The 57,379-nt window shown below is 58.4% G+C and carries 54 protein-coding genes and 1 pseudogene (2 of these 55 cut by a window edge); 44 read left to right on the top strand and 11 right to left on the bottom strand.

The window, feature by feature from the left end:
* Positions 1-1,122, top strand: partial view of an N-acetylmuramoyl-L-alanine amidase gene (locus WBK19_RS11800; protein ID WP_511289927.1) — the 3' portion only. The gene continues 219 nt to the left of window position 1, outside the view; 1,122 of the gene's 1,341 nt are visible here — the last part of the coding sequence; the start codon falls outside the window, past its left edge; the stop codon is at positions 1,120-1,122.
* On the opposite strand, the gene WBK19_RS11805 is transcribed toward WBK19_RS11800, so the two are convergent.
* A complete protein-coding gene (locus tag WBK19_RS11805) occupies positions 1,119-2,087 on the bottom strand; it encodes a GGDEF domain-containing protein (protein ID WP_511289929.1) in 969 nt (322 codons plus the stop codon). The genes WBK19_RS11800 and WBK19_RS11805 overlap by 4 nt on opposite strands.
* Positions 2,088-2,318: 231 nt before the next feature.
* On the opposite strand from WBK19_RS11805, the gene WBK19_RS11810 reads away from it, so the two are divergent.
* The 13 genes from WBK19_RS11810 to rpsT all read left to right on the top strand — a co-directional run bounded on the left by WBK19_RS11810 (position 2,319) and on the right by rpsT (position 16,141).
* Complete coding sequence (locus tag WBK19_RS11810; RefSeq protein WP_511289931.1) at positions 2,319-3,239, top strand: bifunctional riboflavin kinase/FAD synthetase; 921 nt, start codon at positions 2,319-2,321, stop codon at positions 3,237-3,239.
* 9 nt (positions 3,240-3,248) lie between these two features.
* On the top strand, positions 3,249-6,047 hold the full coding sequence (gene ileS, locus WBK19_RS11815) for an isoleucine--tRNA ligase (protein ID WP_511289933.1): 2,799 nt from the start codon (positions 3,249-3,251) through the stop codon (positions 6,045-6,047).
* The gene (gene lspA, locus WBK19_RS11820) at positions 6,040-6,519 is read left to right on the top strand and encodes a signal peptidase II (protein WP_511289935.1); all 480 of its coding nucleotides are present in this window, start codon (positions 6,040-6,042) and stop codon (positions 6,517-6,519) included. Before ileS ends, lspA begins: the two co-directional genes overlap by 8 nt.
* Positions 6,519-6,950 (top strand): FKBP-type peptidyl-prolyl cis-trans isomerase, encoded by a 432-nt coding sequence (locus WBK19_RS11825; RefSeq protein ID WP_511289937.1) that lies wholly within the window; start codon positions 6,519-6,521, stop codon positions 6,948-6,950. Before lspA ends, WBK19_RS11825 begins: the two co-directional genes overlap by 1 nt.
* Entirely contained in the window at positions 6,951-7,877 is a 927-nt protein-coding gene (gene ispH, locus WBK19_RS11830) for a 4-hydroxy-3-methylbut-2-enyl diphosphate reductase (protein ID WP_511289939.1), read from the top strand.
* 116 nt (positions 7,878-7,993) lie between these two features.
* Positions 7,994-8,476 (top strand): type IV pilin protein, encoded by a 483-nt coding sequence (locus WBK19_RS11835; protein WP_511289941.1) that lies wholly within the window; start codon positions 7,994-7,996, stop codon positions 8,474-8,476.
* 8 nt (positions 8,477-8,484) lie between these two features.
* On the top strand, positions 8,485-9,093 hold the full coding sequence (locus tag WBK19_RS11840) for a GspH/FimT family pseudopilin (RefSeq protein WP_511290089.1): 609 nt from the start codon (positions 8,485-8,487) through the stop codon (positions 9,091-9,093).
* Positions 9,047-9,565 (top strand): type IV pilus modification PilV family protein, encoded by a 519-nt coding sequence (locus WBK19_RS11845; protein ID WP_511290097.1) that lies wholly within the window; start codon positions 9,047-9,049, stop codon positions 9,563-9,565. Before WBK19_RS11840 ends, WBK19_RS11845 begins: the two co-directional genes overlap by 47 nt.
* Position 9,566: 1 nt before the next feature.
* A complete protein-coding gene (locus WBK19_RS11850) occupies positions 9,567-10,637 on the top strand; it encodes a PilW family protein (RefSeq protein ID WP_511289943.1) in 1,071 nt (356 codons plus the stop codon).
* Positions 10,625-11,293 (top strand): hypothetical protein, encoded by a 669-nt coding sequence (locus WBK19_RS11855; protein WP_511289945.1) that lies wholly within the window; start codon positions 10,625-10,627, stop codon positions 11,291-11,293. The genes WBK19_RS11850 and WBK19_RS11855 overlap by 13 nt, the downstream gene beginning before the upstream one ends.
* Positions 11,294-11,318: 25 nt before the next feature.
* Positions 11,319-15,098 carry a pilus assembly protein gene (locus tag WBK19_RS11860; protein ID WP_511289947.1) on the top strand — a complete coding sequence of 1,260 codons (3,780 nt, stop codon included), beginning with the start codon at positions 11,319-11,321 and terminating at the stop codon, positions 15,096-15,098.
* Positions 15,099-15,262: 164 nt separating this feature from the next.
* Positions 15,263-15,760, top strand: coding sequence for a hypothetical protein (locus WBK19_RS11865; RefSeq protein WP_511289949.1), 498 nt, complete (start codon positions 15,263-15,265; stop codon positions 15,758-15,760).
* Positions 15,761-15,871: 111 nt separating this feature from the next.
* A complete protein-coding gene (gene rpsT / locus WBK19_RS11870) occupies positions 15,872-16,141 on the top strand; it encodes a 30S ribosomal protein S20 (RefSeq protein ID WP_011288763.1) in 270 nt (89 codons plus the stop codon).
* A 71-nt stretch (positions 16,142-16,212) separates the two neighbouring features.
* On the opposite strand, the gene WBK19_RS11875 is transcribed toward rpsT, so the two are convergent.
* Positions 16,213-16,506, bottom strand: coding sequence for a DUF3579 domain-containing protein (locus WBK19_RS11875; protein WP_226400796.1), 294 nt, complete (start codon positions 16,504-16,506; stop codon positions 16,213-16,215).
* Positions 16,507-16,750: 244 nt separating this feature from the next.
* Here WBK19_RS11875 and WBK19_RS11880 point away from each other — a divergent pair, with 244 nt between their 5' ends.
* The 6 genes and pseudogenes from WBK19_RS11880 (at position 16,751) to WBK19_RS11905 (ending at position 21,413) form a co-directional block, all read left to right on the top strand.
* Positions 16,751-17,923: an aspartate aminotransferase family protein gene (locus WBK19_RS11880; RefSeq protein ID WP_511290091.1), complete on the top strand. Its 1,173-nt coding sequence runs from the start codon at positions 16,751-16,753 to the stop codon at positions 17,921-17,923.
* A 3-nt stretch (positions 17,924-17,926) separates the two neighbouring features.
* Positions 17,927-18,847: an ornithine carbamoyltransferase gene (gene argF, locus WBK19_RS11885; protein ID WP_511289951.1), complete on the top strand. Its 921-nt coding sequence runs from the start codon at positions 17,927-17,929 to the stop codon at positions 18,845-18,847.
* A gap of 32 nt (positions 18,848-18,879) precedes the next feature.
* Positions 18,880-20,103: pseudogene (locus WBK19_RS11890) on the top strand (argininosuccinate synthase); the annotation flags it as partial.
* 267 nt (positions 20,104-20,370) lie between these two features.
* Entirely contained in the window at positions 20,371-20,595 is a 225-nt protein-coding gene (locus tag WBK19_RS11895; protein WP_511289953.1) for a DUF2788 domain-containing protein, read from the top strand.
* Positions 20,596-20,913 carry a pyrimidine/purine nucleoside phosphorylase gene (ppnP, locus tag WBK19_RS11900; RefSeq protein WP_511289955.1) on the top strand — a complete coding sequence of 106 codons (318 nt, stop codon included), beginning with the start codon at positions 20,596-20,598 and terminating at the stop codon, positions 20,911-20,913.
* Positions 20,914-20,918: 5 nt separating this feature from the next.
* Positions 20,919-21,413: a YajQ family cyclic di-GMP-binding protein gene (locus WBK19_RS11905; protein WP_226400792.1), complete on the top strand. Its 495-nt coding sequence runs from the start codon at positions 20,919-20,921 to the stop codon at positions 21,411-21,413.
* 83 nt (positions 21,414-21,496) lie between these two features.
* Here WBK19_RS11905 and WBK19_RS11910 read toward each other — a convergent pair whose 3' ends face one another.
* Positions 21,497-22,210, bottom strand: coding sequence for a type 1 glutamine amidotransferase (locus tag WBK19_RS11910; protein WP_511289957.1), 714 nt, complete (start codon positions 22,208-22,210; stop codon positions 21,497-21,499).
* Positions 22,211-22,232: 22 nt separating this feature from the next.
* Between WBK19_RS11910 and WBK19_RS11915 the strand changes: the two genes are divergently transcribed.
* The 7 genes from WBK19_RS11915 (at position 22,233) to WBK19_RS11945 (ending at position 28,490) form a co-directional block, all read left to right on the top strand.
* Positions 22,233-22,871, top strand: coding sequence for a retropepsin-like aspartic protease family protein (locus tag WBK19_RS11915; RefSeq protein WP_511289959.1), 639 nt, complete (start codon positions 22,233-22,235; stop codon positions 22,869-22,871).
* 9 nt (positions 22,872-22,880) lie between these two features.
* A complete protein-coding gene (locus WBK19_RS11920) occupies positions 22,881-23,138 on the top strand; it encodes a hypothetical protein (protein WP_226400788.1) in 258 nt (85 codons plus the stop codon).
* Positions 23,135-23,731 (top strand): CoA pyrophosphatase, encoded by a 597-nt coding sequence (locus WBK19_RS11925; protein ID WP_511289961.1) that lies wholly within the window; start codon positions 23,135-23,137, stop codon positions 23,729-23,731. The genes WBK19_RS11920 and WBK19_RS11925 overlap by 4 nt, the downstream gene beginning before the upstream one ends.
* Positions 23,732-23,795: 64 nt before the next feature.
* A complete protein-coding gene (locus WBK19_RS11930; RefSeq protein WP_511289963.1) occupies positions 23,796-24,719 on the top strand; it encodes a CobD/CbiB family protein in 924 nt (307 codons plus the stop codon).
* 22 nt (positions 24,720-24,741) lie between these two features.
* Positions 24,742-25,923: an acetyl-CoA C-acyltransferase family protein gene (locus WBK19_RS11935; protein WP_511289965.1), complete on the top strand. Its 1,182-nt coding sequence runs from the start codon at positions 24,742-24,744 to the stop codon at positions 25,921-25,923.
* Positions 25,924-26,126: 203 nt separating this feature from the next.
* Positions 26,127-27,539 (top strand): circularly permuted type 2 ATP-grasp protein, encoded by a 1,413-nt coding sequence (locus tag WBK19_RS11940; RefSeq protein ID WP_511289967.1) that lies wholly within the window; start codon positions 26,127-26,129, stop codon positions 27,537-27,539.
* A gap of 3 nt (positions 27,540-27,542) precedes the next feature.
* Positions 27,543-28,490, top strand: a complete 948-nt coding sequence (locus WBK19_RS11945; protein WP_511289969.1) for an alpha-E domain-containing protein — start codon at positions 27,543-27,545, stop codon at positions 28,488-28,490.
* Between the two features lie 93 nt (positions 28,491-28,583).
* On the opposite strand, the gene WBK19_RS11950 is transcribed toward WBK19_RS11945, so the two are convergent.
* On the bottom strand, positions 28,584-29,489 hold the full coding sequence (locus WBK19_RS11950; RefSeq protein WP_511289971.1) for a MerR family transcriptional regulator: 906 nt from the start codon (positions 29,487-29,489) through the stop codon (positions 28,584-28,586).
* Between the two features lie 108 nt (positions 29,490-29,597).
* Between WBK19_RS11950 and WBK19_RS11955 the strand changes: the two genes are divergently transcribed.
* The 9 genes from WBK19_RS11955 to WBK19_RS11995 all read left to right on the top strand — a co-directional run bounded on the left by WBK19_RS11955 (position 29,598) and on the right by WBK19_RS11995 (position 37,596).
* Positions 29,598-30,158, top strand: coding sequence for a glutathione peroxidase (locus tag WBK19_RS11955; protein ID WP_511289973.1), 561 nt, complete (start codon positions 29,598-29,600; stop codon positions 30,156-30,158).
* Between the two features lie 8 nt (positions 30,159-30,166).
* On the top strand, positions 30,167-31,489 hold the full coding sequence (locus WBK19_RS11960; protein WP_511289975.1) for an NAD(P)/FAD-dependent oxidoreductase: 1,323 nt from the start codon (positions 30,167-30,169) through the stop codon (positions 31,487-31,489).
* Positions 31,490-31,496: 7 nt separating this feature from the next.
* Positions 31,497-32,258, top strand: a complete 762-nt coding sequence (locus WBK19_RS11965; protein ID WP_511289977.1) for a DUF1365 domain-containing protein — start codon at positions 31,497-31,499, stop codon at positions 32,256-32,258.
* Complete coding sequence (locus tag WBK19_RS11970; protein WP_511289979.1) at positions 32,255-33,439, top strand: class I SAM-dependent methyltransferase; 1,185 nt, start codon at positions 32,255-32,257, stop codon at positions 33,437-33,439. The genes WBK19_RS11965 and WBK19_RS11970 overlap by 4 nt, the downstream gene beginning before the upstream one ends.
* Positions 33,408-34,007 (top strand): chalcone isomerase family protein, encoded by a 600-nt coding sequence (locus tag WBK19_RS11975; protein WP_511289981.1) that lies wholly within the window; start codon positions 33,408-33,410, stop codon positions 34,005-34,007. The genes WBK19_RS11970 and WBK19_RS11975 overlap by 32 nt, the downstream gene beginning before the upstream one ends.
* 670 nt (positions 34,008-34,677) lie before the next feature.
* Positions 34,678-35,895, top strand: a complete 1,218-nt coding sequence (locus WBK19_RS11980) for an MFS transporter (RefSeq protein ID WP_511289983.1) — start codon at positions 34,678-34,680, stop codon at positions 35,893-35,895.
* A gap of 3 nt (positions 35,896-35,898) precedes the next feature.
* Positions 35,899-36,420: a DUF3833 domain-containing protein gene (locus WBK19_RS11985; RefSeq protein ID WP_511289985.1), complete on the top strand. Its 522-nt coding sequence runs from the start codon at positions 35,899-35,901 to the stop codon at positions 36,418-36,420.
* On the top strand, positions 36,417-37,172 hold the full coding sequence (locus tag WBK19_RS11990) for an SDR family NAD(P)-dependent oxidoreductase (protein WP_511289987.1): 756 nt from the start codon (positions 36,417-36,419) through the stop codon (positions 37,170-37,172). Before WBK19_RS11985 ends, WBK19_RS11990 begins: the two co-directional genes overlap by 4 nt.
* A gap of 1 nt (position 37,173) precedes the next feature.
* Positions 37,174-37,596 (top strand): nuclear transport factor 2 family protein, encoded by a 423-nt coding sequence (locus tag WBK19_RS11995; RefSeq protein WP_511289989.1) that lies wholly within the window; start codon positions 37,174-37,176, stop codon positions 37,594-37,596.
* A 70-nt stretch (positions 37,597-37,666) separates the two neighbouring features.
* On the opposite strand, the gene WBK19_RS12000 is transcribed toward WBK19_RS11995, so the two are convergent.
* Positions 37,667-38,203, bottom strand: coding sequence for a phasin family protein (locus WBK19_RS12000; RefSeq protein ID WP_511289991.1), 537 nt, complete (start codon positions 38,201-38,203; stop codon positions 37,667-37,669).
* Between the two features lie 438 nt (positions 38,204-38,641).
* Between WBK19_RS12000 and WBK19_RS12005 the strand changes: the two genes are divergently transcribed.
* Positions 38,642-39,856, top strand: a complete 1,215-nt coding sequence (locus tag WBK19_RS12005; protein WP_511289993.1) for a BaiN/RdsA family NAD(P)/FAD-dependent oxidoreductase — start codon at positions 38,642-38,644, stop codon at positions 39,854-39,856.
* An 84-nt stretch (positions 39,857-39,940) separates the two neighbouring features.
* On the top strand, positions 39,941-41,014 hold the full coding sequence (locus tag WBK19_RS12010) for an FUSC family protein (protein WP_511289995.1): 1,074 nt from the start codon (positions 39,941-39,943) through the stop codon (positions 41,012-41,014).
* Here WBK19_RS12010 and WBK19_RS12015 read toward each other — a convergent pair whose 3' ends face one another.
* From WBK19_RS12015 to WBK19_RS12035, 5 genes are all read right to left on the bottom strand, one after another.
* Positions 41,015-42,631: an NAD(P)/FAD-dependent oxidoreductase gene (locus tag WBK19_RS12015; protein WP_511289997.1), complete on the bottom strand. Its 1,617-nt coding sequence runs from the start codon at positions 42,629-42,631 to the stop codon at positions 41,015-41,017.
* 18 nt (positions 42,632-42,649) lie between these two features.
* The gene (locus tag WBK19_RS12020) at positions 42,650-43,105 is read right to left on the bottom strand and encodes a c-type cytochrome (protein WP_511289999.1); all 456 of its coding nucleotides are present in this window, start codon (positions 43,103-43,105) and stop codon (positions 42,650-42,652) included.
* Positions 43,106-43,257: 152 nt separating this feature from the next.
* Positions 43,258-47,223: a PAS domain-containing protein gene (locus WBK19_RS12025; RefSeq protein WP_511290001.1), complete on the bottom strand. Its 3,966-nt coding sequence runs from the start codon at positions 47,221-47,223 to the stop codon at positions 43,258-43,260.
* Between the two features lie 204 nt (positions 47,224-47,427).
* The gene (locus WBK19_RS12030; RefSeq protein ID WP_511290003.1) at positions 47,428-48,048 is read right to left on the bottom strand and encodes a response regulator transcription factor; all 621 of its coding nucleotides are present in this window, start codon (positions 48,046-48,048) and stop codon (positions 47,428-47,430) included.
* The gene (locus WBK19_RS12035) at positions 48,045-49,871 is read right to left on the bottom strand and encodes a PAS domain-containing sensor histidine kinase (protein WP_511290005.1); all 1,827 of its coding nucleotides are present in this window, start codon (positions 49,869-49,871) and stop codon (positions 48,045-48,047) included. Before WBK19_RS12035 ends, WBK19_RS12030 begins: the two co-directional genes overlap by 4 nt.
* 256 nt (positions 49,872-50,127) lie before the next feature.
* Between WBK19_RS12035 and WBK19_RS12040 the strand changes: the two genes are divergently transcribed.
* Together WBK19_RS12040 and WBK19_RS12045 are read left to right on the top strand one after the other, a co-directional pair.
* Positions 50,128-50,799, top strand: a complete 672-nt coding sequence (locus tag WBK19_RS12040; RefSeq protein ID WP_511290007.1) for a glutathione S-transferase — start codon at positions 50,128-50,130, stop codon at positions 50,797-50,799.
* Positions 50,800-51,013: 214 nt separating this feature from the next.
* A complete protein-coding gene (locus WBK19_RS12045; RefSeq protein ID WP_511290009.1) occupies positions 51,014-51,712 on the top strand; it encodes a Crp/Fnr family transcriptional regulator in 699 nt (232 codons plus the stop codon).
* A gap of 8 nt (positions 51,713-51,720) precedes the next feature.
* On the opposite strand, the gene WBK19_RS12050 is transcribed toward WBK19_RS12045, so the two are convergent.
* Complete coding sequence (locus WBK19_RS12050) at positions 51,721-51,894, bottom strand: hypothetical protein (RefSeq protein ID WP_511290011.1); 174 nt, start codon at positions 51,892-51,894, stop codon at positions 51,721-51,723.
* A 39-nt stretch (positions 51,895-51,933) separates the two neighbouring features.
* Between WBK19_RS12050 and WBK19_RS12055 the strand changes: the two genes are divergently transcribed.
* The 4 genes from WBK19_RS12055 to WBK19_RS12070 all read left to right on the top strand — a co-directional run.
* The gene (locus tag WBK19_RS12055) at positions 51,934-53,205 is read left to right on the top strand and encodes an HD-GYP domain-containing protein (RefSeq protein ID WP_511290013.1); all 1,272 of its coding nucleotides are present in this window, start codon (positions 51,934-51,936) and stop codon (positions 53,203-53,205) included.
* Positions 53,202-54,896, top strand: a complete 1,695-nt coding sequence (locus tag WBK19_RS12060) for a PAS domain-containing sensor histidine kinase (RefSeq protein ID WP_511290015.1) — start codon at positions 53,202-53,204, stop codon at positions 54,894-54,896. Before WBK19_RS12055 ends, WBK19_RS12060 begins: the two co-directional genes overlap by 4 nt.
* A gap of 137 nt (positions 54,897-55,033) precedes the next feature.
* Complete coding sequence (locus WBK19_RS12065; protein WP_511290017.1) at positions 55,034-55,456, top strand: VOC family protein; 423 nt, start codon at positions 55,034-55,036, stop codon at positions 55,454-55,456.
* A 169-nt stretch (positions 55,457-55,625) separates the two neighbouring features.
* Positions 55,626-57,379, top strand: partial view of a transglutaminase family protein gene (locus tag WBK19_RS12070; protein WP_511290019.1) — the 5' portion only. Its footprint extends 1,633 nt past the window's final position; the window shows 1,754 of its 3,387 coding nt (coding positions 1-1,754); it begins with the start codon at positions 55,626-55,628; its stop codon lies off the right edge, out of view.

The following is a 57,379-nucleotide window of genomic DNA, read 5'->3' on the forward strand; positions in this document are numbered from 1 at the left end:
CTCGTCGTCGACATCGAAGGTGTCGAATTCAACAGCGTTCTCGACAGCCTCGCCCGCAAGGTAGCTACCGACGACCCGAACATCAAGTTGCTGCGCGCCGGTCGTTTCAAGCCGGGTGTCGTTCGCCTGGTCATGGAGTTGAAGGGTAAGGTCAATCCACAGGTGTTCACGCTCGAACCGGCCGGTGAATACGGCCGCCGCCTGGTCCTTGACGTCTACCCGGTCAATCCGCCCGACCCGATGATGGCGCTGCTCGAAGGCCGCAAGGATGGCGTCGAACCGCTCAAGAACGAGCAGGATTTTCAGATTGCGCGCCAAGATGAGAGCGCCGCAAAGAAGCCGGAAAAGCCGATCGAAGCGCCGGAAATCCAGACCAGCAAGAAATCCGGCAAGCCGATTGTTGACCGTCTGGTCACCATCACCCTCGACCCCGGCCATGGCGGCGAAGACCCCGGCGCCATCGGCAAGGCCGGAACTTACGAAAAGAACGTCACGCTCGAAGTTGCCCGCCGCCTCAAGGCGCGGATTGATGCCGAGCCGAACATGCGCGCCGTGCTGACCCGCGATTCGGATTACTTCGTGCCGCTGCAAATGCGCGTCCAGAAGGCCCGGCGCATCCAGTCGGATCTCTTCCTGTCAATTCATGCCGATGCCTGGATCAAGCCGGATGCGCGCGGTTCGTCGGTGTTCGTTCTGTCCGAAAAGGGTGCCTCGAGCACGCAGGCCCGCCTGCTTGCGCAGAAGGAAAACCAGGCCGACTTGATCGGCGGCGTCAATATCGGCAGCAAGGATCTATTTCTCGCCCGCACATTGCTCGACCTGTCGCAGACCGGCACGATCAACGACAGCCTGAAACTCGGCAAATACCTGCTCGGCGAACTGGGTTCTATCAACACGCTGCACAAGGCCCATGTCGAGCAAGCCGGCTTTGCCGTGCTAAAGGCGCCGGATATTCCGTCGGCCCTGATTGAAACCGCTTTCATCTCCAATCCGGAAGAAGAAGCCCGCCTGAATGACGACGCCTACCAGGAAAAGCTGGCCGGGGCGATTGTGCGCGGCATCCGCCAGTACTTCATCAAGCATCCGCCCGGACCGAAAGCCAAACTGGCCTTGCTCGGCTAGAACAACTCCACTTCGCCCTTGGCGATTTCCTTGGCGGCCACATCGCCTGAGGCGACCAGCTTTTCGTAGCAGTCAACCCGGTTACGGCCATTGCGCTTGGCGAAATAAAGCGCCTCGTCGGCCCGGTCGATTACATCGGTTGGCGTGTCGTTGGGCATCAGCGCACTGAAACCGATACTGACGGTAATACGTCCGACCCGGCTGAACAGCTGTTTTTCAACATTGGTACGGAAGCGTTCCAGTGTAGCCAGGGCGAACTGTTCATCTGTTGGCTGCAGCAGGGCGATGAATTCCTCGCCGCCAAAACGGAACAGTTGGTCATCAAAGCGAAAGGACTGGCGCATTTCCTGAGCCAGCATGATCAACACTTCATCACCGATCAGGTGGCCGAAGTTGTCATTCACTTGTTTGAAGTGGTCGATGTCGCAGACGGCCAGCCAGTGGCTGCTACTGGGGGTGCCGCGTCGACGGCTTTCGGGGCCGCTGAGCATCTCGTCACTGGCGGCCTTGCCGAGCAGTTCAAAAAGATGCTTGTCGAAAGTCTTGCGGCTGGCCAGGCCTGTCAGGGTATCGGCCTCGCCATAATCGAGCAGCGCAATGTGGTTGCCAAAGTACTCGATCAGTCCCATCAGCGTGACGCGATGGTCGGCTGAGAATTCGTCGGTGAGAGTGAGTTCGATCAGGTAGATCGGTTCATTGAGGCGGAGAACCGGAAAAACGATCCGGTGCGAGCCGTCGTCGAGAAAATCGATAACGGCCGAGAGCTCCTTGCGGCAACGGTTGAGCAGCGGGTCGCGCTCGATCGGCTGGCAGAAGCGGTGGTCCGGCAGGTAGGCGTTGCGCAGGAACTGGCCGTTCGGACCATAGCCGGCACAGGCAAAGACCATTGCCTTTTTGTTTCCCACGTAGCAGCGGTAGATGGTCAGGTTCTGCGGGTGAAAAAGGTTGATCAAGGTATCAACCATGGCCGAGTTAATCTCGGTGCGGTCTCGTCGCGCCGAAATTCGGACTACATGGCTGATCAATTCGAGCATGAATTTAGGAGAGGGTGATTTTGTTAAACTCGTTAATTATAGCGAAAAGGAGTCGTCACTGTTTTGGCATGTGCCGCACGCTGGCTGACGCAAAGCTATCCGCCGGTATCCGAAGGGTGGCTTAAATCGTTATAATTCAACGTTTTTCCTGACAATTTACTTATGCGCGTTTTTCGCGGTTATTCGCGTCCCGTTCCTGCTCCTGTTGTGCTCGCCATCGGCAATTTCGATGGCGTTCACCTAGGGCATGCCGCGCTGGTCAAACGCTTGGCTCAGGTGGCCATGGAATGCCAGTTGGCGCCTACGGTGCTGACCTTCGAACCGCATCCGCGTGAATTTTTTGCGCCGGATTCTGCCCCGGCCCGCCTGACGACGCTGCGCGAAAAACTTGAGTTGCTCAGCGAGTGCGGTGCACGGCAGGTCGTCATTTGTCCGTTCAATGCGGCTTTTGCCGCCCTCTCGGCCGACGAGTTCGTCGAGCAGGTGCTGGTGCGTGGCTGTCAGGTCCGCCATTTGATCATCGGTGATGATTTTCGCTTTGGTCGCGGGCGTGTCGGCGATTTTGCCCTGTTGCAGGACGCCGGGCGGCGTTTCGGCTTCGCAGTCGAGGCGATGGGCAGCGTGCTGGCCGATGGCGAGCGCGTCTCCAGTTCGGCCGTTCGTCGGGCATTGCTGGCGGGCGACATGGAGCATGCAGCCCGACTGCTGGGTCGCCCCTATATCATCGACGGTCAGGTTTCGCATGGCCAGAAGCTTGGTCGTCAGATCGGTTTTGCGACGGCCAATCTGCGCATCAAGCACAATCCGCTGCCGATGACCGGCGTCTTCGCCGTTGAGGTCAGCGGTCTGGGTGACAAACCACTCCCGGGCGTTGCCAATCTTGGCGTCCGGCCAACGGTGGGCGGCACCCGGCCCTTGCTGGAAGTTCATCTCTTCGATTTCGATCGTGATATTTATGGGGCGCACATGTCGGTGCGTTTCGTCCATAAGTTGCGCGACGAACAACGTTTTCCCAATATTGACGCCCTCAAGGCGCAGATCGCGGCGGATGCCGCGGCTGCCCGGGCTTTTTTCGAGTTGTGAGCACGCAAAATGGCTGATTACAAAGACACCCTGAACCTGCCGGATACGGCTTTCCCGATGCGCGGTGATTTGCCCAAGCGCGAACCGCAATGGGTCGCTCAGTGGCAGGAGAAAAAACTCTACCAGCGTATCCGCGAAATCAGCACCGGGCGTCCGCGTTTCGTGCTGCACGATGGTCCGCCCTATGCCAACGGCGACATTCACATCGGCCATGCGGTCAACAAGGTTTTGAAGGACATTATCGTCCGCTCGAAAACGCTCTCCGGCTTCGATGCGCCCTACGTGCCGGGCTGGGACTGCCACGGCCTGCCGATCGAGCACCAGATCGAAAAGCAGCACGGCAAGAACATTCCTGCCGACAAGGTGCGCGAATTGTCGCGCGCCTACGCGGCCGAGCAGGTCGAGCGCCAGAAGAAGGATTTCATCCGTCTCGGTGTGCTGGGCGACTGGGGCAATCCCTACCTGACCATGAATTTCTCGGCCGAGGCCGGCGAAATCCGCGCGCTGGGCAAGATTCTCGAGCAGGGTTATCTCTATCAGGGGCTGAAGCCGGTCAATTGGTGTCTGGATTGCGGTTCGGCGCTGGCCGAAGCCGAAGTCGAGTATGAAGACAAGAATTCGCCTGCCATCGACGTTGCCTTCGAGGTCCACGAGAACCACTCCGGGAAGCTGGCCAACGCCTTCGGCCTGACCCATCTGCGTGGTCCGGCTTTCGCTGTGATCTGGACGACGACGCCATGGACGTTGCCGGCAAATGAGGCTGTCAGCGTACATCCCGACCTGCAATACGATCTGTATGAAACGGCCAGGGGCTCGCTGATTCTCGTGCATGAACTCGCCGAGGCCAGCCTGCAACGCTACGGTCTGGAGGCCGAAATCGTCGCCTCCTGCAAGGGCGACAAGCTCGACCAGATTCTCCTCAAGCACCCGTTCCAGCCGCGCGATGTGGCGATCATCTGCGGCACGCACGTGACAACCGAAGCCGGTACCGGTTTGGTCCACACGGCGCCGGCGCATGGCGTTGACGACTACAACATCGGCAAGAAATACGGCCTGCCGGTCAATAACCCGGTCGGCAACGATGGCCGTTTCATCAGCACGACGCCGGCGCTGTCAGTCGGCGAACTGGCCGGAAAGACGGTCTGGGAGGCCAACCCACTGGTCCTGCAGGAACTGGAATCCCACGGTCGACTGTTAAAAAACGAGAAAATCAAACACAGCTACCCGCACTGCTGGCGCCACAAGACGCCGATTATCTTCCGTGCCACGACGCAATGGTTCATCGGCATGGACCACAAGACCAGCGAAGATGCTTCAACGCTGCGCTGGATCGCCGAGCGCGCCGTCGATGAAACGCAGTTCTTCCCGGCCTGGGGCCGCGCCCGCCTGGAAGCGATGATGAAGACCCGCCCCGACTGGTGCGTCTCGCGCCAGCGCAACTGGGGCGTGCCGATTCCGTTTTTCCTGCACAAGGAAACCGGCCTGCCGCATCCGCGTACGGCCGAGTTGATCGAGCTGGTCGCCCAGCGCGTTGAAAAGTCCGGCATCGAAGCGTGGTTCAGCCTTGGCGCTGCCGAGCTGCTTGGCGCCGAAGCAGATCAGTACGTCAAGATGAAGGATACGCTGGACGTCTGGTTCGATTCCGGGACGACCCATTGGCACGTCATGCGTGGCTCGCATGCAGCCGATCTCAGCTATCCGGCCGATCTCTATCTCGAAGGCTCCGACCAGCATCGCGGCTGGTTCCAGTCTTCGCTGCTCTCCGGCTGCGCCATCGACGGCCGCGCGCCCTACAAGGCCTTGCTGACACACGGCTTCGTGGTCGATGGCAAGGGCCACAAGATGTCCAAGTCCAAGGGCAACGTCATCGCGCCGCAGCAGGTGTCGGACAAAATGGGCGCCGATATCCTGCGTCTGTGGACGGCATCGACCGATTACTCGGGCGAACTGACGATTTCGGATGAAATCCTCAAGCGTGTTGTCGAAGGCTATCGCCGCATCCGCAACACGCTGCGCTTCCTGCTCGCCAATGTCTCCGATTTCGATGCGGCTACGGACATGCTGCCGGTCGGCGATTGGCTCGAAATCGATCGTTATGCACTGGCGCTGACCCGCGAATTGCAGGTTAGCTGCTGCGCCGATTACGACAAGTACGAATTCCACCGCGTCGTTCAGGCCCTGCAGACGTTCTGTTCCGAAGATCTCGGGGGTTTCTACCTCGATATCCTCAAGGACCGTCTGTACACGACGGCGCCCAAGTCAGTGGCGCGTCGCTCTGCCCAGTCCGCGCTGTGGCACATCACGCAGGCTTTCGTCCGCCTGCTGGCCCCGATCACCGCCTTCACGGCCGAAGAGGTCTGGCAGGTGCTGACTGGCCAGACCGAAGATTCGATCATGTTCCAGGTCTGGCACGATCTGCCGGCGCAGGCTGGCGAAGGCGATCTCCTCGCCAAGTGGGCGCTGATCCGAACGGCACGCGCCGACGTGACCAAGGCGCTCGAAGCGCAGCGTGAAGCCGGCAAGATTGGCTCGGCGCTGCAGGCGGCGGTGGCAATCCACAGCGCTGGCGAAAAGTTTGATGCGCTGGCTTCGCTCGGCGACGATTTGAAATTTGTGCTTATTTGCTCGTCGACCGTGGCAATTCGCGATGAAAACGAACAAGTCATCGCCACCCCTCTCGAACACGCCAAGTGCGAGCGTTGCTGGCACGTCCGTGAGGATGTTGGGGCTCATGCTGAACATCCGGGACTGTGTGGGCGTTGCGTCAGCAACCTGCATGGTGACGGCGAGGCGCGTACGTATGCCTAGTGCCGGACGCTGGTACACGCTGGCCGGGTTGGTCGTTGTTCTCGATCAATTCAGCAAGTGGTTGGTCCTGGAGAACATTGGGTTTGGCGAAACGATCTACGTCGCGCCGTTCTGGAACTGGGTGCTGGCATTCAATCCCGGCGCTGCCTTCAGTTTTCTGGCTGACCAGCCGGGCTGGCAGCGCTGGTTGTTCACGGTGCTGGCACTAGGCGTTTCTGGCTGGATCGCTTTCATGCTCCGCCAGCATCCACAGCAAAAACTGCTATCGCTGGCCCTGACGCTGGTCATGGGCGGCGCTCTGGGCAACGTGATTGACCGCGTCCGCTTCGGTGCCGTCGTCGATTTCGTCCAATGGCATGTCGCCGGCTATTACTGGCCAGCCTTCAACGTTGCCGATTCCGCCATCACGCTTGGCGCGGTTCTTCTCGTTATCGAGCAGTTGACCGCAACCAACAAAAAAGAGATTTCCTGATGACCACCAGCGTCCGCTCCGACAGTTTCCTGACCCTGCACTACCGAATCAATGCGCTGGATGGCGAAGAGTTCCTGTCCACCTTCGACATGAGCCCGGCCACGCTACAAATGGGCAGCGGCCAGCTGGCTGAGAACCTTGAGTCAGTGCTGATCGGCCTGCCGGCGCATGAAAGATTCGTCTTCGAACTCGAACCGGCCCAAGCCTTCGGCATGCACAACGACCGCCTCGTCGAACGCATTGCCCTTAGCGGATTGCCGGCCGACATGGAACTCAAGGAGAATTCCGTCGTCGAATTCACCGCCCCTAACGGCGGCACCTTCGCCGGCTTCCTGCGCGAGCTAGACGCCACGCACGCCTTGTTCGACTTCAATCACCCGATGGCCGGAAAAACGATCCGCTTCGAGGTGGAAATCATCGGAATCATGTAAATGCAAGTCATCCTCGCCAATCCCCGTGGCTTTTGCGCCGGCGTCGAGCGCGCCATCGCCATCGTCGAGCGCGCCCTGGAAAAATTCGGGGCGCCGATCTACGTCCGTCATGAAGTTGTGCACAACAAGTTTGTCTGCGACGACCTGCGTGCCAAGGGGGCTGTCTTTATCGAGGAATTGAGCGAGGTTCCGTCAGGCAGCACCGTGATTTTCAGCGCCCACGGCGTTTCCCGGGCTGTTCGCAGCGAAGCCGAAGAGCGCGGCCTGAAGGTCTTCGACGCCACCTGCCCGCTGGTCACCAAGGTGCACGTCGAAGTCGGAAAAATGCGCAACCAGACCCGCGAAGTCATCATGATCGGCCACAAGGGGCACCCGGAAGTCGAAGGGACGATGGGCCAGAGCAACGGTGGAATGTATCTCGTTGAAACCGTTGGAGATGTTGCGACCTTGGCGGTTCTCAATCCGGAAAGCCTCTCCTTCGTGACTCAGACCACCCTGTCGGTTGATGACGCCACAGTTGTAATCAATGCCCTGAAGCAGCGCTTTCCTGATATTCAGGGGCCGAAAAAGGACGACATCTGTTACGCCACGCAAAACCGCCAGGATGCAGTTAAGACTCTGGCCGAGCAGTGTGATCTCGTGATTGTTGTGGGTAGCACGAATAGCTCGAATTCTCGTCGACTGAAAGAGGTTGCGATATCCCGAGGTCGCGATGCCTTCCTGATCGATGGACCTGACGAGATATCTCCGGAGTGGTTTATTGGGAAAAATGGCATTGGGATTACGGCAGGAGCATCTGCCCCAGAAATACTGGTTCGGCGAGTTGTTGAGAGAGTCAGGCAACTGACTGATGCAGCCGTCACCGAATCGGCAGGTGCCGAAGAGGGGGTTTCCTTTTCGTTGCCCAAGGGTTTGATTGGGCCGTGATTTCACCACCCACGGTTGAAACATAACCGTTCGTCGTATTCTCTCTCATCAGAAGTGGCAGTTGTCCTAAAGTGACGCTGTGAGAATTGTTCTAATTCTATGGATGGAGAAGCAACGTGCGGCATTCCCAAGAAAAGTTTATCGGAATTTACTCTCCGCGACTTTCGATCAGTGGCTTCACATTGATTGAACTGCTCGTAGTGGTTGCGATTATTGGCATACTGGCGGCGATTGCCTTGCCCGCGTACAACGAATATGTCCGAAAGGGGCAATTGCAGGAGGCTTTTACCTCCCTCTCTGACTATCGAGTCAAAATGGAGCAGTATTATCAGGACTGGAAGAAATACGGTGGTGCTGCCTGCGCTGATAATGCTTCTGCCAATTCTTGGAATGGGTTTTCGCCACCAGACAGAAAGTATTTTACGTATGCATGTGTGCTGACCAATACTGATCAGGGTTTTACGTTGACGGCTACTGGTAGTGGAAATCTTACAACCGGTTATGTATATACCGTCGATGAGACTGGAGCCAAGAAAACAACCCAATATGCAGGTGCATCATCTAGCGCGAACTGCTGGCAAAGAGCATCTTCTTGCTGATGTTTATCATGAAATCCAGAGGTTTTTCACTTGTTGAGTTGCTGGTTGTCGTTGGGATAATGGCTGCCCTTCTGGGGTTGGTTTCGCCGAGCCTGATGGATTGGATGGTAAATCTTCGTATTCGCAATGCGACAGATGCGCTGCTGAATGGATTGCAGCAAGCGCGGCAGGAGGCGGTCCGGCGTAATCAGAGCGTGAGCTTCTGGTTGGTGACAAACGCAGCCGGGAATCCATCGGCACTTGACAATAGCTGCGCGCTGTCTGGGACGAGTGGCTCCTGGGTGGTCAGTGTCCGGTCTCCTGCAGGAAGCTGCAGTTCTCAGCCTTCAACGACGACAGCACCTATGATTGTAAGCACTCACCCGATTGGGGATGGTGTGAGCGGAGTTGCAGTTTCGGCGGTTCAGTCAGATGGCTCGACGAGTGCGACTACGGTTACGTTCAATGGTGTAGGCAGCGTTACCAATACTGCGGATCATATTGCCAGGGTAGATGTTGGGTCGTCTGTAAGCAGCACGAGGTATCGCAGCCTCCGCATTGAAATTACCGGGATCGGGGCGTTTCGCATGTGTGATCCTGCTGTTGCGAGTACCGACGCTCGTGCTTGCAAACTGTAGCCTTGGGGTGACTATGTTTTCACACTCGCAAATTTCAACTCATACACCCAAACAATATTTGTCTGGGATTTCGAGCCGATTGCAGCAGGGCTTCGCCATTCTCGAAGCAATGGTCGCCATCATGGTTTTTGCCTTGGGGATACTGGGGCTGGTGGGCGTGCAGGCGGCGATGACCAGAGAACAAACGGCCTCGAAAATTCGTGCGGATGCGGCCTATTTGGCAAGTCAACTGATTGGCGAGATGTGGGTAGATATCCCAAATCTTTCTCAGTATGCCAGCGGGAGTTGCAATGGTTACGCGAAGTGCGCAGATTGGTCAAACAAGGTCGCGGTCAATTTGCCATCAGGGTCGTCAACTGTCACTGTGGATGCTGCTACTGGTGATGTCTCCATCACGGTTATCTGGATAACGCCGGGTGGTGATGCGCATCAATACGTGACTGCAACGAGCATCGTTAAAACGGATGCCTAACATGAGCGCTAAATATCAACGAGGCTTGTTGCTCATCGAACTGATGGTTGGCCTGTTTATCGGTTTGCTGACGACGTTGGCCATTACGCAGGTGTTGTCATTGGCAGAAGGCCAAAGGCGCGCCGCAACTTCGGGTGGCGATGCCCAAGTCAGCGGGTCAGTGAGCCTTCATACCGTTCAGAGGGAATTGCGTCAGGCTGGATATGGTTTGGCTGACAATCTACGGGGCTTGGGCTGCCTGATTCAAGGTAGCTACGGCGGGAATGATGTGACCATGCGGCTTGCGCCTGTTCAAATTACCGATGGTGCCGGTGGGGCACCAGATTCAATTAGCATTCTGTCAAGTAACAGGCGAGGGGTTTCGGTACCTGTCCTTGTAACTGAGGACCATCTGCAGGATGGAACTTCCTTTCAGGTAAAGGGATCGTTTACGGTTGCTGTGAATGACTATCTGATTGCTGTTCCTACGGTATGGGACGTAACGCTAAAGGAATGGGTATGGGATGGAGCTAAGCAGTGCACTCTGTTCAAGGCAACAGCAACTACTACCACCACTATAGATCATGTGAACGTCAGTACCTATGCGCCTGCCGCTGGTTTCAATGCGAATAGTTACCTCTTGAACTTGGGGAGCTCTCTGAGATTGAGAACGTACGCTATCAACTCGAATGTATTGCAGATGACTGAGTTGGGTGCAGCCAATGCGCAGGATATCGCGCCAGAAATTGTCAATTTGCAGGCCTATTTCGGCAAAGATACGAATGGGGACAAGATTGTTGATGCTTATGACACGACAGCGCCAACGACCTCAGCGGGTTGGCAGCAGATAATTGCAGTTAGGGTTGCACTTGTTTCACGCAGCATGGAATACGAACGGGAAGAGGTTACTTCCAGTCTTCCCGAGTGGGATGTTGGTGCTGCGATTACGGTATCGGGAGCGGTCGATTGCGCCAGCGGTAGCGGTGGTAAGTGTGTTCAGGTCAAAGTGGATAACCTGACGAACTGGAAGCACTATCGATACAAGGTGTATGACACTCTCATTCCTTTGAGGAATATGCTGTGGAACTCCTGAACGTGCGTTCTGGCAAGCACCAACGTGGCTTGTCACTGTTATATGCCATGCTCGCCCTGGCAGCCTTGGCCATTGCAAGTATTGGGCTTATGCGTTCAGTCAGTATGAGCTCTACGGTGGCAGGCAATCTGAGTTTTCAGCAAGAGGCGACAGCGGCTGCAGATCAGGCGACACGCCAAGTCATTGCAACTCTTTATTCCAAAGTTAGTGGCAATTCTTCTGGGCTTGATAGCGATTTGGCCGATATCGGCTACTACGCCAGTACTGATGAATTGGTTGATGTGACGGGCTCACAACTGACGACTAACACAAGAAAATTGGTCAAGTGGACAAGTACATATTGCAGCGAGCAAAGCTCAGGTACATATGCCGAATGTACGAAGCAACCAGTTACTCTTGCCGGAAAGATCAATGGCAATACGGCTAGCTACATCGCTTTTCGGCTCTGCAACACAGATGGTCCTTCCGATTCCGGCACGATTAATTGCGCCCGCCCGCTAAAGGCTTCGACTACTTCTGGCACAAATGAAGTGCGTGACTACAGCTCAGGGACTGGTGTTAGCAAGAGTACCATTTTGCCCTACGTCCGCATTGTCGTCCGTGTTTCAGGAGCCAGGAATACGACCAGCTATACCGAGACTATTGTGCATTTCTGAGGGATACCCTCGAATTGGAGTTGTTATGACATCGCTCAAATCCCCCCGCCTGATGGCCGTGCTTCGGTTTGTTGCGGTTTGCTCGACAGGCTTGCTGGCTTCTATGTTGGTTGATGCTGCCAGTACTGATATCGCCAATGAGCCGTTGATAACAAAAGACAACATAACGGCCAAGCCGAACATTATGTTCATCCTGGATAGCTCGGGAAGTATGGATGGCGACTACATGCCAGATGACATGTGGGACAGCGGGTTGTACGGTTTCAGGACATCACAGTGCAATGGTTTGGCATATAACCCGAACTACACCTATAAGCCCCCGCTTGATTCAACTGGCACCCAGTATGCCGATTCCAGTTTTGATGCGGCTCCGGATGACGGCTATGTTTCCGGAAGTTCGACCACAGATCTCGCAAGGGCTGGCAATACCATATTGGGGCTGTCTTCCAATGTGACACCTGCTGTCGGGAGCCGAACTTTTAATATTAACTCTTCAACAATATATCTGACGGCGAATACCTTTGTGGTCGGAGAAACGATCACGCTTACGTCAGGTAGCTCTCGCAAAGTTACAGGCACGGTCACCTCCTGGAGCAGATCGACCGGCTCGGCTGGAACCTTAGTGCTCAATGTCACTTCGGCATCTGGTTCGACATCCAGTTCCTCATGGAAATTTGCGCATTATTTCGTCTACACCGGTAGCCAGCCTGCGATGAGCTGGAAATATACAGGTTCAGCGGGGAGTCTTGATACATCGACAACGTTCTATTCGGAATGCACTACGTCGACCAGTGCAGCAAGTAGTGTATTTAGTCTTGTAAAAGTAAGTGCAGCTTCTGCCGATGCCACTAACTATGCGAATTGGTACACGTATTACCGCAAACGTATTCTGTTGATGCGCACAGCAGTCGGTAGAGCTTTTTCGCCGTTGGACACTGGCTACAGAATCGGGTTCACTTCGATCAGGGATACCGGGATATCCGATGGCACAAATAATTTTCGCGATGTGAAGATATTCGATTCAACACAGAAATCCAATTTCTACAGCAGTCTGTATGGCGAGTCGGCAAGTGACTGGACTCCATTGCGCGCCTCGTTGAGCAAGGTGGGGCGATATTTTGCCAAGAAAATGTCTGGCCAGACCTATGACCCCATGGAGTATTCATGTCAGCGTAACTATGCCATTCTGTCGACGGACGGCTATTGGAATGCCAATATCGAAACAACAACTTATGCCCCTCTCAAGTTCGATGGAAGTACGTTGGTTGGCAACCAGGATGGCTCTGAAGTTCGACCTATGCACGATGGGGCCACTCCTATTTCTATTCTGACGCGCCAAGCGTTTCGGGTTAGGACGCTAAGCGTCTTTCGATGTGGTGGTACGCAATATCAGCTGACTGTCACAGATCAAACATCTAGCGACTCGGGCGTGAGTTATGTCAATGGAAATTCAGTTACAAGTTGTGTGCCTGGATCTACGGCGGTAAACGGCTCCACTGCAGCTGGGTTGGCGGGGACAACGACGCATAGCATTGCCGTTTCTGCGTCTGGGTATGCTGGTGGAAGCACGAATTCTCTGGCGGATGTTGCCGAGTACTATTACGCCACTGACTTACGTTCGAGTGTGTTAGGGAATTGTTTGTCGAGTACCTCGGGGACTAGTCGCGATGTATGCGAGAACAGTTTGAAGGGGGCTGACCGGGATGCCGCGACTTGGCAACATATGACTACTTACACCATCGGTTTGGGTGTCAGTGGTACCTTGGTGTACGATAAAAATTACCTGACGCAGACCTCAGGAGCATATAAAGACCTGACAAGCGGTGCTGTCTCTTGGCCTGTTCCGTATGACGGCGCAGGCGCGGTGAATATTGATGACTTATGGCATGCCGCAGTTAATGGGCGTGGCCAATACTACTCGGCACTCAATGCTGACGAACTCAAGAACGCGATCAATGGAGTCGTAACTTCAATTCAGGAAAAAGCCGGTGCGGCATCTGCTGCCAGTACCAATACCCTGGAACTGGTGGCAGGTGCGAACAACTATGTTTATCAGGCAAGCTATACGACATCAAGCTGGGTTGGCGACGTAAAGTCTTTCCAGATTGATGCGGCGACAGCTGTCATTTCCTCAACGTCCGAATGGTCGGCTCAGGCCTTGCTTGACGCGACCAGCGCAGCTAGCCGCCAGATATATTTCAACAAGAGCGGGACATTGACTAGTTTTGCTTATGGCAATCTCACGGCCGGGCAAAAGAGCTATTTTGATGGTTTGTGCAGCAAGACATTGGTCGCGTCGCAATGTTCGGGTTTGAATACGACAGATCTGGGTTTGGCAAACGATGGTACGAATCTGGTGGACTTCCTGCGGGGTGATCGGACCAAGGAAGGTTCGATATATCGTGCACGCAGTCATGTACTGGGCGATATCGTTTCGAGTACACCTGTCTATGTGGGGCCTCCGCTGTTTGGCTATACGGATACAGGTTATGCGGCATTCAAGGCTGATAGCGCGTCACGTGCCCATATGATTTATGTTGGTGCCAATGATGGCATGTTGCATGCGTTTTATGCATCTGGGGTTAATGCAGGAAAAGAGGCTTGGGCATTCATTCCGTCGGCTGTTATGTCCAATCTCTATAAATTAGCAGACAGTTCCTACGGATCGCGACATGCCTATTTCGTTGATGGCACCCCTGTCATCGGTGATGTCTATGTCGGCGGTGCGTGGAAGACAATTCTTGTCGGTGGGTTGAACGGCGGGGGTAAAGGATATTACGCGCTTGACATCACTACGCCGGGAAGTCCGGTTCTGCTCTGGGAGTTTACCGATACTAATTTGGGTCTGAGTTACGGAAATCCGATCATTGCCAAACGGACAGATGGTACGTGGGTTGTCGCACTTACCTCTGGTTACAACAATACGACTGGCGATGGGCAAGGGCATCTGTATGTGGTCGATGCAGGTTCTGGCAGTTTGTTGCTCGATATCTCGACGGGCGCTGGTTCTTCTGGAAGTCCCAGTGGTTTGGCCAAGATTAACGCATGGATTGCCGATAGTTCGAACAATACTGCGTTGCGTTATTACGGGGGTGACCTGTTGGGCAACCTCTGGCGCTTTGACATCGATAATCTCGTGCTTCCGCATCAGTCGGCGCAATTGCTGGCGAGCTTCACCACAGGTACGGGAACGGCGCAGCCGATTACCATTCCTCCCAGATTGAAAGAGGTGAATGGCAGCCCGGTCGTTATCGTAGGTACCGGGCGTTATATGGGGACTGGGGATATTACCGATACGACCACACAGACGGTGGCGGCATTCAAGGAAACAATGACCAACTCTGGTTGGGGTGATATACGTACCAACGCGACTATGGTTCAGCAAACATATACGGTTGCTATTGGTGGGGCGACAGTTGGTTCATCGACAACTTCAGTAGACTGGACGGCCAAAAACGGGTGGTGGTTTGATTTGCCTACTTCGGGGGAGCGGATCGTTACTCCTCTGGCCTTGGCTGGAAATACTCTTTTTGCCGGATCGGCCTTGCCAAACGGAGATGCTTGCGTATCGGGCGGCGCTTCTCGGCTCTATACAATCAATTTACTGAGCGGCTCTGGAACCGGAGAGGCTTTCAGCAATCAATACTTGATCGTTGGCTTGACGGTCGTAACTACTTCGGATGGTTCAACCAAGGTTCTGGTCAAGGATAGCAGCGGCGTCACAACGCCGAAGTCTGCTGGCCCCGGCGGTGGTTCTGCTGGAGCGTCTTCACGTCGGACATCGTGGCGAGAGCTTATCGACTAATTATGTCCTTGTTCAGCCCCGCCACGAGCGGGCGGGGTAGGCTGACAGTAGCGTTCGCAGCATCGATTTTTGTGCATGGTTTCGCACTTGGGTATTGGTGGGGAGATATTTGGTTACTACCGACATCCAAATGGCCTGCAGCGACTGCCCGTGGTGATCGTCTGATGGTCCTTCTGGACTCTCGTCAGGTCCCTGAAACTTCCTTCGTGAAGGAGAATGAGGCGCGTGTCTCAGAGATCCTTGTTCAACCAGAAGCGACCCAGAAACCGTCTTTCAGCGAGCAGCGTGGTGAGCGAGGAGGGGTGCCAGCGCCCGATGAGTTTTTGACCAAGGAGCGTCTTTCTGTTTCTGCTCAGCCTCTAACTGATATACAAATCCCGTGGCCTCCTGGTCTCCCGGTGATGGGGGTTAAGAGTGCCGTGTTCACAATATTTATCGATGAATTGGGAATTGTTAGAGAGGTTGTTCCGGATGGGCATACTCTGTCGCCGATCATGGAGGCGGTGGCTCGAGACGCCTTCTTGGCAGCAGCTTTTCGACCTGCATTGCTCAATGGTCGGGCAGTCAAGTCCATGAAGCGAATTGAGGTTGAATTTGAATTTTTACCCATACAGGAGCCTCCGGATATTCCGGAAGTCGTTAGTAACAAAGAGCTTTTATAGCGCCAATTTCGTAGTGGTGGTTCTTTGAGTTGTGATCAGGAACAATTGCTTGCTGCGGCGTTGTTTTTGTAAGATAATCCATGGTTTTACTGACTTGTAGAGATTCCTCCTATGGCAAACAGCGCACAAGCACGCAAGCGCGCCCGTCAAGCTGACGGGCAGCGTTCCCATAACGCCAGCCTGCGTTCGACCCTGCGTACCGCTATCAAGCGTGTTCGTCAGGCGATCGAAGCTGGTGATAAAGCCGCCGCTCAAGGCGTCTTCCAGCAATCCGTTGCGGTTCTCGATCGCATCGCTGACAAGAAGATTGTTCACAAGAACAAGGCTTCCCGCACCAAGAGCCGTCTGTCTGCTCAGATCAAGGCACTTGCTGCTGCCTGATTAGCTGAAGGCTTAAATAAAAATGGCGCCTTTGGGCGCCTTTTTTGTTTTCGCGGTTTCGGTTGTTTGTTTTATTTTTCCAGCGAGCAGACGCCGTCGATGATTTGCAGATCATTGTCCTGGGCGAAGTTGAGCATGAAGCGGTAGGCCATCGGTTCAATTTCGCCGAGGCGACCGTCGACGAAGACTGCTTTTTCGCCGTTGTAGTCGCCCGGGCCGACGTATGGGGAGTATTTCATCTTGCGCTCGGCGCCGAAGGCTGACATGACGCCGCACAGGCGCTCTGCCCAGTCACTGGGGCGGAACTTCTTGCCTTGCTTGGTGAGGCCAACAATGATGAATGTGGTCGAGTCTGTAGTTGTCATTGTTCTAGTCTGCGTTGGGCGATGCGACCTTGCGTTGGCGAATTCTAGCAGAAGCCCGAAGCCTTTCCATAATTATGGCGCATGGCCGCTTGGGCTGGCGTGCGCGGGTGTTTTTGCCGTTCTATACAAGGTCTTCCTTTTGACCTAAAATTCAGGCCTCTGTTGCTCTTGCGGGGTGCTCGCCCGTCGAGTGGCGATCATTCCGGCGGCGATGACCGCCGTTTTCGTTTTTTGGGGTTGCCTCATGTCGCATGTCATGAATACCTATGCCCGGTTGCCGGTGGCTTTCAGCCATGGTCAGGGTTGCCGGATTACAGATACCGAGGGCAAGGAATACCTGGATGCGCTGTCCGGGATTGCTGTTTCCACGCTCGGTCATGCCCATCCCAAGCTGGTGTCGGCGATTGCCGAGCAGGCCGGGCGCATGTTGCATACGTCGAACCTTTATCAAATTCGCGAGCAGGAGTTGCTGGCCGACAAGCTTGCGGAGATTTCCGGCATGCAGGAGATTTTTTTCTCCAATTCCGGTGCAGAAGCCAACGAGGCAGCGATCAAGTTGGCTCGCTTCTATGGCCACAAAAAGGGAATTGAGAATCCAACCGTGATCGTCATGGAAAAGGCTTTCCATGGACGGACGATGGCGACGCTTTCGGCAACCGGTAACCGCAAGGCGCAGGCAGGCTTTGAGCCGCTGGTTTCTGGTTTTGTTCGTGTTCCCTATGATGATCTGGCGGCGATCAAGGCGGTTGCTGAGCATAACCAAAATATTGTTGCGGTCATGCTGGAAATTATTCAGGGTGAGGGTGGTATTCACCTGGCTTCTCTTGAATATCAGAAGGCGTTGCGCCAGTTGTGCGACGAGCATGGCTGGTTGCTGATCTGTGACGAGGTGCAATGCGGTATGGCGCGCACCGGAAAGTGGTTCGGTTATCAGCATTCCGGTATACAGCCTGATATTGCGACGCTGGCCAAAGGTTTGGGTTCAGGGGTGCCGATAGGTGCCTGTATGGCTGGTGGCAAAGCGGCCGGCCTGTTCGGGCCGGGAAATCACGGCTCGACTTTTGGCGGCAATCCGCTCGTTTCCACTGCCGCACTGACGACGATTGAAACAATCGAAGCAGAAGGTTTGATGGCTAATGCCGAACATATCGGCTTATTGATTCGCTCATCGATGGCCGAGGCGCTTGCCGGTACGGCTGGGCTTGTTGAGATTCGCGGCCATGGTTTGATGATCGGTATCGAACTCGACAGACCTTGCGGTGAACTGGTCGGTAAGGCTTTGGCTGCGGGCCTGTTGATTAACGTGACGGCCGACAAGGTTGTTCGCTTCCTGCCGCCGCTGATTTTTAGTGAAAATGATGCCCGGGAACTGGTTGACCGGTGCGCCCCCCTCATCAAGGATTTTCTGGCGGCCTAAATCATGGTGATCAAACACTTTCTGCAGTTCAAGGATTTCACGCGCGACGAGCTTGAATATGTTTTCGAGCGGACGCGCTGGATCAAGAACCAGTTCAAGTCTTACCAGAAGTACTGGCCGCTTAGCGACCGGACGCTGGTGATGATTTTCGAGAAGGCCAGCACGCGGACGCGCCTGTCCTTCGAGGCGGGCATGCAGCAGTTGGGTGGCTCGGCGATCTATCTGAATACGCGCGACTCGCAACTGGGTCGCGGCGAGCCGGTCGAGGATGCGGCGCAGGTTATTTCGCGGATGAGCGATATTGTGATGATCCGCACCTTCGAGCAGGACATCATCGAGCGCTTTGCCGCCAACTCCCGGGTGCCGGTGATCAATGGGCTGACCAACGAATATCACCCCTGCCAAATCCTGGCTGATATCTATACCTATATCGAGCATCGCGGCTGCATTCAGGGCAGGACGGTTGCCTGGGTCGGCGATGCCAACAATATGTGCAATACCTGGCTGCAGGCGGCTGAGGTGCTGGGTTTCAATGTTCATGTCTCGACGCCGCCGGGTTACGAGATCAACGCCGATCTCGTTGGCAAGATCGATCCGGCGCGCTTCAAGGTCTTTGCTGACCCGATGGATGCCTGCCGGGATGCCGATCTGGTGACGACCGATGTGTGGACGTCGATGGGCTTCGAGGCTGAAAACGAAGAGCGGATCAAGGCCTTTGCCGACTGGTGCGTTGACGGTGACATGATGCGCGTGGCCAGCAAGGATGCCCTGTTCATGCATTGCCTGCCGGCGCATCGTGGGGAGGAGGTCACTGCCGAGGTGATCGACGGGGCGCAATCAGTGGTTTGGGATGAAGCAGAAAACCGTCTGCATGTGCAGAAGGCGTTGATGGAATATTTGCTGTTGGGCCGTATTCAAAGTTGAGCGGCGCGGTTAATCGATACAAGGGAACGGAAATGAGCGACATCAAGAAGGTTGTGCTGGCATATTCGGGTGGTCTGGATACCTCGGTCATCCTCAAGTGGTTGCAGGATGTATACAAATGTGAAGTGGTCACTTTCACGGCTGACCTCGGCCAGGGTGAAGAGCTGGAGCCGGCGCGCGCCAAGGCGCTGAAGGCGGGCATCAAGCCGAAAAATATCTACATCGACGATGTGCGCGAGGAGTTCGTCCGCGACTTCGTTTTTCCGATGTTCCGTGCCAATACCGTTTATGAAGGCGAGTACCTGCTCGGTACCTCGATTGCTCGTCCGCTCATCGCCAAGCGTCTGATCGAGATCGTCAATGAAACCGGTGCCGATGCCATCTGCCATGGCGCGACCGGCAAGGGTAACGACCAGGTGCGTTTCGAGCTCGGTGCCTACGCGCTGAAGCCGGGCATCAAGGTCATTGCGCCGTGGCGCGAGTGGGATCTGATGTCGCGTGAGAAGCTGATGGCCTATGCCGAGAAGCATGGCATCGAAATCGACATGAAGCACAAGAAGGGTGGCTCCCCCTATTCGATGGATGCCAACCTGCTGCACATTTCCTACGAAGGCCGCCATCTCGAAAACCCGGCAGCCGAAGCCGAGGAGTCGATGTGGCGATGGACCGTGTCGCCGGAGAAGGCACCGAACAAAGCCGAATACCTCGACCTCGAATTCGCCAAGGGCGACGTTGTCGCCATTAACGGCAAGAAAATGAAGGCGCACGAAGTGCTCGGCACGCTGAATGAAATCGGCGGCAAGCATGGCATTGGCCGTCTCGACCTGGTCGAGAACCGTTACGTCGGCATGAAGTCGCGCGGCTGCTATGAAACCCCGGGCGGAACAATCCTGCTGCGTGCTCACCGCGCCATCGAATCGGTGACGCTTGACCGCGAAGTTGCCCACCTCAAGGACGACCTGATGCCGCGCTACGCCAGCCTGGTGTACAACGGCTACTGGTGGAGCCCGGAGCGCAAGGCGCTGCAGGTGCTGATCGACCATACGCAAGGCAGCGTCAACGGCTTGGTTCGTCTGAAACTCTACAAGGGCAACGTGATCGTCGTCGGCCGCGACTCTAAGACTGATTCGCTGTTCGATTCGACTATCGCCACCTTCGAGGACGATGCCGGCGCCTACGACCAGCGCGATGCTGGTGGTTTCATCAAGCTCAATGCACTGCGTTTGCGTATCGCAGCCAATCTCGCTGCGAAGAAAGCGGGCAAGCCAGTCAAGCCAGCTGCTGCCAAGAAGACTGTGACGGCAAAGCCAGTGGCTAAACCTGCAGCAAAGGCCGCTGTCAAACCGGTTGCCAAGGCTGCCGTCAAGAAGGCTGCAGCCAAACCAGCAGCGAAGCCAGTGGTCAAGGCTGCTGCCAAGCCGCTGGTCAAGCCGGTTGCAGCCAAGGCAGTGGTCGCCAAGGCCGTGAAAGCACCAGTCAAGCCAGCGGCCAAGAAGCCGGCTGCCAAGAAGAAGGGTTAATCGATGGAGGGCGGCACCGTATTCGGGCTGAACGAAGAACAGATCGCAGATTTCTTCTCGACCTGGGGTGTAGGTGCCTTCATCCTCTTCATGTTGTTCATTATTGGCGAGATCGCCTACAAGTCGAAGGCGGGCAAGACGGGCACGTTCGTGCTCTTCTTTGTCTTGGCATTCGGCATGGTCGGCTTCATCGCCAAATCAGTCATTCAGAAAATCTGGGGTATGTAAATGTCGCAATACGACAATGTTTCCGTGGTCAAAAAGGCCAATGTTTATTTCGACGGCAAGTGCGTCAGCCACACCGTGGTGCTGGCCGATGGCACGAAGAAGACGGTGGGCGTAATTCTGCCGGCCAGCCTGACCTTCAATACCGGCGCACCGGAAATCATGGAAGGCGTGGGCGGTTCATGCCGCGTCAAGCTCAAGGGCGAAAATGAATGGAAGAGTTTTGGCGATGGCCAGTCTTTCAATGTGCCGGGCAATTCCAGCTTCGAAATTGAAGTGGCTGCCGGTGACGCTTACCACTACGTCTGCCATTTCGGATAATCATCATGCCAAGCTTTGACTTCACCTCCGAAGCGGACATGGTGGCGTTGAAGAACGCCATCGATGTCACCTCACGCCAGATCGACAATCGCTACGACTTCAAGGGCACTACCGCCAAAGTTGAGCTCAACGAGAAGGACAAGGTCATCACCCTGTGGGGCGATTCAGACTTCCAGCTTGACCAGATCAAGGACCTGCTTTTCCCGGCCATGGAAAAGAAGGAGAAGGAAAGCGTCAAGCGTCTGGATCATCAGAAGATCGTCAGCGTCTCCGGCAACAAGGTGAAGCAGGAAATGAAGATCAAGGACGGGATCGATAGCGATCTGGCCAAGAAGATCGTCAAGCTGGTCAAGGATGGCAAACTCAAGGTTCAGGCCGCGATTCAGGGCGAAACCGTGCGTGTCACGGGCGCCAAGCGGGACGACCTGCAGGGCTGCATTGCGCTGATCACCAAGTCGATTACCGATTTTCCGATCAAATACGGCAATTTCCGGGATTAAGCACACTTCCACGGTCTACCGTAAAAAACGGGCAATAATGAAAACGGGCTGTACGCAGCCCGTTTTCTATTGGAGCCAGCGTATCAGCGAGCCAGGCCCCTGATCCACACCGAATAGAGCTGTTCCGACAGCTGGCGCATGACCGGCAATTTGGTTGATATTTCAGCCAGCATGGTTTCCGGTGTCTGGGCGCTGGGCAGGTCGGCGACGGCAATCGCTTCGTCGGCCCACTGCTCGCACCACGTGGCAATCATCTCCGGCGTCATTTCGACATGGCATTGCATGCCGAGGTGCGGGCCGAGGACGAACATCTGGTTGGCGCAGTAGCCGTTGGCCAGCAAGCGCGTGGCGCCGGTCGGGATGCTGAATGTCTCGCCGTGCCACTGGAAAACCGTGCCGCTCTGGCCGGCGAAATCACCCAACCAGTGGCGGGCAATGGTGTTGTCTTCGCCATGGGCGCCACTCCAGCCGATCTCCTTGACGGGATTGCGCGTGACCTGCCCGCCGAGTGCCTTGCTCATCAGTTGCCCGCCGAGGCAATGGCCGATGACCGGGATGTTTTTCGCCACAGCTTCTCTGATCAACGCGCAGACCGGGTCTATCCACGGCAGCGGATCGTTGACGCTCATCGGACCACCCATGAAACAGAGGCCGGAAAAGGCGTCAACCGTGATCGGTACTTCAGCACCCTCGTCGAGGGCAATCAGCGTCCACGGAATGCCTTGCCGCTCAAGGAATATGGCAAAATAGCCCGGACCTTCAGTGGGGGAGTGGCGAAAGATGGCGACAGGGTGCATGGCGGCGTTGGGGTTCGGAAAAGTGAAGCGTCATTTTACGCTGCTTGCGCTGTTGGCGTTGCTGCTGCCAGCCACAGGAATGGCACAGGATGTCGGGCTGGCCGGGATCATGGGCAGCAAGGCGATGCTCATGATCAATGGTGGCGAGCCGCAGGCGGTACCGGTTGGCAAGACGGTGGATGGGGTCAAGTTGGTCTCCATTCAGGATGATCAGGTGATCATCGAGGCGGGTGGGCGGAAACGACCATTGCGCGTCGGACAGCACGCCATTGGTGTTGGCGGTGGCGAGGGTTCGGACAAGATCGTCATGACGGCCGATGTTCAGGGGCATTTCTATACCACCGGAACGGTAAACGGCACCTCCGTGCGCTTCGTCGTCGATACTGGCGCCACCTCGATTGCTCTTGGCCCGAACGATGCCCGGCGCATTGGCCTGGATCTCCGGCAGGGGCAGCGTGGCCTGACGAGCACGGCAAATGGAACTGTGGTTGTTACACGCATACCGCTAGATACAGTGAGAATTGGCGGTGTCACCATGCACAATGTCGAGGCGGTGGTGTTGCCGACAGAAATGCCGATCGCCCTGCTCGGCATGAGTTTTCTGAATCGCATGGAAATGCAGCGCGATGGCAGTACCATGACATTGAAAAAAAGATTCTAGGAGAGAGAAATGCCCCAAAAAGATCAGGAAATAGCCTTGTTGCGTGACGAACTGGAAATGCTCATGGGCGAACGCCAGGCGCTGTTGCGCGTGGCCGGCGCATCGGCCGTCATGATTGCCAGCATGGACAGCAAGCGCTTGCCGGTCGGTGCCATCGAGTCGGCCGATCTGGTCGCAACTACCATCAACGACCTTTCCGAAGAAACCCTTCAGGATGCGCTGTCTGCGGTCAACGCTGAAATCGAGGAAGATTCCAAGGCCGCATGACGCTTGATCTGGAGCGCCTGCGCGCCAGCCTGTTATCCGAACCGCTGAGTGGGCATTTTGTCCAGGAAGATGGCGTCGATGACCAGCCGCTAACCCCGGCCGCGGTGTTGTTTCCGATCGTTCTGCGCGATGACGGGCAGACGGTGCTGCTTACGCAGCGGACGGCGCATCTCCGGGATCATGCAGGGCAGATCAGCTTTCCCGGTGGGCGGGTCGAGGCCGAGGATCTTTCGCCATCGCACACCGCCTTGCGTGAAACCGAAGAAGAAATTGGCCTGCCACGCGAACGCATCGAAATTCTCGGCTTTCTGCCTGAATACAGGACCGGAACGGGCTTTCGCGTCACACCCGTTGTCGCGTTGGTCCTGCCACCGTTCGACTTGCGGCCCGACCCGTTCGAGGTAGCCGAGGTCTTCGAAGTGCCGCTCGCCTTCCTGCTCGATCCGGCCAATCATCAACAGCATTCGTTGCATTACCGCGGCGCGCTTCGCAATTACTTTGCCATGCCCTACGGCGACTATTTCATCTGGGGCGCCACCGCCGGCATGATCCGTTCGCTGAGCGAGCGTCTTGGCCTTCTCCACGGTTCTTGAGCTTGTGGTATCGTGGCGCTTTACTACATGAAAATAAGCCGAATACGGCAATCATCGGCACCCCATGAGTCTTCTCTCGCTCATCGCAGTTTTCCTCCTCGAGCAACTGCAACCTCTTGATTATCGCCGCATCGTCGCCGAGCCTCTCGGCGCATGGGCTGATTTCATCGAATCCCGCTTTAACGCCGGTGCCTACCGGCATGGCGTGCTGGCCTGGTGCCTGGCCGTTCTGCTGCCGGTGGCTCTGCTCGCTGTTGCTTACGGCCTGCTCTATTCCCTGAATCCACTCTTCGGCTGGGCGCTCAATGTCGGCGTGCTGTACCTGACCATGGGCTTCCGTCAGTTCAGCCACCACTACACCGAAATCCAACTGGCCTTGCGCCTGGGCGACCTTGAGCGGGCCCGCCTGTTGCTCGCCGAGTGGCAAGGGATATCGACCTACGGCCTCGGCTCGGAAGATATTGCCCGGCTCTCCATTGAGGGCGCACTGGCCGCCTCGCATCGCCATGTCTTTGCTGTCGTGCTGTGGTTCGTTCTATTGCCAGGCCCTTGTGGTGCGCTGCTCTACCGGTTGTCGGCCGTTGTTTGTGACCGCTGGAATGCCAGAAACATGGCTCAGGAAAGCGATTTTTCCGCATTCTCGCGGCTGGTTTTCGGTATCATCGACTGGCTACCCTCCCGGACTACGGCTGCGGCCTTCGCCATCGTCGGTGACTTCGAGGATGCGGTTTATTGCTGGCGTACCCAGCCGGCGCAATGGCCTGACCGCGATCTGGGGATCGTCCTCGCGGCCGGTGCCGGCGCCTTGGGTGTCCAGCTGGGCCGGCCGGTCGTTGATGGCATTGAGGTGGCTGATCGGGCCGAACTGGGGCTGGGCGATCCGGCTGATGTTGATTTCATGCAAAGTGCCGTCGGCCTCGTCTGGCGAGCTACTGTGTTATGGATGTTGTTGCTGTTTTTGTTAGGGCTTGCCACGTTGGTGGGCTGAATAATTCTTACAGGAGATTTACATGAGCAGAGATGTCGTCGTTCTAAGCGCAGTTCGTTCCCCTATCGGCGCGTTTGGTGGTGCCCTGGCTGACTTTGAAAGCACCGAACTTGCTGGCATCGTCATGAAGGAAGCTATTGCCCGCTCCAATGTCGATCCGCAAGCCATCAATTACGTTACCGTCGGCACCACGATGCCGACTGATTCCCGCTACGCTTACGTTTCCCGCGTTGCCTCCATTCAGGCTGGTCTGTCGATGGATTCCGTCGCCATGCAAGTGAGCCGCCTGTGCGCCTCCGGTCTGCAAGGTATCGTTACCACCGCCCAGAACATCATGCTGAGCGATGCCGACTACGGCATTGGCGGCGGCGTCGAAGTCATGTCCAAGGCTGCTTACCTGATGCCGTCGCTGCGTTCCGGCGCCCGCATGGGTGACACCAAGGCCATCGACTCCATGGTTGCCGTGCTGACCGACCCGTTCGGCGTTGGCCACATGGGTATCACCGCTGAAAACCTTGCTGCCAAGCACGGCTTCACCCGTGAGGATCAGGATGCCTTCGCTGTCGAATCCCAGCGCCGTGCCGCGGCTGCCATCGATGCCGGCTACTTCAAGTCGCAAATCGTGCCGATCGTCAAGCAAACCCGCAAGGGCGATGTCGTGTTCGACACCGACGAGCACCTGAAGCGTGGCACGACCATGGAATCGCTGGCCAAGATGAAGCCGGCCTTCAAGAAGGACGGTACCGTCACCGCCGGTAACGCCTCCGGGATCAACGACGGCGCCGCCTTCTTCGTGTTGGCTGCGGCCGATGTTGCTGCCAAGGCTGGTCAGAAGGCCATGGCCCGCATCGCCGGTTATGCCGTCGCCGGCGTGCCGAACGACATCATGGGCGAAGGCCCGATCCCGGCCACCAAGCTGGCCCTCAAGAAGGCCGGCCTGACCCTGGACCAGATGGATGTCATCGAATCCAATGAAGCCTTTGCCGCTCAGGCCCTGTCCGTTTCCAAGGTGCTCGGTCTCGATCCGGCCAAGACCAATCCGAATGGCGGCGCCATCGCCCTTGGCCACCCGGTCGGCTGTTCCGGTGCATTCATCGCCACCAAGGCGCTGTACGAACTGGAACGTATCGGTGGCAAGTACGCACTGGTCACCATGTGTATCGGTGGCGGACAAGGTATTGCGGTCATCTTCGAACGCGCCTGATCGCTTCGGCGTTTCAGTTGTACAGAAACCCACCGGAGCGATCCGGTGGGTTTTTTTATTGCACCAGTTTGAAATTGCCCCGCACTGTATTGGGGCATTCCCTTGCGCAATGAGATTGTAATCTACTGATTTTGTGCGCTTTTGTTCCGTGGCATGGAACCTGCTGAATTAGCGCTGAGAGCATCCTCAGCGACGAGTCCAATATGAATTTCTATAACGAAATGATGGACGCCAACGGTGGCGTCCGAGCTCACTATCAGGGTTACGATTCATGGCTCAAGGCGACGCCGCCTGAGCGAATCGCCCGCAAGCGAGCCGAGGCCGATCTGGCTTTTCACCGGGTCGGCATCACTTTTGCCGTCTATGGCGAGGAAGCGGGCAAGGAGCGCCTGATTCCGTTCGACATCATTCCCCGCGTCATTCCATCGGCCGAATGGAAATCCCTGCGTTCTGGGCTACGCCAGCGCGTCAAGGCGCTCAACATGTTCCTGCATGACGTCTATCACGATCAGGAAATCCTCCAGGCTGGCAAGATTCCGGCCGAGCAGGTACTGAACAATGCCCAGTTCCGGCCGGAAATGATGGGTGTCGATCTGCCGGGCAATATCTACGCGCACATCGCCGGTGTCGATATCGTCCGTGCCGGCGAGGGCGAGTTCTACGTGCTCGAAGACAATCTGCGTGTGCCGTCCGGTGTCTCGTACATGCTTGAAGACCGCAAGATGATGATGCGTCTCTTCCCCGAATTGTTTGCCAAACACAAGGTGGCGCCGGTTCAGCACTACCCGGACATGCTGCTCGAAAAGCTGCGCGCCGTGGCGCCGAAGGGTGTGTCGAACCCGACCGTCGTCGTGCTGACGCCGGGCGCCTACAACAGCGCCTATTTCGAACACACTTTCCTGGCCCAGCAGATGGGTGTCGAGCTGGTCGAAGGCCGCGACCTCTTCGTCAAGGACGAGGTGGTCTACATGCGCACGACGCAGGGCCCGCGCCGCGTCGATGTCATCTACCGTCGCCTCGATGACGACTACATGGATCCGCTGGCTTTTCGCGCCGATTCGTCGCTCGGCGTACCGGGCATCCTCAAGGCCTATCAGGCCGGCAATGTCACGCTGTCCAACGCCATCGGCACCGGCGTCGCCGATGACAAGTCGATCTACCCGTATGTGCCGGACATGATCCGTTTCTACCTCGGCGAGGAGCCGACGCTCAACAACGTGCCGACCTACATGTGCCGCAAGCCGGATGAACTCAAGTACGTCCTCGACAACCTGGCCAAATTGGTCGTCAAGGAAGTCCATGGCGCCGGTGGCTACGGCATGCTGGTCGGCCCGGCGTCGACCAAGGAGCAGATCGAACATTTCCGCCAGTTGCTGATCGCCAAGCCGGACGGTTACATCGCCCAGCCGACGCTGGCCCTGTCCAACTGCCCGACCTTCGTCGAGGAAGGCATCGCGCCGCGCCACCTCGATCTCCGTCCTTTTGTGCTGTCCTCGGGCGACTGTGTGGACATGGTTCCGGGCGGCCTGACTCGCGTTGCGCTGACCAAGGGCTCGCTCGTCGTCAATTCGTCGCAGGGCGGCGGTACCAAAGATACCTGGGTTCTGGAGGATTAAGTCATGCTGAGTCGAACTGCCGATCACCTGTTCTGGATGTCGCGCTACATCGAGCGCGCCGAGAATCTTGCCCGTCTGCTGGATGTCACTTGGCAGATGTCGCTGGTGCCGCAATCGCTGGACGCGATCAACCAGAGCTGGGCCGCCATCATTGCCCTGAACAGCCTGGAAGAGGCGTACGCGAAGAAGTATTCCACGGTCAACGGGGAAAATGTCCTGAAATTCATGGTCAGCGACCCGGACAATTTCGCGTCGATACACAGTTGCCTGCGCCTTGCTCGTGAAAACGCCCATGCCGTGCGCGGCACGCTGACCACGGAAATGTGGGAAACACTGAATTCGACCTGGCTCGAAGCACGCGAAAAGACTTTCGATCAGCTCTTCAATGCCGGCATCGGTGATTATTTCGAGTGGGTCAAGATGCGTTCGTCGCTGTCACGCGGTACGACGCTGGGCACCCTGCTGCAGGATGAGGCTTATCACTTCATCCGCCTTGGCACTTTGCTCGAACGGGCCGACAACACGGCGCGCATCCTCGACGTCAAATACCATGTGCTGCGTCCGCAGGGTGACGAGGGGGCGACCGATTTCTACGAATGGGGCGCGCTGCTCCGTTCAGTCTCGGCTTTCGAGGTCTATCGCAAGGTTTACCGCGACGTCATCACGCCGGAGCGGGTCGCTGAACTGCTCATTTTCAACAAGGACATGCCGCGTTCGCTGCAGTTTTGCCTGAACAGCGTAGTCAAGAATCTTGATCTGGTCGCCAACAGCAATTCCGGCGAAACCCAGCGCCAGGCCGGGATGCTGCATGCCCATCTGCGTTTCGGGCGCATCGAAGACATCCTTGAGCACGGCCTGCACGAGTGGCTCAGCGACTTCATGGATCGCATTTATCTACTCGGTAACGGCATCAGCAAGGATTTCCTGGTGCCGACGGAAGAGGCGGCTTAAGCGCTCCTTGCCTCGGGCGCGATCCCGAGAATTACTGCAACAAGCTTCGGCGCCCGTTCATTCCGGCGCCGAAGTGCTTTTCCGGTCGTCCTTTCAGTCGTGTTGCAGACGCCAGCTGGCGAGTGCCTCGAGCGCATCGTCGAGCGTCGTGATCAGTTCGGCGTCGCTGCTCTTGGCAATCCGGGCGACGCCTGATCCGCCGACCCACAGCGCCGTCGCGGCCGGCAGGATCCGCCGCAGTTGTTGCAGCAGACCGGGAATCTGCCGTGGCGGAAATGCGCCGGAAAAGGAGAGGGCGACGATGTCGGCTTGATGGGCCTCGGCGGCGCGGCCGATTTCGAGCAGCGGCATTTGCGTGCCGAGCGGAATGCACTCCGCGCCCTCCAGCGCAAACAGGGCTTCGACCATCAACAGGCCAAGGACGTGCTGCTCTTCCGGCACGCTGGTGAGCAACACGCGTGGCCCGCGCGGGCCGCCGGGAAGGGTGGCGATGGCCTGACGCAACAGGCGCTTGGTCAGCTCGGTATACAGATGCTCCTCAAAAACCTCGAAGCTGCCGTCTTCCCAGTTTTCGCCGACGCGCCGTGTCAGCGGAGCGACCGTGTCCTGGACAAAACGCTGCAAACCCTGCCGGGCCAGACGCTGCTGCATGGCCTGCTGATAGGCAGCGGCATCATGCTGTTTGATCAGGGCGAGCAATTCGCCCAAATCGCCATCATCGCCCGAAGTATTCGTTGTCGCCGGTTTTGACCGGCGCGAGGTCAGCGCACCGAGTTCTTCCTGCGGCGTCGCGATCAGCTTGCCGGGCCGATGCCCGAGGTCCATCAGGCGTTTTATCTGGCGCAGACGGTCGACCTGCTCGGCCGGATAGCAGCGTTCCCCATTGTTGTCACGGCTGGGCACGGGAAAGCCGTAGCGACGTTCCCACATGCGCAGGACGTCCTTGGAGAGCCCCGTGTCGCGCTCGACGGCGGCAATATTAAAAGTGGCGGTATTCATATTTGTCCTGAACAAATGTTAGACAAACCGTTGACAAGTGATTCTTTGGTGGCTATCTTACGAACAAATGTTCTATTTGTCTAGGACAAAACAAATAAGGAGCTGGACATGTTCTCAAGTCTTAAACGCTGGATCGCTTTCGCCGGGTTGCTAGCGGCTGGCATTCTGCCGGCAGCAGCGGCTGGCGAGTGCCCGGCATTGCTCAAGCACGATTTCACCAGCCTGCAGGATGGCAAGCCGATGCCTCTCTGTCAGTACGCCGGAAAGGTGATCCTGGTCGTCAATACTGCCAGTTACTGCGGTTTCACGTCGCAATACGATGGCCTGGAAAAGCTCTATGCGCGCTTGAAGGACAGGGGGCTGGTCGTTCTCGGCTTTCCGTCCAACGATTTCGGCGAACAGGAACCGGGCAGCGAAAAGGAAATTGCCGATTTCTGCCGCCTGACCTATGGCGTCGAGTTTCCGATGGTTGGCAAGACGGTGGTCAAGGGCAAGGGCGCCAACCCCTTCTACCTGAAGCTGGCCCAAGTGACCGGCAGCCGGCCGAAGTGGAATTTCCACAAATACCTGATCAGCCGTGACGCGACGCAGGTGGTCGCCTACACCAGCTTCACCAAGCCGGATGACAAGGATCTAGTGAAGCAAATCGACGAATTTCTCGGCAAGTAGGGGCAAGCATGACATCAAGAAAACGCATAGCTGTAGTTGGCGCCGGGATTTCGGGGCTGGCCAGTGCCTGGCTGCTGAGCAGCGAGCATGACGTGACGTTGTTCGAAGCTGGCGCCTATCTGGGCGGCCATACCAACACCGTTGACGTGACTTTGGAAGGCAAGACGCATCCGGTTGATACAGGTTTTCTCGTTTTCAACGACAAGACCTACCCGAACCTGATCGCGATGTTCGAGTTGCTCGGGGTCGAGAGTGTCGAAACCGAGATGTCCTTTGCGGTCAGTCTGGAAAATCCTGATCTCGAATGGGCGGGCAGCAATCTGGCGACGGTTTTCGGGCAAAAGCGCAATCTGTTTCGCCCGCAGTTCTGGTCGATGCTGGGCGATATCCTGCGGTTCAACCGGGAGAGCACAGCGTGGCTGGCGGAATATCCAGAGAGCGAACTCAGTCTGCAGGACTTCCTGAGCGACGGCGCCTATTCGAGCTCTTTTGCCGACTGGTATCTGCTGCCGATGGCCGCCGCCATCTGGTCCTGTCCGACCGGGCAGATGCGCGCCATGCCGCTGGCCACCTTCATTCGTTTTTGCCAGAACCACGGCCTGCTACAGGTTTTCGACCGGCCGATGTGGCGGACGGTGCAGGGGGGCGGTCGCGCTTATGTGCGGAAAATCGCCACCCGGATCATCAACAATGGCGGGGAAATCCGGCTGGCCTGTCCGGTCAGCGCCGTTTGTCGTGAAGGTGGCTGGCTCAAGGTGACGCATGCGGCCGGTTGCGAGCATTTCGATCAGGTCGTCATGGCCTGCCACAGTGATCAGGCGCGGGCCATCCTCGGTTTTACGGCGACCGACGGGCAGCGCGAGGTGCTCTCGGCCATCCGCTACCAGCCCAACCGGGCGGTCTTGCACACCGACCGCGCCCTGCTGCCGCGCGACGAGAAGCTGTGGTCGGCGTGGAATTACTTTTCCGGCAGCGGTGAACCCGGCGAGCAGCCGGTTGGCGTTTCCTATCTGATCAACAAGCTGCAGCCGCTACCGTTCGAAACCCCGGTCGTCGTCACCCTGAACCCGGCGCGCGAGCCGGACCCGGCCACGGTGGTCGCCGAGTTCGACTACGCTCATCCGATTTTCGACGCCCCGGCAATCGCCGCCCAGCAGCGGCTGGCCGATGTCCAGGGTGAAAACGGCATCTGGCTGGCCGGTGCCTGGGGCAGCTATGGGTTCCACGAAGATGGCCTGAAGTCGGCATTGCGTGTCGTCAATGGCCTGGGTGTTAATGCGCCATGGCAAGCTGAACCGGTTATTGCTAAGCGCACTCTGGAAACGGTCTGAGCCGGCCATGAACCACCCACGCCTTTTCCTCGGCCATGTCATGCACCGGCGCCTGCGCCCGGCGGTCAATGCCTTCGTCTATCCGGTTTTCTACATCCAGTTGCCGGTACGCGACCTGCAATTTGCGAATTGCCTGATTTTTTCGGTTGACCGTGGAAACGTGCTGAGCTTTCGCCAGAAAGACCATGGGCCACGCGATGGCAGCCCGTTGTTGCCGTGGATACAAGCGCAATTGCGTCAGCATGGCCTGCCCGACGACGGCGAGATCACGCTGCAATGTTTCCCGCACGTCTTCGGTTTCGTCTTTAATCCGGTCAGCTTCTGGTTTTGCCGAAATACCGAGGGTGCGCTCATCGCCGTGCTGGCGGAAGTCAATAACACCTTCGGCGGCTATTACTGCTACCTGCTGCACAACGCCGACGGCTCGCCCCTGCGCGATGGTCAGGAACTGCGCGCCGCCAAGGAATTCCACGTTTCGCCCTTCAACGAAATCGAAGGCGGCTACCGCTTCCGCTTTCACCTCGACCGCCCGGTGCCGCTCGCCCGCATCGATTACGACGACGCCGACGGCGAACTGCTGCTCACTTCGATCTCGGGCAAGCCGCGCGCCTGGTCCACGGCGGCCTTGCTCGGAGCCTTCTTCAAAATGCCTTTCCTCACCGCCGGCGTGATGTTCCGCATCCACTGGCAAGCCTTGAAACTGTGGCTGAAAGGGGTGCCTTTCCGCGGCGCCCACGTTCCTCAACCCCTCCGGGACTCGACAAAATGAACAACACGATGATTTTGCGCGGTAGCGACAGGCTTGCCCGCGACACCCGCCTGGTCTTTGACCTGCTCGAAAAACTGCAGGGTGGAATGCTCGAAATCCGTCTGCCGGGCGGCGCCAGCGCGCTGTTCGGCGACGGTGAACATGGCGTCACCATGCAGGTGCATGACGAGGCAATGTTCGGTCAGGTGCTGGCGCGCGGCGACATCGGCCTGGCCGAAGCCTATCTCGACGGGCAGTGGGATTCGCCCGACATTACCGGGCTATTGAAGCTGCTGGCGGCCAATCGTGAGCAGTTGAAGAAGGCCGTTTATGGCTCGTGGGGCAGCCTGCTCGCGGCCCGCGTCCGCCACTGGCTCAACAGCAACAGCCGTAGCGGCAGCAAGCGCAACATCATGGCCCACTACGATCTCGGCAACGATTTCTACAAGTTGTGGCTCGACCCGAGCATGAGCTACTCGTCAGCCGTCTATCGTGAAGCCGACGACGGTTCTCTCGAAACCGCCCAGTACGCTAAATACCGCCGCATCCTGAACTGCCTGAAGGCGGCGCCCGGTCAGAACGTGCTGGAAATCGGCTGCGGCTGGGGTGGTTTTGCCGAGATGGCTGTGCAGGAGGGCTTACGGACGACGGGCCTGACCCTGTCGCCGGCCCAACTGGACTGGGCACAAAAGCGCGTGCCGAGCGCCGACCTGCGTTTGCAGGACTACCGTGATCTGGACGAACAATTCGACCACGTCGTTTCCATCGAAATGTTCGAAGCCGTCGGTGAACGCTGGTGGCCGACCTATTTCAAGACGCTAGCCAAGGCGCTCAAAACCGAGGGAAGGGCGGTCGTCCAGAGCATCACCATCCGCGACGACATCTTCCCGGAATACCGGCGCAGCACCGATTTCATCCAGCAATACATCTTCCCCGGCGGCATGCTCCCCTCGCGCGCCGCCTTCCGTGCCGCTGCCGCCAAACAGGGCCTGATAGTCCGCAACGAATACGCCTTCGGCCACGACTACGCCAAGACCTTAGCCGAATGGCGCCACGCCTTCGAAGCCAACTGGCCCGAAATCCAGAAGCTCGGTTTTGACGAGCCCTTCCGCCGCCTTTGGCGCATGTATCTTTGCTATTGCGAGGCCGGCTTCCTGGCCGGGAATATCGATGTCGTCCAGTTTGAACTCACGCACCGTTGATCTGGTGGCCCCGGGCGCTCGCGCTGGCGAGTTCCACGGTCAACCGGAAAAAACGGCCAAAAATAAAATTTTTTCGGCCGGGCGCCGTCGCCTGCTGCTGGCGATGGCGGCGGCTCCGTTCGCAGCGTTTGCCAACACCGACCCGACGGCCGGCCTCAAGCGTTGGGGCAACGGCGAATTTCGTCGCTTCGGCTTTCTCGTTTATGAAGCGACGCTGTGGGCGGACGATGATCCGCAACGGCCGCCGTTGGCGTTACGTCTGGACTACAAGCGGACGCTTGCCGGGGCGGCGATTGCCGAGGCGAGTGTCAAGGAAATGCGGTCATTGGGGGCGGATGAGGCTTCCCTCAAGCGCTGGGGCCAGCAGATGACGCGGATCTTCCCGGACGTGAAGGATGGGGATTACATCATCGGCCAGTTTGAGCCCGGGGTTGCGCGGTTTTATTTCAATGGTCGTTTGGTTGGGGAGGTTGCCGATGCCGATTTTGCACGGGCGTTTTTTGGCATCTGGCTGGATCCGAAGACGAGTGCGCCCGGGTTGCGGGCGGCGTTGCTGAGGCGGGTTTGATGGCTTTCGTTCCTTCGGAGCTGGCTTGGGTTTCCGCCTTGCTGGCGGGCGTACTTTCTTTTGCTTCGCCAAAAGAAAGTAGCCAAAGAAAAGGCGACCCCAAGGTCGGCGCCCTTCGGGTTCCTTGCGCTACTCGGAATGCCGGGCGGCTGCGGAACTCGGGCTTCGCCCTCAGACAGTCCTCGCCGACAGCCCCCGGCTTTCCTGCGTTGCTCAGCGCCTCTCATGGGGACCCCAAAGGCGTCCGGGCTCAAGCGCTTTGCCTCAAAACAGACTTCCACGGTCAACCGGGAAAAACAGCCAAAAACGAAATTCTCCGGAGGCGCTCCCTTGCCCAAACCCCGTCATTCCCGCGTAGGCGGGAGTCCAGGATGCTGGATTCCCGCCTACGCGGGAATGACGGCACCCAAGCTCAAGCACGGGTCGTTTCACCGGGCCCCTTGAGAGGTGCCGAGCAACGCAGGAAAGCCGAGGGCCTTCGGCGAGGACTGTTTGAGGGGCGCAGCCCCGAGTTCCGCAGCCGCCCGGCTTTCCGAGTAGCGCAGGGAACCGGCGCAGCCGGCACCGACCCAGGGTCGCCTTCTTTTTGCTTACTTTTTCTTGGCGAAGCAAGAAAAAGTGAGACGCCCCGCAAGGGCGGAAACCCAAGCCAATCGTCAGGCACCAAGCCATGACTAACGGTCGCGTTCTAGCCTATGGCCTGCTAGGCCTCCCCCTGGCCTTCGCCGCGCTCCCCATCTACGTCCACGTCCCCCGTTACTACGCCGAAACCGCCGGCATGGAACTGGCCCTGCTCGGTTTCATCCTCCTCGGCGCCCGCCTGCTCGACGCCGGCATCGACCCCTGGCTCGGCTGGCTGGCCGACCGCGTTTCCCGCCCGCGCATGGTGGCGCTGGCCCTGCTGCCCTTCGCCATCGGCTTTGTCGCATTGCTCAATCCGCCGGCCGAACACGCCGCACTCTGGCTGCTCGGCTCGCTGGCCCTGACCTACCTCGGCTTCTCTGCCGCCAGCGTGGCTTATCAGGCGTGGGGGGCGGACATCGGCGAGGATTCCGCCCTGAGAACCCGGTTGACCGCAGCCCGAGAGGGCTTCGGCCTGCTCGGCGTCGTCCTCGCTGCTGCATTGCCGGCCGTGCTGGCGGCCAGCCTGAGCGACGGCATCGCGCGACTGAGCTTGATTCTGCCGCCACTGCTGCTGATCGCTGCGGTCACGACCTTCAGCCGTGTTGGCGTCGGCAAGCCGGTGCTCGCCGCCAGCCAGCCCTTGCTGCCCAGCCTGCGCCGCGTCTTCGCCGACCAAGCCTTCCGCCGCCTGCTTATCGTCTTCGTCGCCAACGGTATCGCCGCAGCGCTGCCGGCCACGCTCTTCCTGTTCTTCGTCGCCGACGTCCTGCAAGCCGAATCCGCCAGCGGCCTGCTGCTTGCCCTGTACTTCGTCGCTGGCGCTGCCTCGCTGCCACTTTGGGTCATGCTCTCGGCCCGGCGCGGGCGCGTCTTCGCCTGGCTGCTGGCGATGGTCGTTTCGATTCTCGCCTTCGCCGGCGCCAGCCTGCTCGGTGCAGGTGACGTCTGGGCCTTCGCTGCCATCTGCATCGCCTCCGGTCTCGCGCTCGGCGCCGATCTCGCGCTGCCGGCCGCCATTGCCGCCGATCTCGGCGAACGTCAGGGGCAGGCCGGGGCCTGTTTCGGTGTCTGGAATTTTGTGGCCAAACTCAACCTGGCGCTCGCCGCCGGGCTTTCATTACCCCTGCTCGGTGCGCTCGGCTATGTGCCGGGCGGTAGCGCCGGGCTGCCAGCCCTGAGCTTTGCCTACGCGTTGTTGCCGCTCGCCTTCAAGGCGCTGGCTGGCGCGCTGCTCTGGCGCTGGCGCCATTCCCTGGAGATCTGAACCATGAAACTCTTGCTCGCTGCTGCCTTCACCCTCGGTCTCGCCGGCTGCGCTTCGACCGGCGTCGAACAATACCGGGCCGAACAACCAACCCTCGACCTCAAAACCTACCTCAACGGCACGCTTGACGCCTGGGGCATGTTCCAGGGACGTTCCGGCGAGGTACAAAAACGCTTCCACGTGGTCATCGACGCCAAGTGGACGGGTGATACCGGGGTCCTCGACGAGAACTTCAAGTGGTCCGACGGCACGAGCTCGCGCCGCGTCTGGACGCTGACCAAGCAGGCCGACGGTACCTTCCGCGGCCGGGCTGACGATGTCGTCGGCGAGGCCATCGGCGAAGTGGCCGGCAACGCCCTGCGCTGGCGCTATGTGCTGGCCCTGCCCGTCGACGGCAAGGTGTACAACGTCGATTTCGACGACTGGATGTTCCTGATGGACGACAAGGTAATGATGAACCGCTCCTACATGTCGAAATGGGGCTTCAATCTGGGCGAAGTGACGCTGACCTTCGTGAAACGATGAACCCGTCCATAACCGACTGGCAGGGCAAGCGCGTCTGGCTGGTCGGCGCCTCGAGCGGCATTGGCGCTGCCGTTGCCCGCGAACTGGCCGGGCGTGGTGCAAAACTCGCCTTGTCGGCCCGTAGTGGGGACAAACTGGCTGCCCTGGCCATCGCCGATGCCTTGCTGTTGCCCTGCGATGCAACCGATGTAGGCAGCCTGAGTGCCGCCCGCGAAAAATTGCTGGCCACTCTAGGCGGTATCGATCTCGTCGTATACCTGGCCGGCGATTACGTCCCGATGCGCGCCGACAACTTCGATCTGGCGGTCGCCGAGCAGGTCGTCACCGTCAATTTCAATGCCGCTATGCGCCTCGCGTCCACCGTTCTGGCCGACCTCAAACCAGGTGGCGGCATCGCTTTCGTCGCCAGCGTCGCCGGTTATCGCGGCCTGCCCAAGGCCTTGGCCTACGGGCCGGGCAAGGCGGCGCTCATACATTTCGCTGAAGTGCTGCATCTCGATCTGGCACCGAAAGGGATCGGCGTCTGGGTGATCAACCCCGGCTTCGTATCAACGCAATTGACAGCGAAAAACGATTTCACGATGCCGGCATTGCTGACGCCGGAACAGGCGGCGATTGCCACGGTCGACGGCTTTAAATCGGCAAATTTCGAAATCCATTTCCCCAAGCGCTTTACCCGCCTCATGAAGCTCTTCGCGCTGCTGCCCTACCGCTGGTATTTCCCGCTCATTCGCCGCTTCACCGGAGGCTGACATGACTCTCGACGAACTGATCGTCTTCTACAACGAATTCGCGCCGGCCAGCGTCGCCCGTTTTCCGGAGTTTTACTCCGATAACGCCTATTTCAAGGACCCGTTCAATGAAGTGCGCGGTCTGCAGGCCATTCAGCGCATCTTCACCCACATGTTCGGGCAGGTCGTCGAGCCGCGTTTTGTCGTTACCGAAAAAGTGGCGGACGGCAATGGTGCGATGCTGGTCTGGGAGTTCCATTACCGTGTCAAGCTGTGGGGCAAGGGCGAAACCCAGTTCATGCGCGGCGTGTCGCATCTCAAGTTTGATGCCTGTGGCAAGGTCTGCTACCACCGCGATTACTGGGATGCGGCCGAGGAGCTCTACATGAAACTGCCGGCCATCGGGACATTGATGCGCGGCCTGCGGCGCATGCTGGCGGCCTGAGCTTCAGGCATGGTGCAAAGAAAAAGGCCCGCAGCGATGCGGGCCTTTTTGCTTCAGCGGAGGCTGAAAATTACTTGGACTTCTTGACAGCCTTGGCAGTGGCGCTGGTAGCGGCAGCCATGTTGGTCTGGGCCATTTCGGTCACTTGCTTGGCGGTCTTACGCATGTTGTCGAAAGCCGAGTTGGCGGCAGCGATGGCGCTCTGAACGGCGGCAACGGCAACGTCGGAACCAGCCGGGGCAGACTTGGCAGCCTTTTCGAGCATGGAAGCAACATTCTTCTGGAAGTCGCCGAACTGGGCTTCAACCATCTTGGCCAGTTGTTCCTGGGTTTCGGTGGAGATTTCGTAAACCGACTTGGAGTAGGCAACAGCCTTCTCGACGCTCGGCTGGGCCAGGGAAGCCTGGATGGACATGGCTTCTTGCGGATCCTTGGCACCCATCAGGGCCTTAGCGTTGGAGACGGAGTCTTCCAGAACCGAACGGGCGGTTTCCAGATTCAGGCTGGCGATGCGCTCAGCGGAAGCCAGGGCGGTGTTGGCGACGGACAACAGGGAATCAACGGCGGCTTTGTTAGCGGCGGCGAACTGCTCGGGATTGATGGACATTGGACGCTCCTTGAATTGGGTAAGTGAATAATTGCTGCGGGTACATTGTAACAATGTTTTTTGCAAAATGCTGCAATGCAGCAATGTCGCCGGTATGGCCCGGGTAAAGAGTTTCGGGGCAGTGTGCCAAACATCTGTTTCAAACGTATTGCATAAACGTGATCCCAGATCAGGCTGTTTTCTGAGGAAAATGCCTGAAAAGCTTTCTGCCATCGTAATTCCATGTAATTCCTGAAACAGTATTTCAGCCTGATCGGCGCATGAGGATTATGCATTATGAATTCTGATTTGGCTTGTTGCGTTTACAACAAATAATTTCCCAGCCGGGCGACGTGTGCCTCGATTTGGTGCCTCAATGGGGTCAAATCGGGCGATCCAGCGCCGGGTGATAGAATCCGCCCCGTTTCAGCGCAAGCTATTTCTCCCCGATCGGACCCCATGCATTTCGACATCATCGTCATTGGCGCCGGCGCGGCCGGCATGATGTGTGCTGCTCAGGCCGGGGCGCGCGGCCGGCGCGTGCTGCTTGTCGATCACGCCGACACGCTCGGCGAGCGCATCCGCATTTCCGGGGGCGGGCGCTGCAATTTCACCAACCGTACAGTCAGCGCCGACAACTACCTGTCGCAAAACGCGCATTTCTGCCGCTCGGCCCTGGCGCGTTTTTCGCAGTTCGATTTCATTGCCATGATGGACAAGCGGCGCATTGCCTATCACGAGCGCGAACATGGCCAGCTATTCTGTGACGATTCGGCTGAGCAGATCATCGACATGCTGCGCGATGCCTGCGACGACGCCGGCGTTCAGTGGGCCTTCCCTTGCGCCGTGCAGCACATTGAGCGCCATCCGGGCGAAAGTGCCAAGCGTTACACGGTCGACACGGAAAAAGGTCGATTTTCATGCCACTCGCTGGTCGTCGCCACGGGCGGCTTGGCCATCCCAAAAATCGGCGCCAGCCCGTTCGGCTACCGGCTGGCCGAGCAGTTCGGCATTCCCGTCGTTGCGCCCAAGCCGGCCCTCGTCCCGCTGGCCTTGGCGCCCGAGGTGCTCGAACCGATCAAGCCACTGGCCGGATCGACGCTCGATGCCATCGCCCAATTTGAAGACGCGCAGTTCCGCGACAACGTGCTGATCACCCACCGCGGCCTTTCCGGCCCGGCCATCCTGCAGATTTCGAGCTACTGGCAGATGCAGGAATACCGCAGCGGCAAAAAGCAGCCCGTCGAGATCGATTTGCTGCCCGGCCTCGATGCCGGTGCCTGGCTCGAAGAACACCGGCAGGGCCGCGTGCATCTGCCCAACCTGCTGGCCGAACGTCTGCCCCGGCGCTTCGCTCACGAATGGTGCGCGCTACTCGGCGGCGAAAAAATCGTGACGCGCCCGATCGGCGAACTGGGTCGCCGCGATCTCGAGATGATCGCCGGCAAGCTCAACGCCTGGCCCCTCATGCCGGCCGGCACGCTCGGTTTTGCCAAGGCCGAAGTGACGCTGGGCGGGGTGTCGACAGATGCCTTGTCGTCAAAGACCATGGAAGCCAAGGCGGTGCCCGGGTTGTATTTCATCGGCGAAGTGGTCGATGTGACTGGCTGGCTGGGCGGCTACAACTTCCAGTGGGCCTGGTCGTCGGGCTGGGTGGCCGGGCAGTTTGCCTGAGTCGACGGCGCATCCACGTAAAATGAACACTCACGCAACGGCGCTCAGGCGAAAGGCAAGGTAGCAATGGACTGGCGAGGATGTGTGAAATTCCGTGCCCGGCTGCGCAGCGAAGTGAGCCATCTGGCGAGCTTCAACGCCAGCGACCGGCGCTGGCCGATGCCTTTCTGCGGCGCGCTGGCCATTGGTCTGCCGCTGTTCGTCGGTGCCTGGTTCGATCATCTCGATTACGGCCTGGTCTCGTCGATGGGCGGCCTGGCCTTTCTATATCTGCCCGCCATGCCGCTGGCCCACCGCCTGGTGGGGCTCATGGCGGCGGCCTTCGGCTTGTGCGCCTGCTACATCCTCGGGGTGATGACCCACTTCATGCCGTTGCTGTTCGTGCCGGTGCTGACTTTCATTGCCATTGCTGTGTCGATGCTCTGCCGCTACTTCGCCGTTGCGCCGCCGGGCAGCCTGTTTTTTGTCATGGCCGCGGCCATCGGCGCCTATTCGCCCGTTGAAATCCTGCAAATCCCGACCTTCGTTGGCTTGCTCGCCATGGGCAGCTTGCTGGCCTGCCTGATCGGATTCTTCTACAGCCTTTACTCGCTGCGACTGGCGCCAGCACAGCCCGTCCAGCCGCTGCCGCCGCTCAACTTCGATTTTGTCGTTTTCGATTCGCTGGTGATTGGGGTGTTCGTCGGCATTTCGCTCGTGCTTGCCCAGCTCTTTCAACTGGATCGGCCGTACTGGGTGCCGGTCAGTTGCCTCGCCGTGATTCAGGGCGCTTCGCTGCGTGCCGTGTGGAACAAACAGGTACACCGCATTGCCGGCACCGCTATCGGCCTGATTATCGCCTGGGGCTTGTTGATTCTGCCGCTCGACAAGTGGAGCGTTTCGCTGATGATGATGGCCCTGGCCTTCATCATCGAAACGCTGGTCGTCCGCCACTACGGTTTGGCGGTGGTTTTCATCACGCCGCTGACCATCCTGCTGGCCGACGCTGCACAGCTCGGCAATGGCACGCCGAACGCCATTCTTGAAGCGCGTCTGGTCGACACGGTGCTTGGCTCGCTGGTCGGGCTGGTCGGCGGCCTGTGCCTGCACAGCCCGGTTTTTCGCGACAAACTAAGCCGCCAGATCAGGCGGCTGTGGCCGTCGCGCAGCGCGTCCTGATTAGCTTTTGTCTGCTATCGAAAGGGCCACGGCCTCGGCAACCTTGATGCCATCGACGCCGGCCGAGAGAATCCCACCGGCGTAACCGGCCCCTTCGCCGGCCGGGTAGAGACCGCGGGTGTTGATGCTCTGGTAGTCGGCGCCGCGCTTGATGCGGATCGGTGATGAGGTGCGCGTCTCGACGCCGGTCAGGATTGCATCGGCCATGGCGAAGCCGCGAATCTGCTTGTCGAAGGCCGGGATGGCTTCGCGCAGCGCGTCGATGACATAGGCTGGGGCACAGCTCGCCAGGTCGGTCATGTGCACGCCGGGCTGGTAGGACGGATCGACTTCGCCGAGGGCTGTGGACGGCCGGCCGGCGAGGAAGTCGCCGACGCGCTGGGCCGGCGCGGCGTAGTTGCTGCCGCCGGCGACGAAGGCGGCCGATTCCCATTGCCGCTGGTACTCGATGCCGGCGAGTGGGTTGGTCTTGAAGTCGCCCGGGAAGTCCTCGGGTTTGACTTCGACGACGAGCGCTGCGTTGGCGTTGCGTTCGGCGCGTGAGTACTGGCTCATGCCGTTGGTGACGACGCGGCCTTCTTCCGAGGTCGCAGCGACGACCTGGCCGCCCGGACACATGCAGAAGCTGTAGGCGGCGCGGCCGTTGCCGCAGTGGTGCACCAGCTTGTAGTCGGCGGCGCCGAGGATTTCGTTGCCGGCATTGGGACCAAACCGCGCGTGGTCGATCATGGCCTGCGGGTGCTCGATGCGGAAGCCGATCGAGAAGGGCTTGGCTTCGATGTAAACGCCTTGCTCGTGCAGGGTCTGGAAAGTGTCACGGGCGCTGTGGCCGACGGCGAGGACGACGTGGTCGGTGGCGATGGTTTGTCCATTGGCCATGACGACGCCACGGACTTGATGGTCGTCGATGACGAGGCGCTCAACCTTGCTGCCGAAGCGAACTTCACCGCCCAGATCGGTGATCGTCGCCCGGATGTTCTCGACCATCTTGACCAGCCGGAAAGTGCCGATGTGCGGCTTGCTGACGTACATGATTTCTTCCGGCGCGCCGGCCTTGACGAACTCTTCGAGCACCTTGCGGCCGTGGTGCTGCGGGTCCTTGATCTGGCTGTAGAGCTTGCCGTCGGAGAAGGTGCCGGCGCCGCCTTCGCCAAACTGGACGTTCGATTCCGTGTTGAGCTTGTTGTTGCGCCACAGGCCCCAGGTGTCCTTGGTCCGTTCGCGCACGGCCTTGCCGCGTTCGAGGATGATCGGCCTGAAACCCATCTGGGCGAGGATCAGCCCGGCCAGCAGGCCGCAGGGGCCTGTGCCGATGACGACCGGGCGGGATTTCAACTCGGCCGGGGCCTGGGCGACGAACTTGTAGTCGGTATCCGGCCGCGGGCCGACGTTGCGATCATCGGCCAGTTTTTCGAGCAGCGCCGGTTCGTCGCGAACATTGAAATCGAGCGTGTAAATCAGCGTGATCGCCGACTTTTTCCGCGCATCGTAGCTGCGCTTGAAAATCGTGAAGTCGATCAGCTCGCCATCGGCAATCCCCAGCCTCTGGCAAAGGGCCGGGCGTAGCGCATCAGCAGCGTGGTCGAGCGGCAGCTTCAGTTCGGTCAGTCTCAACATGCGGATGTTCCGGAAATCTCAGCGTTCCTTGAACTGCTTGTGGCAGGTCTTGCAGGCTTCATGAACGGCGTCGTAAGTCTTTTCGACCTGCGCTTTGTCCTTGCTCTGGGCGGCGACGAGCAGGGCGTCGGTGGCGGCGATGAAGGCTTTCTTGTTTTTCTCGAACTCTTCCGGCTGCTTCCAGACCTCGGCTGTCGCCTTGGTCGGCGGGTAGTTGGTGTCCGCTCCGAAGTACTCCCACGGACCATCCCGCTTGGCGAGCAGCGCCTCGGCCATGGGCAGGAACTTGTCGGCGTCGTAGGTGCTCTTGCGCAGCATCACGCCCATCGGCTCGAAAGTCTTGACGATCTCCTTGAAGGCCACCTGCCGGTGCTTCACCGGCTGACCCGGCCGCGTATCCTCAACCTCGCCGCAGGCAGTGAGCAAGGTTGCGGTCAACAGGCAAAAAAGAGGAAATTTCAAAAGCTTGAACATGGCTGGCAATCGGAAGCAGGGCGGGGCCCGGGAGCGCGAATTATACGGGCTGCGGGCGCCGGACGCAGCGTCGCCGACTCGGCAAGGCGACGCTGGACGATTTGAATTTTGGTTGTTTTTCCCGGTTGACCGTGGCAAGCCGTTTTGCCGGCTTACGTCGTTGGCGAAGAGTCCTCGCCGCTGCTAGCGCGGTCAGGTTGCGCCGCCGCAAGGGTCGACAGTTCAACGCTGATCGCGTCGATCATCATCCGGATTTCCTGGTCAATATTCCCGTCATCCTGGCTTTGGCGCAAGCCAATCTCAAGGTCTCTTGCCATGCCCGAAATCTGCTCTGCACCCAATGTCGCGGCAACGCCTTTGAGTGTGTGGATCAGGCGGTTAGCTGCAGCGCGCTCGCCATTGGTCAAAAGCTCGGTCAGTTGCGCCATGTCATCGCCGTGGGTGGCAACGAATTTTTGCATCAATTCAAGGAATTTGACGACATTTCCGCGCACGATGGATAGCCCTTGGGCCAGATTCAGTCCGGGTATCCCGGACAGACGAGCCAGGGCTTCATCGGCGCTCGCTTCATGTTGGGCAGTCAACGACTCCCCCTTGAGTGTCGCAATTTTTGCGCTTGAATCCTGGCGCGTATTTTCGGTTTTGGCCGGCAGCCATTTGAGCAGGATCGTATAAAGCAGGTCCGGATCGACGGGTTTGGCGACAAAGTCGTTCATGCCGGCGGCTTCACAGGCACGGCGGTCACCATCGAAGGCGTTGGCGGTCATCGCCAGAATGGGCTTGCTTGCATAGCCGGGCAGGGCGCGGATTCCTCTTGTTGCGTCAAGGCCATCCATGTTGGGCATTTGCATGTCCATGAGGATCAGATCGTAGGCATGGTTTCGAGCCATCTCGACTGCTTCCAGACCATCGCCTGCCGTATCCACCGCCAGGCCGACACCGTGCAGCAGTTCCAGCGCCACTTCCTGGTTGATGGCGTTGTCTTCGGCCAGCAACAGTCTGGCGCCACGGTGATTCAAGCGCAGCTCGGCTTCGGCATTGACGCCACGCGGGGTCGGCTCACTGGGCATGATGCCGTGCCCGCGTTGCAGATGTGCCGTAAACCAGAACCGGCTGCCGTGCCCAAGCCGGCTCTCGACGCCGGCATCGCCACCCATCAGCCGCGCCAGGCGTCGGGTAATGGCCAGCCCAAGGCCGGTCCCGCCGTAGGTTCGGGTGGTTGACGCTTCGGCTTGCTCGAAAGCCTGGAAGAGTCGACCGATTTGTTCTTCGCTCAGACCGATCCCGCTATCTTCAACTTCAAAGCGCACCACCAGCTCATCGTTGTACGCCTTAAGCAGTTGGGCGCGCAGGGCAATGCCGCCATTCTCGGTAAATTTGATCGCATTTCCAGCGTAGTTCAGTAGTGCCTGACGAAGACGCATTGGGTCGCCACGTAACCAGAGCGGGACCGAATCGCGATCAAGCTCGATGCTCAGTCCCTTGCTTCGCGCCGCCTCGCCGACGATGGACTGGACGTTGTCGAGGATGGCCGAAAGATGAAAGTCCTCGCTTTCCAGCTGGAGTCGGCCGGCCTCGATTTTCGAAATGTCCAGAATGTCGTTGAGGATCGACAACAGGTGGCGCCCGGCGTTGTCAATTTTGTCCAGTCGCACGATCTGCTTGGGCTCGGCACCAGCATGACGAATCAGATGGGTCAGGCCGATGATGGCATTCATCGGTGTCCGGATCTCATGGCTCATGTTGGCGAGGAATAGGCTTTTTGCCCGATTGGCGACTTCTGCCTCTTCGACGCGAATGGCCAGCGCGGCATTCAGCGCCTCGATTTCCCGCTCCTTGTCCTTGAGCTGTGTGACGTCCGAAACCAGCGCAAAGAACCCTTTGACTTCGTCGCCGCGGATGTCGGGAATGTATTGCACCTGGGTCCAGCGTCGGTCGCCCCGGATATCGACCAGTTCCCGGCTAAAAGACTGCCGTTCACCGCGCAGCACACCCTCGATGAAAGGCTGGCTGACGGCAAATGCCTGTTCGCCGATCACTTCTCGTAGATGATTGCCTCGGATTTTTTCAGGCGGTATGCCATACATGTCCTCGTAGGCGTGGTTGGCAAAATCATTGGTCAGGTCGCCGGTCCAATAAGCGATCAGCGCCGGTGTATTGTCCAGCACCCCATGCAGCATTACCTCGCTCTTGCGCAGCGCCATCTCGAGCGATTTGGTCTGGTTGTAAAGAATCTCAAGCTTCGCCGAGTGCTCGGCCAGTTCTGCATTTGCCTCGCCCAGTTCGCGCGTCCGGGTTTCGATCAGCGCTTCCAGATGATGTCGATGCCGTTCGAGTTCGGCCGCATCCTGCTTGGCCACCGTGATGTCGAAGGAAATCCGGCAAATGAAACTGGCCGCACCCGACGCGTTGAGAATCGGGAACATGTGCACCATGAAATTCCGGAGCTCGCCATCGACCGGCAGGATTTCCTCGACGGATTGCCTGGACATCGTCTGCAGCAAACGTACGTCGTTGGCCCTGATCTGCTTAGCCGTTTCTGCCGGGTAGAGATCGAAATCGGTCTTGTCGATTATTTCTGCTTCGCTCAAGTGATGCAGGCGCTGGAAGTTGGGATTGGCCAGGGCATAACGCCCATCGGGATGCTTTAGCGAGAGCGCGGATGGCGAGTTTTCAACAATGGCTCCAAGCTTGAAGTCGCGCTCGAGCAGGGACTGCTCGGCGAGCGTGCGTTCGGTCACATCCTGAATCGTGCCGCGCATCCTGATCGCTTGGCCGCGCGCATCAAATTCGAGTACGCCCAGGCCATGCACCCAGCGCACTGCTTGGTCGTTCGGGCGGATGATCCGGTACTTCTCGTTGAACTCCTGCCCAAGCCGGAGTACGCTTTCGGCAAAATAGTGGGCCATTCGCGCTTGATCAGACGGGTGGATCAATGCCGCCCAGTTCTCCACAGAATGATCGTAATCACCGTCTATGCCCAGTATTGCGTCCATCACTTCCGAACAGGACCAAATACTGGTTCGAATATCCAGTATGTAAGTTCCGATACCGGCTATTCGCTGGGATTCCTTCAGCGATGCTTCGCTCTCGTGCAAGGCTACTGATGCGGCGAGGCGGGAGTCCATAAGTTCCTCGAGCAGGGAGCGCGCCGCCATGATTTCGGTAATGTTGAGGTCTGTCGGTTCCGATGCCGATGGGTGCGATGGAATGATTGCGCTTACCGCCGCGGCCAGCCGGCGACTGGCCAGCCCGCCGCCAACAACGCTGATCAACGCGGCACTGAGCATGGCAATGGCCAACATGACGCCCGCTGCGAAGACAGGGAGCTGATAGGTTTCTTGCGGAATTTCCAGCTTCACCGACCAGGGCGATATCGTCGAGTGGACGACAAACCGACCGGCAACATCGCCTTCCGGGGCTGGATTCGGGTTTGCCGGCCCGACCCGGGCGATCACTTTCTGTGTGCTGTCCAGAATGCTCATTTCCCAGCCTTCAGGAAGCGAAACACGTTCAAGACGTTTTTGGAGTTGCTCCGTCTCGATGGTCGTCAAGAGCAGATAGGCTGGCTGCCCAACCCGGTAAACCGGCACCGCAATGGCAATCAGTGGCACTTTGCTGACCGGTCCGAAGAACATGTCGCCAATGGCTGGCTTGCCTGAGTCAACAGCTGTTTTTATGGCTGACTTTCCGGCCGGAACGGGAAGTGGTGGCTGCTTCGAACCGAATGGGGTACGGGTGTTAAATAGTGTCTGCTTGCCAATGCTGGCGAAAATGACGTGGCTACCAAAGCTTTGCTTGAATCCTTCAGCTTCGCGGTAGAGATCCTGCCATCGCTCCGCATCATCAATCAGGGGTGAAATGGCAAGCATCTGCAGACCATTGATGCGCGCTTCCAGTTCTTTGTCGAGGGCAGCGACAAAGTTGTTGGCCATGTTCCTGACGGTCAGGTCGCGTTCGGACTGGATGAAGCGGACGTGCGCAAATGCCAGGTAGGCGGCCAAAAGGAGCAGCGGCAAGACGCATAGCCAGATCAGGCGCGTGAGGAATCGGTGCAGCGAGATTCCGGCTCGTTTGCCTGACGGGGCGTTTGAAGAGGAGAGGGGGGTGATACTCATCGGTGTTCGTTCACGCCTTGTGGTTTCCAGTTTTTTCTCGTCACTGGACCTGCCTCCCGCCGGCAAGGGGGCAGAATCAGTTCTTTTTTTCTGGAGGGGATTGCCGATGACGGTGCCTTCTCAAGCGTGCTCCTGTCATTAAGCGTAATGATGAAATGACTGGCCTGCTTTGTCTGTCAGCGTTCCACTACAAACGACAACTATTCAGATCTGTCCGTGAAGTATTGCCAGTGTGACCAGTTCGGCATTGTTCTTGACACCGAGCTTTTCCAGCAGACGGCGACGGTAGGTGGTCACGCTCTGGGTGCTGACTCCGAGTCTGGCTGCAATCTCAAGAATACTGGTGCCGCCCGCCAGGGCTTGCATGACCTCGAATTCGCGACGCGACAATGTCTTGAACAAATCACTGCCCGCCGCTGAATCGGGCGCGGCCCGATTCAGCCTGGGGAAACTGCTGCCACCGGCCAGGATGCACCGAATGGCTCGCAGCAGCTCGGACTCGTCAGCATCTTTGCTGACAAAACCCTGGGCGCCGGCTTGCCGCGCGTATTCGACGTATTGACTGGCTGAATACATCGAGAAAAACAGTATTGGTAATTTGATTCCGTCGGTGCGCAGCGACTCGAGGACTTGAATGCCGCGCCGAATCGGCAGCGCGATGTCGAGAATCAGCAGGTCGGAATTGCCGGCCCGGGCTATTGCTTCCGCCTCAGCGCCGTCGATGGCTTCATTGACCACCTGCAGGTCATCCGTCCGCGAAAAAATGTCGCGCAGTCCCTGACGCACGACCTGATGGTCGTCGGCAATGATGATGCGCGCCTTCATTGCACACCGACCTGCGGAACGCTGATGGCTACCATGGTGCCGCTCGGCCCCGAGGTGATAGTTACCTCGCCGCCATGTCGCGCCATCCGTTCCCGGACGCCGGCCAGGCCGAAACCCTGGGGGGGCCGTTCTTTCGCGAAACCACATCCGTTATCGGCCACCCTCAGGCGCAGCGCCTCAACGCCATTTGAAATGCTGACGCGGACAAGGCTCGCCCCGGAATGCTTGGCAATATTGGTCAGCAACTCCTGAAAAGTCCGGAACAGATCGGTACTCAATTGTTTCGAGGGTTCAACGGCCAGTCGAGCAAAGCGCCCTTCGGCCGGAATGCCTACCAGCCCGGACCAGTCACGCAAATACCAGCGACAGGTCGGGGTCAGACCCAGGTCGTCAAGCGCTGCCGGACGAAGGCTGTCGCAGATGTTCCGGGCGGCTTCGTTGGCTCGCGAGACGAGAGACCTGATCATGGCCAGCTCCGTGGAAACCTGAACGTTTCGGCGGGTCTGGCGATTTAGGGCATCGACACGAAAGGCGATGGCTGTCAGGTGGGCTCCGAGCTGATCGTGAATTTCGCGCGCTATTTCCTTGTGCTGCTCTTCCCGGTCATGGTCGTTCGCCTGGAGAAGGGCGCGCAAATGGATACGGGAGGTGGCGAGTTTCTGTTCCACCTGTTTGCGCGCCGAGATATTGCGGCCGACCGACTGGATTTCCTTGAGGCCGCCCGTGGCATCGAAAAAGGCACGATTGACGAACTGCATCCAGTGTTCGCTGCCGTCGGCGGCATTGACCCGGTTTTCGATGGTGACGACAGGATTGTCCGGGGCCAGCGACGACAGCTTCACTTCGATCATCTCGATGTCATCCGGATGGGCTGCCGGGTGCCAGGTGCGTCCCCTCAGTTCCGCCTCGTTCTTGCCGAAGAAGCGGCAATAAACTTCGTTGACGAAAACCACGGTGCCGTCGGGAAGGTAGCGACTGATCAGTTCCGTCTGGTCGTCGACGACCTTGCGGTAGCGCTCCTCGCTCTCGCGGAGGGCGATTTCGGCCTGCTTGATGGGGGTTATGTCAGAGACCAGGACATAAAAGCCTTGAACGACTCCATCGACGATATCGGGAATGTATTCAGCCAGCGAATGTCGGGTATGCCTCCCGTCCGGAGACGGAATGCACCGTTCAAAGGTCTGTTTTGTACCCCGCAGTGCACCTTCGATATAAGGAAGGTTGAGGTGGTAGCGCTCCTCGCCGATCACTTCCCGGATATGCATGCCCGGCGCTTTTTCGGGATCAATCCCCAACCAGTCCTGATAGGCGTGGTTGGCAAAGTGGTTGCGCAGATCGCGGTCCCAGTAGCCGATCATGGAGGGGATGTTGTCGAGCGTCGATTGCAGGTGTCGCGTGACTTTTGTTCTTTGCTGCTCAGCAGCCATTTCGTTCGTCACATCGCGCAAGTTGGCGATGAAATGAGCTTCTCCATTGAGGCGCACCATCGACGCCGAAAGGCGTCCCTGACGAAGCTCGCCGTCCTTGCGGTTGATGACTATCGGCATTTCATCAATGACTTCTCCGGCTGAAATTTTCGCGAAGAGCTCAGCGTACTGTTCCGGATCGCCCCATATTCCCAGTTCGGCAGAAGTTCGGCCAATCACCTCGGCCCGCTCAAAGCCAATGATCGCCAGCAGGGCATCGTTGAACTCGATGATTGCACCGTCGGACAGGCGTGATATGCCGATGCCGATCGGGCTGAGCCGCAGTATGGTTTGCAGGCGGAGCTGGCTTTCTGCCAATTGTTGATTCAGGATTTCCAGCGTCTCAATGTTTTCCAAGTCCGAGCCTTCATTTTTCCGGCGAATTGCCAAGCTGATACCAGCTTTGAAAGAATACCGCAGAGCAGCTCAAAGATTTCCGGAAAGTCCCTTCCAGAGCGGTGGTGTATGAAAAATGCATTCCACGGTCAACCGGAAAATTTGGCCAAATTTGAAATCGCCACGGTTAAGATCGCAGTTCGCAATCTCTTACCATGCCGCCAGATACTGATTTGACATTGTCTTGCGGTAAAGTTGCCCAGCAAAGGAGAAAACCATGTTCGATCTCTACATCGGCAACAAAAACTACTCGTCGTGGTCGTTGCGGCCCTGGCTGCTGATGAAGCATTTCGCCATTCCCTTTACCGAGCACATGGTGTCGGTGGCCGGGCGCGACTACAACGCGGCGCTCAAGCCGCTGGCCGGCAACGCCCGCGTGCCTTGTCTGCACGAAGACGGCTTCCAGGTCTGGGAAAGCATCGCCATTGCCGAAACACTGGCCGAACGCTATTCGCAAATGTGGCCGGCCGACGCCCGGGCGCGGGCCAGAGCGCGCAGCATTTCGGCTGAAATGCACGCCGGCTTCGCCAAGCTGCGTACCGCCATGCCGATGAACCTCAAGTTAAAGCTCAAGGGCAAGCCGGCAACGCAGGAAGTCCAGCGCGACATCGACCGCGTCATTGAAATTTGGACCGAGGCCTGCAGTCAGTTCGCCTCTGGCAACGGTCCGTGGCTGTTCGGCGATTTTTCGGTGGCCGATGCGATGTTCGCGCCCATCGTCTGCCGCTTCAACGTTTACAACGTGCCGCTGCCGCCGGTCGCCGCCGCCTACCGCGACGCCGTGCTGGCGCACCCGGCGATGCTCGAATGGCACGCCGCCGCGCTCACCGAAACCGAGGCGCACGCTCATTACGACCAGTTGGCCGAGGAGTATGGCGGGGCACGCTGAGGCCGGCGGCGACTCAAACCCTCGGAAACGAGTTTTCGTGACCAAAGCCCGCAAGGTGCCGCTGGCGCACACTATTTGCCTGTCCTCGGTGGCAGCGCGCTCGTCCATTGATTGCGGTTATCATGGCTTGAATTGATTCACATCAAAAGCCACAATGCAGCCAGAAAATGCCAAATGAATTGGCGTTGAGCGAGGTTGATAGCGAGGAGACAGCATGCGGGATTTCCAGCCGGTACAAGTCGAGAGCCTTTTAAGTCGTATTCCCCTGTTCGAGGGGCTGTCACCGGATGAGCTTGCCCGAATGGCCAAAGGTGTTCATGAGGTGCGTCTGACCAAGGGGGATATGCTGTTTCGCAATGGCGATGCCTGCACCGGATTTCATGTCCTGGTCTATGGCCAGATAAAACTGGCGCTCTCCTCCGCCCAGGGGACCGACAAAGTGGTCGAGATCATCCAGCCGGGGCAAAGTTTCGGCGAAGCCATCATGTTCATGGAAAAGTCCTACTTTGTCTTTGCCCAGGCGCTGAGCGACTCGCTGGTGCTGCATGTCTCAAAGACGGCTATTTATGAGGAATTGCAGAAAGACCATGCCTTCGTCAGAAAAATGATGGCCGGCATGGCCATGCGCCTGCATCAGCTGATGACCGATGTTGAAGCCTACTCATTGCATTCGGGAACGCAGCGAGTCATCGGCTTTCTCATGCACGAACTGCCGGAAAGTCAGTGGGATGGAGAGAACGTCACATTCGAGCTTTCTTCGAACAAGGGCGTCATTGCCTCCCGACTCAATCTGACCCAGGAGCATTTCTCGCGCATCCTGCACGACCTGAGCAGCCTTGGACTGATCGTCGTCGAAGGCAAGCGGATTCGTATTCCCAGCGTGCCAAAACTGCAAAAACATCAACCGGTCTAGGCGCCGCTTTATTCTTGCAGCTGCCCGCATGAAACGATGAAGCGGAGCATCAGGGTCATCAGCCTCGGCGTATCCGGCCATTTCAAAATTGGCCATTTTTTACGGTTGACCGTGAAATTGCCGATCCCGTGAAGCAGACGCCAGTTTTCCGGCCCGGCGCTCGAGAGGGATAGAATGGGCAATGCGATTCCGCACCTGTCAGCTACCCGCTATCGAAAACTGTGAACAGCGATCCCACCATTGATGTCAGCGAACTTCGGATAGGACTGTACGTCTATCTCGATCTGCGCTGGTTCGAGCATCCATTTGCCCTTGGCCACTTCAAGATCAAGAGCGAGGAGCAGATCAGGACCATCCGCGGGCTGGGACTCAAGCGCGTGCGCTACAGCCTGGAACTGAGCGACCGCGAGAGTCCGGATGAAACGTCGGCGTCTGCCGCACCGGCCAGGGGCGAGGTCAGCCCGGTCATCGCCCAGGCGTTGGCGGCCAAGAAGGAGATGATCGAGCGCATTCGCGTGCAGCGCGCCGCGGCGGCGCGCATCGAAAACGCCTTCATCGTCACTGCCAGCACCATCCGCGAGGTCGAGAAAAGCATTCTGACCAAGCCGGCCGAAACCGTGAAATCGGCCAATCAGCTGGTCGACCAGATTTCCGAATCGATCCTCAGCGCACCGGAACTGGCCATTCACGTCATGGGCGACATGGCTGGCGGCGAGGAACTGTATTTTCATTCGCTCAATGTCACCATGCTGTCGCTCATGCTCGCCCGCGACCTCGGCGTGCCGCAGGAGGCGGTCACGGCACTCGGCATGGGCGCCTTGTTTCACGACCTCGGGCGCACTGAAATTCCCAGTCGCATCCTGCTCAAGGTCGAGCCCTTGACGCAGGCCGAACAGCATCTCTACGAGCAGCATTGCGACTACGGCGTAACGCTTGGCAAGCGCCTCGGTTTCTCGCCCGCCGTGCTCACCATCATCCATCAGCATCACGAAATGTTCGACGGTTCCGGCTATCCGCAGCACCTCAAAGGCGACAGCATCAACCTGCTGGCGCGCATTGTCGGGCTGGCCAACTACTACGACGAGCTGTGCAACCCGGTCAACATCGCCAACGCGCTGATGCCGCACGAAGCCCTGTCGCTGATGTTCGCCAGATTGCGTGGCAAGTTCGACCCGCGGCTGTTGCAACTGCTCATCCGCCGGCTTGGCGTTTATCCGCCGGGCACCGTCGTGCAGTTGTCGAATGGCGCCATGGCCATGGTGGCAACGGTCAATACCAGCCAGCCGATGAAGCCGATTCTCGTTGTCTACGACGAATCGGTTCCCCGCGACGAGGCAATCCTGATCGACCTGTCGCAGGATTCCGACCTCAATATCGCCAAGGCGATCAAGCCGGCCCTGGTGCCGCGCCATATCTACAACTACCTGAGTCCCCGCAAGCGGGTCAGCTACTACTTCGACGCCTGCCAGGGGCAGGACGGGAGCAAGAAATGATCTCTCTCGAGCAAAAGATGCTCGATCACAGCGCCAGCATGATTCTCCTGGTCGATACCGACGGCTTGCAGATCGTCCGGGCCAATCGCCTGGCCATGCAATTGCTCGGCTACACGGAAGAAGAGCTACTTCAACGCAAGATCATCGATATCGAAAGTTCGCTGCAGGACGTTTTTTACTGGGAAGAGGTCGCGGCCGGCGCATTCACCGAAATCGAATGGCAGGAAGGGCTCTACTGCGGGGCCGATGGCGAGCTCATCGAGGTGTCGAAATCGATCTCGCTGATTCAGCACGAGGACAAAACCTATCTCCTCGTTCAGGCGCGGGATATCCGCCAGGAACGCAAGACTGAAGAGCAGCTCGAGCAGACGCTGTCACGCCTGCGCGCGACGCTCGAAGCCACCGGCAACGGGATTCTGGCTATCGACTGGCATGGCCGGATCGTCAGCATGAACCGCATGTTTTCGGCCATGTGGGCGATTCCCGATGAGCTGCTCGAACAGCACAGGGACGACGACATCATCGGTCACGTGTCGAGCCTCGTGAGTGAGCAGGCCGCCTGCCGGGAGAGGCTGAGCGCCATTGTGGACAGCGAGGAGAGCGACGAGCATTTCAACCTGGCTGATGGGCGGGTATTCGAATGCAAGTCGCGGCCGCAATATCTCGGCGAACACATCGTCGGCCGCGTTTTCAGCTTTGCCGATGTGACCCGCCGGGTCGCCGCCGAGGATGCCCTGCGCGAATCCCGCGACGAACTCGAACGGCGCGTCGAGCAGCGCACCGGCGAGTTGCAATCGGCCAACATTAAACTGAAGGCCGAGCGCGAGCAGCAGGCCGCACTGATTGCCCGTCTGGAAGAAGCGCAGAGCCAGTTGATCCAGTCCGAAAAGATGGCCTCCATCGGCCAGTTGGCAGCCGGCGTGGCGCACGAAATCAACAACCCGGTCGGCTTCGTCAAATCCAACCTTGGCACGCTGCAACGCTACATCGCCGACCTCGGCAAGGTGCTCAAGGCCTATGCCGAAATCGAGCACGAACTCGGCGAAGCATCCCAGGCCAGCGTCACCCAGTTGAAGAAGGATCTCGAACTCGACTACCTGCAGCAGGATCTCGACGTCCTGCTGGCCGAAACCAACGACGGCGTCCAGCGCGTTCAGGACATCGTCCGCGACCTCAAGAATTTCTCCCACGTCAGCAGTTCTGACATCGTCCTGGCCAACCTCGAAATGGGGCTCGACAGCACGCTCAACGTGGTCTGGAACGAACTCAAGTACAAAGCCAAGGTGGTCAAGGAATACGCCGCCATTCCGGAAATCATGTGTGCGCCGTCGCAGCTCAACCAGGTTTTCATGAATCTTCTCGTCAATGCCTCGCAGGCTATCGAAGAACACGGTCAGATCAGCATTCGGACGGCCAGCAGCGAGGCCGAAATCCGCATTGAAATCGAAGACAGCGGGCGCGGCATCCCGCCCGAGAACCTCGGCCGCATTTTCGAGCCCTTCTTCACCACCAAACCCGTCGGCAAGGGAACCGGGTTGGGGCTCTCCCTGTCCTATGGCATCGTCAAGAAACATCATGGCCGCATCGAAGTGAGCAGCGAAGTCGGCAAGGGCACGCGATTCACGGTCATTTTGCCGCGCCATGTTGATTATTCTGCCGGCGAGTCCGCCGGGGAAAATGGCGCAAAGTGACCCGTTTGGCACACTGAATTGCCGCGATTTTCGAGCGTTGCTCCAACTGGATGGACTTCCACGGTCAACCCGAAAATTTGGCAAATTTTGAAATCGACTCGCTTAAAATTGCAGTCTGTAACCAGCCGCCAGAAATCATGAACCAGACCATCAGCTTCATCACCCTCGGTGTGTCCGATCTGGCCCGCAGCCGGGCTTTCTACAAGGCACTGGGCTGGCAGGAATCACCGGCCAGCCAGGAAGCGATTGCCTTCTATCAAGCCGGTTCGGTCGCCTTTGCCCTGTTCCAGCGCGAGGCGTTGGCCGAGGATGCGGCCGTAGCGCCCGCCGGCAGTGGTTTTCCCGGTTTTACGCTGGCTCACAACGTACCCTCCGAAGCGGCGGTGATCGCCACGCTGGATGAAGCGGTAGCCATCGGTGCAACGCTCGTCCGCCCGGCCGACAAGGTCTTCTGGGGCGGCTTTCGTGGCTATTTTGCCGATCCGGACGGCTTCCTGTGGGAAGTCTGCTTCAACCCGTTCGTGGCGCTCGACGCCGATGGTTTCGTCAAGCTCGTATAAATTCTCTTTCAGGCGCCGCCGGACAGTGCTGCACATTTTTGGTGCATGCCTCCTGTCATCAGGCTTTCATGAGGTGCGTGTGAAGATTTGGCTTATTTAAAAACAATGGCTTGCAAGGTGGTTCGCGTCTTGCTTTTAAGCTTTCAATCATTCTGTCTGGAGCAAGCTCGTGTCGATCCATGTCGCGCTGAATCACGTAACCCGTTATAACTACGATCGCCTGATCAACTTAGGTCCGCAGGTCGTCCGCCTGCGCCCCTGCCCGCATTCGCGGACCCGCATCCTGTCCTACTCATTGAAGGTCGGTCCGGACAAGCATTTCGTCAATTGGCAGCAGGACCCGCAGGGCAACTACCTGGCCCGCCTGGTTTTCCCGGAACAGACCCGTGAATTCAGCATCGAGGTCGACATGGTGGCCGAGATGTCGGTCCTCAACCCCTTCGACTTCTTCCTTGAGCCGCACGCCGAAAAGATTCCTTTCGCCTACGAGGATTGGGAGCGTCACGAACTGACGCCTTACCTGCACAAGCTGCCGGAAACGCCCGAACTCAAGAAATACATGGCCGGCATTTCGCGCGAACCGCTGCGCAGCGTCGATTTCCTCGTCGCCCTCAACGCCAACCTGCAAAAGGCAATCGGCTATACCATTCGCATGGAACCGGGTGTCCAGACGCCGGAAGAAACGCTGACCCTGCGTACCGGCTCGTGCCGCGATACGGCCTGGCTGCTCGTCCAGATCCTGCGCCACCTTGGCATGGCCGCCCGTTTCGTTTCCGGCTATCTGATCCAGTTGACCGCCGACGTCAAGTCGCTCGACGGCCCGTCCGGTCCGGAAGCCGACTTCACCGACCTGCACGCCTGGGCTGAAGTCTATCTGCCGGGCGCCGGATGGATCGGGCTCGACCCGACCTCCGGCCTGTTCGCCGGCGAAGGCCACATCCCGCTCGCCTGCACACCGGAGCCGGGTTCCGCTGCGCCAGTCACCGGCGGCCTCGACGAGTGCGAAACCGAGTTTTCGCACCACATGCAGGTCACCCGCATCTGGGAATCGCCGCGCGTCACCAAGCCCTACTCCGATGAGCAGTGGGCCGAGATCGAGGGCCTCGGCCACCAGATCGACGACACGCTCGGCAAGCTAGACGTGCGTTTGACCCAGGGCGGCGAGCCGACCTTCGTCGCCGTCGACGACCCGGATGGCGCCGAATGGAACACCGCCGCCCTCGGCCCGACGAAGCGCATTTTCGCCGCCGACATCTTCCATCGCCTGCGCCAGAAATACGCCCCGAACGGCCTCATGCACTTCGGTCAGGGCAAGTGGTACCCCGGCGAACAGCTCCCGCGCTGGTCGCTGAACTGCTTCTGGCGCAAGGACGGCGAGCCGATCTGGAATGCGCCTGAACTGTACGCCAACGAAAGCGTCAATTACGGTGCGACCAGCGAACACGCGGACCGCTTCCTGAAACGTGTCGCTGAACGCCTGGGCATGACCTCCGACTACGTCTTCCCGGCTTTCGAAGACGTCTATTACTACATGTGGCGCGAACGCCGCCTGCCGGGCAACGTCGATCCTTTTGATTCGCGCGTTGACGACGCGCTGGAGCGCGAACGCCTCATGAAGGTATTCACGCAAGGCATGACCTACACCGTCGGCCACGTCCTGCCGATCATGAAAAATGTCTGGAACCAGTGGCAGACCGGCCCGTGGTTCCTGCGCTCCGAGCGTTGCTACCTGTTCCCCGGCGATTCGGCCATGGGCTATCGCTTGCCTTACGACTCGCAGCCGTGGACGGCAACGAGCGACTACCCCTACATCAATGTCCCGGATGCCGAAACGGCAACCGATCCGCTGGCCAGCTATGCCGCCCTGCGTAACCGCGTCACCGGCGAAGTCGGTGCCCGCGAGCCGCAGATGCAGAGCCGCCA

Source organism: Azonexus sp. (assembly GCF_049652925.1).
GTDB lineage: Bacteria > Pseudomonadota > Gammaproteobacteria > Burkholderiales > Rhodocyclaceae > Azonexus.

Excerpts from the sequence above, each read along its gene's own strand:
- WBK19_RS11805 (WP_511289929.1), bottom strand. The coding sequence starts at position 2,087 with ATGGTTGATACCTTGATCAACCTTTTTCACCCGCAGAACCTGACCATC.
- WBK19_RS11810 (WP_511289931.1), top strand. The coding sequence starts at position 2,319 with ATGCGCGTTTTTCGCGGTTATTCGCGTCCCGTTCCTGCTCCTGTTGTG.
- ileS (WP_511289933.1), top strand. The coding sequence starts at position 3,249 with ATGGCTGATTACAAAGACACCCTGAACCTGCCGGATACGGCTTTCCCG.
- lspA (WP_511289935.1), top strand. The coding sequence starts at position 6,040 with ATGCCTAGTGCCGGACGCTGGTACACGCTGGCCGGGTTGGTCGTTGTT.
- WBK19_RS11825 (WP_511289937.1), top strand. The coding sequence starts at position 6,519 with ATGACCACCAGCGTCCGCTCCGACAGTTTCCTGACCCTGCACTACCGA.
- ispH (WP_511289939.1), top strand. The coding sequence starts at position 6,951 with ATGCAAGTCATCCTCGCCAATCCCCGTGGCTTTTGCGCCGGCGTCGAG.
- WBK19_RS11840 (WP_511290089.1), top strand. The coding sequence starts at position 8,485 with ATGAAATCCAGAGGTTTTTCACTTGTTGAGTTGCTGGTTGTCGTTGGG.
- WBK19_RS11850 (WP_511289943.1), top strand. The coding sequence starts at position 9,567 with ATGAGCGCTAAATATCAACGAGGCTTGTTGCTCATCGAACTGATGGTT.
- WBK19_RS11860 (WP_511289947.1), top strand. The coding sequence starts at position 11,319 with ATGACATCGCTCAAATCCCCCCGCCTGATGGCCGTGCTTCGGTTTGTT.
- WBK19_RS11865 (WP_511289949.1), top strand. The coding sequence starts at position 15,263 with ATGGTCCTTCTGGACTCTCGTCAGGTCCCTGAAACTTCCTTCGTGAAG.
- rpsT (WP_011288763.1), top strand. The coding sequence starts at position 15,872 with ATGGCAAACAGCGCACAAGCACGCAAGCGCGCCCGTCAAGCTGACGGG.
- WBK19_RS11875 (WP_226400796.1), bottom strand. The coding sequence starts at position 16,506 with ATGACAACTACAGACTCGACCACATTCATCATTGTTGGCCTCACCAAG.
- WBK19_RS11880 (WP_511290091.1), top strand. The coding sequence starts at position 16,751 with ATGTCGCATGTCATGAATACCTATGCCCGGTTGCCGGTGGCTTTCAGC.
- argF (WP_511289951.1), top strand. The coding sequence starts at position 17,927 with ATGGTGATCAAACACTTTCTGCAGTTCAAGGATTTCACGCGCGACGAG.
- WBK19_RS11895 (WP_511289953.1), top strand. The coding sequence starts at position 20,371 with ATGGAGGGCGGCACCGTATTCGGGCTGAACGAAGAACAGATCGCAGAT.
- ppnP (WP_511289955.1), top strand. The coding sequence starts at position 20,596 with ATGTCGCAATACGACAATGTTTCCGTGGTCAAAAAGGCCAATGTTTAT.
- WBK19_RS11905 (WP_226400792.1), top strand. The coding sequence starts at position 20,919 with ATGCCAAGCTTTGACTTCACCTCCGAAGCGGACATGGTGGCGTTGAAG.
- WBK19_RS11910 (WP_511289957.1), bottom strand. The coding sequence starts at position 22,210 with ATGCACCCTGTCGCCATCTTTCGCCACTCCCCCACTGAAGGTCCGGGC.
- WBK19_RS11920 (WP_226400788.1), top strand. The coding sequence starts at position 22,881 with ATGCCCCAAAAAGATCAGGAAATAGCCTTGTTGCGTGACGAACTGGAA.
- WBK19_RS11925 (WP_511289961.1), top strand. The coding sequence starts at position 23,135 with ATGACGCTTGATCTGGAGCGCCTGCGCGCCAGCCTGTTATCCGAACCG.
- WBK19_RS11930 (WP_511289963.1), top strand. The coding sequence starts at position 23,796 with ATGAGTCTTCTCTCGCTCATCGCAGTTTTCCTCCTCGAGCAACTGCAA.
- WBK19_RS11935 (WP_511289965.1), top strand. The coding sequence starts at position 24,742 with ATGAGCAGAGATGTCGTCGTTCTAAGCGCAGTTCGTTCCCCTATCGGC.
- WBK19_RS11940 (WP_511289967.1), top strand. The coding sequence starts at position 26,127 with ATGAATTTCTATAACGAAATGATGGACGCCAACGGTGGCGTCCGAGCT.
- WBK19_RS11945 (WP_511289969.1), top strand. The coding sequence starts at position 27,543 with ATGCTGAGTCGAACTGCCGATCACCTGTTCTGGATGTCGCGCTACATC.
- WBK19_RS11950 (WP_511289971.1), bottom strand. The coding sequence starts at position 29,489 with ATGAATACCGCCACTTTTAATATTGCCGCCGTCGAGCGCGACACGGGG.
- WBK19_RS11955 (WP_511289973.1), top strand. The coding sequence starts at position 29,598 with ATGTTCTCAAGTCTTAAACGCTGGATCGCTTTCGCCGGGTTGCTAGCG.
- WBK19_RS11960 (WP_511289975.1), top strand. The coding sequence starts at position 30,167 with ATGACATCAAGAAAACGCATAGCTGTAGTTGGCGCCGGGATTTCGGGG.
- WBK19_RS11965 (WP_511289977.1), top strand. The coding sequence starts at position 31,497 with ATGAACCACCCACGCCTTTTCCTCGGCCATGTCATGCACCGGCGCCTG.
- WBK19_RS11970 (WP_511289979.1), top strand. The coding sequence starts at position 32,255 with ATGAACAACACGATGATTTTGCGCGGTAGCGACAGGCTTGCCCGCGAC.
- WBK19_RS11975 (WP_511289981.1), top strand. The coding sequence starts at position 33,408 with ATGTCGTCCAGTTTGAACTCACGCACCGTTGATCTGGTGGCCCCGGGC.
- WBK19_RS11980 (WP_511289983.1), top strand. The coding sequence starts at position 34,678 with ATGACTAACGGTCGCGTTCTAGCCTATGGCCTGCTAGGCCTCCCCCTG.
- WBK19_RS11985 (WP_511289985.1), top strand. The coding sequence starts at position 35,899 with ATGAAACTCTTGCTCGCTGCTGCCTTCACCCTCGGTCTCGCCGGCTGC.
- WBK19_RS11990 (WP_511289987.1), top strand. The coding sequence starts at position 36,417 with ATGAACCCGTCCATAACCGACTGGCAGGGCAAGCGCGTCTGGCTGGTC.
- WBK19_RS11995 (WP_511289989.1), top strand. The coding sequence starts at position 37,174 with ATGACTCTCGACGAACTGATCGTCTTCTACAACGAATTCGCGCCGGCC.
- WBK19_RS12000 (WP_511289991.1), bottom strand. The coding sequence starts at position 38,203 with ATGTCCATCAATCCCGAGCAGTTCGCCGCCGCTAACAAAGCCGCCGTT.
- WBK19_RS12005 (WP_511289993.1), top strand. The coding sequence starts at position 38,642 with ATGCATTTCGACATCATCGTCATTGGCGCCGGCGCGGCCGGCATGATG.
- WBK19_RS12015 (WP_511289997.1), bottom strand. The coding sequence starts at position 42,631 with ATGTTGAGACTGACCGAACTGAAGCTGCCGCTCGACCACGCTGCTGAT.
- WBK19_RS12020 (WP_511289999.1), bottom strand. The coding sequence starts at position 43,105 with ATGTTCAAGCTTTTGAAATTTCCTCTTTTTTGCCTGTTGACCGCAACC.
- WBK19_RS12025 (WP_511290001.1), bottom strand. The coding sequence starts at position 47,223 with ATGAGTATCACCCCCCTCTCCTCTTCAAACGCCCCGTCAGGCAAACGA.
- WBK19_RS12030 (WP_511290003.1), bottom strand. The coding sequence starts at position 48,048 with ATGAAGGCGCGCATCATCATTGCCGACGACCATCAGGTCGTGCGTCAG.
- WBK19_RS12040 (WP_511290007.1), top strand. The coding sequence starts at position 50,128 with ATGTTCGATCTCTACATCGGCAACAAAAACTACTCGTCGTGGTCGTTG.
- WBK19_RS12045 (WP_511290009.1), top strand. The coding sequence starts at position 51,014 with ATGCGGGATTTCCAGCCGGTACAAGTCGAGAGCCTTTTAAGTCGTATT.
- WBK19_RS12060 (WP_511290015.1), top strand. The coding sequence starts at position 53,202 with ATGATCTCTCTCGAGCAAAAGATGCTCGATCACAGCGCCAGCATGATT.
- WBK19_RS12065 (WP_511290017.1), top strand. The coding sequence starts at position 55,034 with ATGAACCAGACCATCAGCTTCATCACCCTCGGTGTGTCCGATCTGGCC.